Source organism: Pseudomonas sp. RG1 (assembly GCF_025910115.1).
Taxonomy (GTDB): Bacteria; Pseudomonadota; Gammaproteobacteria; order Pseudomonadales; family Pseudomonadaceae; genus Aquipseudomonas; species Aquipseudomonas atacamensis.
Genome location: NZ_JAPCIK010000035.1, coordinates 1 through 56,004 on the forward strand (window position 1 = coordinate 1; position 56,004 = coordinate 56,004).

Here is a 56,004-nt window from a genome sequence, read left to right on the forward strand (position 1 = left end):
CGGTGGGTGTTTATCGGAGGACCGGGGGTCCCCTGGGGGAGCGAGCCTGCTCGCGAATACGCCGGCACATCCGCCATCGTTGCCAACTGACGGAAAGCCTTCGCGAGCAGGCTCGCTCCCACAAATGCGCCAAGCACTGAAGCCATTGATCCGCCCCACGCATCAATCCATGCCAACAATGCAATTAACAGATTGTTACATCTGCGCCACCATCCACCTCAATAAAAACCGTGCGCCGCTTCTCCGTAGCGCACGTCATAAAAGCGGTGGAGTACTTTTCAATGACAGCCTCAATCCCAACCAACGGCTCGCGGGCCGGTGCCATCTTCCGGGTGACCTCGGGCAACTTCCTCGAACAGTTCGACTTCTTTCTGTTCGGCTTCTACGCCACGCAGATCGCGGCGGTGTTCTTCCCGGCGAGCAGCGAGTTCGCCTCGCTGATGATGACTTTCGCAGTATTCGGCGCAGGCTTCCTGATGCGTCCGCTCGGCGCCATCGTGCTCGGCGCGTACATCGATGACGTCGGCCGGCGCAAAGGTCTGATCGTCACCCTGTCGATCATGGCCAGCGGCACGATATTGATTGTGCTGGTGCCCGGATACGAAACCATAGGCCCGTTCGCCCCGGCGCTGGTACTGATCGGGCGACTGCTGCAAGGCTTCTCCGCCGGCGCGGAACTCGGTGGTGTTTCGGTGTATCTGTCCGAAATCGCTACGCCGGGCCGCAAAGGGTTTTTCACCGCTTGGCAGTCGGCCAGTCAGCAAGTGGCGATCATCGTTGCTGCCGCGCTGGGCTACGGTCTGAACCAGTGGATGGAGCCGCAAGCCGTGGCAGCCTGGGGCTGGCGCATTCCGTTTTTCGTCGGCTGCATGATCGTCCCGTTCATCTTCTTCCTGCGTCGTAATCTGGCGGAAACCGAAGAGTTCGCCGCACGCAAACACCGTCCAAGCATGCGCGAAGTGTTCCGCACCCTTGGCCAGAACTGGGGCGTGGTGCTCGGCGGGATGTTGATGGTCGCGCTGACCACTACCGCGTTCTACCTGATCACCGTGTACGCGCCGACTTTCGGCAAAACCGTGCTGCACCTGAGCACTTCCGACGCGTTGCTGGTGACGCTGCTGGTGGGTGTGTCGAACTTCTTCTGGCTGCCGATTGGCGGCGCGTTGTCCGACCGTATCGGTCGTCGCCCAGTGCTGATCGGCATGGCCTTGCTGGCACTGGCCACCACTTATCCGGCGCTGTCGTTCCTGGTGCAGGCGCCGAGCTTCACCAACATGCTGCTGTCGCTGCTGTGGTTGTCCTTCATTTACGGCTTGTACAACGGCGCGATGATTCCGGCGCTGACCGAAATCATGCCGGTGGAAGTGCGCGTCGCCGGTTTCTCCCTGGCCTATAGCCTGGCCACCGCGATCTTCGGCGGTTTCACCCCGGCGATGTCGACTTTCCTGATCCAGTACACCGGCGACAAAGCCGCGCCAGGTTACTGGATGAGCATCGGTGCGCTGTGCGCGCTGTGCGCCACGCTTTATCTGTACCGCCGTGCCGGTGGTCGTCTGCAACCTGTCGCGGCCTGAGGAATACTCGCCATGAAAAAACTATTTACTGTCACCGCCCTGCTCGCCGGTCTCGCGTTTAATTTCGCGGCTCAGGCCGAAGAACTCAGCGTGATGACCTCCGGTGGTTTCACTGCCGCCTACAAGATCCTCGGGCCGAAATTCGCCGCCGCAACGGGCAACACGCTGACCACCAGCCTCGGCCCGTCGATGGGCAAGGCGCCGGAAGCGATTCCCAACCGTCTGGCGCGCGGCGAGCACGCCGACGTGGTGATCATGGTCGGTTACGCTCTTGATGAGCTGATCAAACAAGGCAAGGTCGACCCAGCCTCCCGCGTTGAACTGGCGGATTCGCGGATCGGCATGGTGGTGCGTGAAGGCGCGGCGAAACCGGACATCAGCAGCGTCGACGGCCTGAAGAAAACCCTGCTTGACGCGCAGTCGGTGGCCTACTCCGACAGCGCCAGCGGCGTGTACATCGAGCAGCAGCTGTTCAAGAAACTCGGCATCGAAGATCAGTTGAAACCGAAAACCAAGATGATCGCCAGGATCCCGGTCGGCTCGGTGGTTGCCACTGGCGACTATCAGTTGGGCTTCCAGCAGGTCAGCGAATTGCTGCCGGTGCCGGGCGTGAGCTTCGTCGCGAAGATTCCGGAATCGGTACAGTCGGTGACGCGTTTTGCCGCTGGGATTCCGGTCAAGGCCGAGCATCCAGAAGAGGCCAAAGCCCTGCTCGCCTACCTCGCTGCACCGGCCGCTCAGGCTGACGTGCAGGCCACCGGGCTGGATTCGGTCAAGCGTTGATCGTTGGCGGCTGGACGCGCATTTCCACGACCAGCCGCTCCAGTTCCAAAGCCGCCGGGGTCAACGTGCGATCCCGGCGCTTGATGATGCCGACACTGCGCATCACCTGCGGCTCAATCAGTGGCACCCGCGTCAGGATCGGATGATCCGGCCCGGGCATCGCCATCAACGGCACCGCCGCCACGCCCAGCCCCGCCTCCACCAAGCCGATCATCGTCGTCACATGCCGCGTCTCGCAGATGCTCTGCCGCTGCGGCACCACCCCGCCCAAGGCCTGATCGAGCAGAAAGCGATTGCCCGAAGTCTTGTCCAGCGCGATGTAATCCTGCTGATAGAACTCGTCCCAACTGACGCTGCTGCGCCCGGCCAGTGGATGATCGCGACGACAGGCGACAACGTAGCACTCCTGCACAAGCGGTTCGAACTCGACTTTGGCATCCTGCGTGCCGAGAAAACTCAAACCGAAATCCGCCTCGCCATTGACCACCGCACTCAACACATCGTGAGCGCTGGAATCAAGGACTTTGACCTTGATCCGCGGAAACTGCTGGTGATAACGCGCGACCACGCGGGGCATGAAGTAGTACGCCGCCGACGGCACGCAGGCGACGGTGACATGGCCCAAGCGCGTCGAGGCGACTTCGCTGATGCCAAGCAAGGCAATGTCGAGATCATCCAGCAAGCGCTCGACGCTGGGCATGAAGCCGCGCCCGGCCTGGGTCAGGCTGACCTTGCGCGTGGTGCGCTCGAACAGTTTCACGCCGAGGGCGTCTTCGAGCTTTTCGATGCGCCGGCTGAGCGCCGGTTGCGACAGGCGCACGGTGTCGGCAGCCTTGCGAAAACTGCCCTGCTCGACCACCGCGCGAAAGGCTTGCAGGTCGTTGAGGTCGAAGTTGATGGCCATGGCGTTTCCGGAAATTGATGCGCAGGGGTTATAAATGTAACCAGTTGATGCAAATTATTACAGGCCTGATAGAAGCTGCCCTTGTGGGAGCGAGCCTGCTCGCGAATGCGGGGCATTAGTCAATGGATAGGTGACTGACCCACCGCATTCGCGAGCAGGCTCGCTCCCACATTGGATCTCGAATGGTCTGGAGACCGCGTAACCCTTATCCTTGTCGCCCCGCCGTACCCGTAGTCAGGAGTCGTTCCAATGCCCCATGAAGGCAATCTGTTGCAAGCCGCTGTCGTGTTTCTGTTCGCGGCCGTGCTCACCGTGCCTTTGGCCAAACGTCTGCAACTGGGCGCGGTGCTCGGTTATCTGTTTGCCGGGGTGATCATCGGCCCGTCGGTGCTCGGCCTGATCGGCAACCCGCAAAGCGTTGCGCATATTTCCGAGCTGGGCGTGGTGTTGCTGCTGTTCATCATCGGCCTGGAGCTGTCGCCGCGACGCTTGTGGGTAATGCGCAAATCGGTGTTCGGCGTCGGTCTGGCACAGGTGCTGTTGACCGCATCGGTGATCGGCGTGCTGGCGCTGTCGGTGTTCGGCCAGCCGCTGAACAGCGCCATTGTGCTGGGCCTCGGTCTGGCGCTCTCCTCCACGGCGTTCGGCCTGCAAAGCCTCGCCGAACGCAAGGAACTGACCAGCCCCCACGGGCGTCTCGCGTTTGCGATTCTGCTGTTCCAGGACATCGCCGCGATTCCATTGATCGCCCTGGTGCCGATGCTCGCCGGCGTCGATCACCACACCAGCACCGCCGACGATATTCGTCACAGCTTGCAGGTGCTCGGCGGCATTGCCGTGGTGGTGATCGGCGGGCGGTATCTGCTGCGTCCGGTGTTCCGCGTGGTGGCGAAAACCGGGCTGCCGGAAGTGTCCACCGCCACCGCGTTGCTGGTGGTGATCGGCACGGCGTGGCTGATGGATCTGGTCGGCGTGTCGATGGCGTTGGGTGCGTTTCTCGCTGGTCTGCTGCTGGCGGATTCGGAATACCGGCATGAGCTGGAAGCGCAGATCGAACCGTTCAAGGGCCTGCTGCTCGGGCTGTTTTTCATCAGCGTCGGCATGGGTGCCAATCTCAGCCTGTTGTTGAGCGCGCCGATCACCGTATTGGGCCTGACCTTGTTGCTGATCGGTCTGAAATTGCCGCTGCTGTTCGTGGTTGGGCGCTTGGCAGGCGGACTGAACAAGATCAGCGCAATCCGCCTCGGCATCGTCCTCGCTGCCGGCGGTGAGTTTGCCTTCGTGGTGTTCAAGATCGGTCGCGATCAGGGCCTGTTCGAGCCGCGTCTGTACGACCTGCTGGTGCTGACCATCACCCTGTCGATGGCGCTGACGCCGTTGCTGCTGTTGATCTGCGCGCGTCTGGTCAGCCCGAAAGTGCAGCCGGTGGAAGTGCCGGAGAAATTCCGCGAAATCGACACCGAAGCACCGCGCGTGGTGATTGCCGGCATGGGCCGGATGGGCCAGATCGTGGCGCGGATTCTGCGCGCGCAGAACATCAAGTTCGTCGCGCTGGACACCTCGGTGGAAACCATCGAACTGTCACGCAGCTTCGGCGGCGTACCGGTGTTCTACGGCGACCCGATGCGCCCGGAAATCCTTCACGCGGCGAAGGTCGGCGAGGCGGAATATTTCGTCATTGCCACGGACGATCCGGAGACCAACATCAAGACTGCCGAAGTGGTGCACAAGCTCTATCCGCACATGAAAATCATCGCCCGCGCGCGTAACCGTCAGCACGTGCATCGCCTGGTGGATGTCGGCGCGGAAGCGATTCGTGAGACCTATTATTCGAGCCTGGAAATGAGCCGGCGCACGCTGGTCGGCCTCGGTCTGACCCAAGCCCAGGCCGATGCGCGGATCAAGCGTTTCAAGCATCACGACGAACAAGTGCTGGAGGCACAACACGCCGTCTACGACGACGCCGCCAAAGTCCTGCAGACCGCCCAGGAAGCCCGGGCGGAACTGGCCAAACTGTTTGAATCGGATCAGCTCGAAGAGGAAGCCCGAAAATCCTGATCGTGCCTTGCACAGATTTGATTGTTCCCACGCTACGCGTGGTAACACAGCCCGGGACGCTCCGCGTTCCACTTCCCGAGCTGGAACGCGGAGCGTCCCTTGAGGCATTCCCACGCAGAGCGTGGGAACGATCATGTGGGAGAGAATCAGGCCAGTTCCAGCGCGGGGGCGGGCTCGACCGGCGCGACTGCAAACCGATCCGCCAGAAACGGCGTGATATCCAGCGGCAGCGGTTCATCATTCACCAGTTTATCCAGCAACACCCCGGTAATCGCCGAGGTCAGAATGCCGGTGCGGAAGTGCCCGCAAGCATTCAGATAACCCTCGACCTCACGCATCGGCCCGAGGATCGGCAACTCATCCGGAGAGCCCGGACGCAGCCCCGCCCATGTGCGCTTCAGATTGACGTCCACAAGCTCCGGCAGACAGCGCACCGCGCCCTGCACCAGCCCGGCGATTTCCGGGTAGGTGGTGGTGACGTCGAACCCTTTGTCTTCGGTGGTGCTACCAATGAGGATTTCGCCGTTGTCCTTTTGCGCAACGTAGCAATCGCTGGTGGTCAGGCAGCCATTGAGGATTTTCGGCATGCGCTCGGTCAGCAGGATCTGCCCTTTCACCGGTTTCACCGGAATGCGGATACCCGTGGCCCACTCACTCAAATCCGCCGCCCAGGCACCGGCGGCGTTGATCAGCGTCTTGCAGTGAAACACGCCCGCTTCTGCCGTCTGCACGCCGGTCACGCGAGTGCCGTGATGCAGCACGCCGGTGACGTTGGTGTTGACGAAGATGTCGACGCCGTTCTGCCGCGCGCCTTCCATGTAGGCATCGGCGAGACGGAACGGACTGACCTGATGATCGCAGAGAAACTCCAGCGCCCCGCGCGCCTCATGGCTGACACTCGGTTCAGCCGCGCGCAACGCCGCCTGATCGAGCCAGCGCACCTGATCGGCCAGATGCGGAATGCAGCCGACGATGTGCTCGGCGTAGAGCCGATCTTCGTCGTCATAGATCACGAATTTCAATCCGGTCTTTTCGAACTTGCAATCCATGCCGTGGTTGTCTTTCAGCTCGCGATGCAGCGCCGGGTACAGCGCATTGGATTGCAAGGCAAAATCGAAAAACGACTGCGGCAGAATATGCGGCGTACTGGCGTCCACCGCTACCGCAGCGCCATGGGTCTCGCGCTTGCGGTTGGCCGACATCATGCGAAAGAAAATCACCCCGCAACCGAGGCCGACCGACTCGCCGATCGCCCATAAACCACCCGCCGAAGCACGGGTCGCGTTGCCGGGGCGCTTGGCGTCGATCAGTGCCACCTTGAGATCTTTGCGCTTGGACAATTGGTAGGCGCAGGACGCGCCGATCACGCCGCCACCGGCAATGACCACGTCGTAGAACTTACTCATGGCAATCGCCCTCCGTGCCGAGAGACTGGAACGCGGAAAACGGCACCGGATCGATTGGAAAGCGCGGGCGCAGCCAACCGACATCCTGACGTCCAGTGGCCTGGCGCAGTCGATCGCTGCAATAGCCGACGCACATCCGCCCCTGGCAATCGCCCATGCTCACGCGGGTGCGCATTTTCAGGCTGGCGATGTCTTGCACACCCTGCTCCAGCGCCAGATCGATGTCGGCGCGGGTCGCGTGTTCGCAGCGGCAGATCACCGTGTCGGCTGTGGGCAAAGCGATCTGCCCGACACCGCGCTCGGTGTAGCGATCCACCGCCGCACGAAAGCGCACGATGGCTCTGAGTTTGCTTGCGTAGCGATCACGGCGCACCCGGGCGAGCTCGGCGTCGAGCACGCCGCGTTGCAGCAGGATCGAAGTGGCGGCGATCTTGCCGGCCAGCATCGCGGCTTCGCCGCCACGGATCCCGCCCACGTCACCGGCCAGATGCACATGCGCGACGCTGCTTTGCTGCCAGACATTGGCGTTGGCACGCAGGTAGCCATCGTCGCTGAAGCCGTGATCAAGGCCCATCTGCTGGCTCAATTGCGTGCGCGGAATAAAACCGTAACCGACCGCCAGCGTCTGCGCTTCGAAACGCTCGACCCGCGACAGATCCGCCTCCCACGTCGACGAATACGGTGCGACGCTGACGCTTTTCAATTCGCCCTCGCCGTGGGCTTCGACCACCCCCCAACCGTAGTTCATCGGGATGCCGTGCAGCTTGAGGTGAGCGAGCATGCTCAAGCCGTCGAGGAACAGCTGCGGCTTGTTCAGCAGCGCCAGACTCTCGCGGGCGATCTTGCCGAATGCGCAAGCCTCATAGACGCCGGCGACGCGCACGCCAGATGCATGTAACTGGGTCGCGACAAGCGGCAGCAACGGCCCGGTGCCGGCGATGATCACCGGCCCTTGCGGCTTGACCACGCCACTCTTGATCTGCAATTGCAGGCCGCCGAGCAGGATCACCCCTGGCAACGTCCAGCCGGGAAACGGCACACTGCGTTCATGGCAGCCGGCGGCCAACAACAGTTGCGGATAAGCCATCTCGTGCAGCTGTTCATCGCCATCGAGCACCACCAGAGCGCGAGTGCCTTCGGCGCCGACCACCCGATGGTTGAGGCGCACGTCGATCAGCCCGGACTGCTGCTGAAATTCACCGTGCAGTTTGTCCAGTGCTTCGGAATAACGCGGGCCGAGATAATCCAGCTGCACGCCATCGCGCAACGGCCCGCGATAGACCACGCCGCCGAGGCGCGAAGCCTCTTCGAGCAAGGTGCAGCGCACGCCGTGGCGCGCCAGTTCGATGGCCGCCGCCATCCCCGCTGGCCCGCCGCCGACGATCAACGGTTGCACGCTCATACAACCTCCTGCGCGACGACGCGGTTCACTCGGGTTTCGATCTGCATACCGTCGCGGACCACGGTCTGGCAGGCGCGACGTTTGTGGCGACCGTTGATTTTCACCAGACAGCACTGGCACACGCCCATGCCGCAATAGGCGCCGCTGATCTGATCGTGGTCATTGCGTGCGATCTGGCGCACGCCGAGGGACTGGATGACGCTGAGAACGGTTTCGCCAATGGCGGCGCTGACCGCTTGGCCGTTGATGTGCACGGTCATGTCCGCCTGCACCAAGGGCTGGATATCGAAGGTTCTTTCTAGGCAGTTCATTACGGTGTTCGTCCGTGAAGATTCAGTTGAGGTTGTGTCAGCTCCTTGCTGCACTACGCCTCGTCGACGCTTTTATTGCTGTGTTTTCAACGTCGACGCGGATACTTCGTCAGCGCAACAAGGTGCGCGACAAGCACTGTAGCTCATACCTCAGCAAAGGCCTGGATCATTTACGGTAGGCGATATCGCCAGGGGAAATATTGATCCAGGCCAGTGAAAATGGCGGGATGGACAACGATCAATTGGAGAAGACGAACTGGCCCCGCAGAAAGCAAAAAGCCGCTTTCACCCGAAGATGAAAGCGGCAGAGGCATCCTGCCTCAGAGGGATCAGTGTACGAACAGGGCGATCAGGATGATGATCGGGATCGGTACGCCGAGGAAGAACAGCAGTAATGAGCGCATGGTGACTCTCCTTTTTAACGGACCGGAGTGGTAGTGGTGTAGGTGTCGACTTCAACGTACTCGACCGCATCGCGACGACGACCGCCGAAGGTGGCTGCGAGGCTGGCAAAGAACGCACCGGCCAGCAGCGCGACGAACATCCACAGCGAGGTGTAGGCAGCGACTTTCGCGGCGGTGTCGGCAGCTTGCTGGGCTTTCAGTTTCGCGTCAGCGATGGCTTTCTGGGTGTTGGCGTAGATTTCGTCGACACGACGTTCAGCATCGGCCTGGCTCAGGTTGGTACGTTGCGATACCAGTTGTGCGAGGTAGGTGCGGTCTTCGGCGCTGAGCTGACCGTTGGCCAGGCTCTGGGCGAAGATGCGGGTCACGGTGCCGCGTGCGGCGTCATCGCTGACGGCAGCCGGACGGTCGTCACGGAACAGACTGTCGACGAAGTAGCCGTACTGATCGCTGTCAGTATTGGCTGCGGCAGAACCGGCGGCCTGGCTCATCGCACCGGCAGCACCGCCGACGACGTTAGCCCCAGCCTGCACACCGCCGCTGACGACGCTGCTGACCGAACCGACCACCAGCACAGCGGTGACCAGCGTGGCGACGCACCAGGCGAGGAAGCCGTGGGCGGTGTCGCGGAAGTAGACTTCGTCACCGTGCATGTTCGCCCATTTCACCCGCAGACGACCGGCAATGTAGCCGCCCATGCCGGAAGCAATGATCTGCGTCACCGCCAGCCAGACAATCGTCGAAATGCCCAGGCCCTTGGCGCTCACGCCCTCTCCGGCCCACGGTGAAACCGCCGAAAAGCCCAGACCGAAACCGAGCAGCACGAGAATCATCGACAGCGCAGCGGCCGCCGCAGCACCGGCAAAGATCGCGCCCCAGGACACGCCTGAGACGCTGCTCGACTCTTCCACGGCAGGATAATAGCCATCAGGGGATCTATTCATTGTTGTACTGCTCCAGGCATGAAAAATGGTGTTACAACTCGTCAGGTTAGGAATTGCAGTGACCGTGCCAGTTACAGAAACTAAATAAACTGTTTATTTTCAACAGGTTAGAAAGTTTGAACTCCGCTGATCCGTGCAATTTGCAATAAATGGTCAGCGCCTGCGGGTTTTCTGCATTGATGACTGACTGGCAAATCCGATCAGTTCCGCTTCACCGTCGCGACGAAGATGAAAGTTAATTTAAAGCGTCACGGTAAATTCTTGGCAAAATGCTGCCATTCCGTTTGAACCGATCAGCAGGCCTGCCTATGACTCGTATCTTGACCATCGAAGACGACGCCGTGACCGCGCGGGAAATCGTTGCCGAACTGAGCAGCCACGGGCTGGATGTCGACTGGGTCGACAATGGCCGCGAAGGCCTCGACCGCGCCGTGAGCGGCAACTACGACCTGATCACCCTCGACCGCATGCTGCCCGAGCTGGATGGTCTGGCCATCGTCACCACCCTGCGCACCATGGGCGTGGCGACGCCGATTCTGATGATCAGCGCCCTCTCCGATGTCGATGAGCGCGTGCGCGGTTTGCGTGCCGGTGGCGATGACTACCTGACCAAACCGTTCGCCACCGATGAAATGGCTGCGCGGGTCGAAGTGTTGCTGCGCCGGCAAAACAGCGTCGCCACCCAGGCCACGACATTGAACGTCGCCGACCTCGAACTCGACCTGATCAGCCATGAAGCCCGCCGCGCCGGACAGGTGCTGACGCTGCTGCCCACCGAATACAAACTGCTCGAGTTCCTGATGCGCAACAGCGGCCAGATTCTCTCGCGGATGATGATTTTCGAAGAGGTCTGGGGTTATCACTTCGACCCGGGCACCAACCTCATCGACGTGCATATCGGCCGGCTGCGCAAAAAGATCGACGCAGCCGGCAACGTTCCGCTGATCCGCACGGTACGGGGCTCCGGCTATGTCATTGCCGAACCCGTCTGACGGCTGGCGCTCGTCCAGCAGCCGCTTGCTGGCGCTGTACAGCTCGCTGTTCGTGGCCTGGAGCGCGATCCTCATGGGGGTCATGTACTACGAGGTATCCGGCTACCTCGACAAACTGGCCAAACATTCGTTGATGCAACGCCAGCATCTGTTCTCGCATTTTCGCGGCGAGCAACTCGAAGACGCGCTCGCGGCCAGCATGACCTTCGATATTCGTGGTATCGACGCCTATGGTCTGTTCAGCGCTGACGGCGTTTACCTGGGCGGCGCACTTCAGCAAATTCCCGAAGGACTGCCGCTCGACGGCAAGATCCACATGCTCGCCGAGTGCGCCGATTCCGATGACCCGACCCTGCCGAACGACAGCTGCGATGCTGTGGCCACCCAGACTCGCGACGGGCGCTGGCTGGTGCTGCTGCGTGACAATGGCTCGCTGTTCGCGGTGACGCGGATCATTTTGCACGCGTTGTTCTGGGGGGTGTCGCTGACGATTATTCCCGGGGTCGCCGGTTGGCATCTGCTGCGGCGTCGACCGTTGCAGCGCATCCGCGCGATTCAGAACAGCGCCCAGGCCATCGTTGCCGGCGACCTGACGCACCGCTTGCCGCTGTCCAATCGCCGCGATGAGCTGGACATGCTCGCCGCCATCGTCAACGCCATGCTGGAGCGCATCGAGCGCTTGATGAACGAGGTCAAAGGCGTCTGCGACAACATCGCCCACGACTTGCGCACACCGCTGACTCGCCTGCGCGCGCAGTTGTATCGGATGCAGCAACAGGCGGGCGAAGGTTCACAAGAAGCGGCGCAACTGGATCTGGTTCTGGCTGAGGCGGACACGCTGATGGCGCGGTTTCGCGGTTTGTTGCGGATTTCCGAGCTGGAGGATCGCCAGCGCCGCTCAGGTTTCGTCGAACTTGATCCGGTGCGTTTGCTGGAGGAGTTGCACGAGTTCTATCTGCCGCTGGCCGAGGAAGGCGATCTGCGCTTTCAGTTGAACATGCCGGAGACGCTGCCGCCGCTCAATGGCGACCGCGCGTTGCTGTTCGAAGCGTTGGCGAACCTGCTGAGCAACTCGATCAAATTCACCCCGCCCGGCGGCACGGTGATGTTGCGTGGGGTTAATGCAGGTGGCCAGACGCGGATCGAGGTTCACGATTCAGGCCCGGGGATTCCCGAGGCTGAACGTGAGGCGGTGTTCCAGCGGTTTTACCGTACCGAGGGTGGCCAGCCGCAAAGCGGTTTTGGTCTGGGACTGTCGATTGTCGCGGCGATTGTCAGCCTGCACGGCTTCAGTCTTGAAGTCGGCAGCAGCGATCTGGGCGGGGCGAAACTGGTGCTGGATTGTCGGCAGAGTTTGATCAGCCAGGCCTGACGTCTCGCGCCGATCGTTCCCACGCTCCGCGTGGGAATGCCTCAAGGGACGCTCCGCGTTCCGGCTTTCGAAATGGGACGCAGAGCGTCCCGGGCTGCATTCCCACGCAGAGCGTGGGAACGATCTGCGTCTCAGGTCGGGTAATTCGCCCGCAAGGCTTCGAGCCCGCCCTGGTAGATGCCGTTGAACAACGCCACCACCTCTTCATCGCTCACGCCGACCGCATTAAATCGTCCCGACCACGTCACCCGCGCGCCCTGCCCTTGGGCTTCAACCTTGATCGTCGCGAGATAATCGCTGGCCGGGAACGGTGCCTGTTCAATCGAATAGCTGTAGGTTCGGGCGGCGTTATCGAAGGTCTGCAGACGTTCGACGACCACGCCGCCGTCAGCGGTTTGCAGGGTGCGTACGCGCCCGCCTTCGCTCAGTTCACTGTTGGTAATCAACGGCAGCCAGTCCGGCAGCGTGTTGAAGCCGCCGATCAATTGCCAGACCTGATCGGCCGCGGCCGGGATGTCGATGGTTGCAGATGCTGTTGGCATAAAACCTCTCTTTCAGAAATTTCAGATAGTCAGGCTGTCGACCACACCGCCATCGACGCGCAACGCTGCGCCCGTGGTGGCCGAGGACAGCGGTGAAGCAATGTACGTGACCAGATGCGCCACTTCCGAAACATCCGCCACGCGCTGGATGATCGAAGTCGGACGGGCCTTGCGCACAAAGGCGTCGGCTTCGTCGCGCAGGTCGCGCCCGGATTCGGCGGCCGCGTCTCTGAGCATGTCCTGCAGGCCATCGGTGAAAGTCGGTCCCGGCAGGATCGCATTGACCGTGACCCCGGTGCCAGCCAGACGTTTGGCCAAGCCGTGGGACACCGCGAGGTTGGCGCTTTTGGTCACGCCGTAATTGAGCATGTCAGCCGGCGTCGCCACCCCGGATTCCGATGACAGAAAGATCACCCGGCCCCAACCCTGCTCGACCATCGCCGGCACGTAATGCCGCGCCAGGCGCACGCCGGAAATCACGTTGACTTCATAGAAGCGCGTCCACTCACTGTCGGGAGTCTCGAAGAAATCGACGTCGTTGAAGATGCCGAGGTTGTTGACCAGAATGTCCGCGCGCGGTTCGGCGGCGAACAGCTTTTCCGCGCCCTCGGCCGTGCCCAGATCGGCGCTCAGACCCCGCAACTGCGCGCTGGGCACCGCTTGGCGAATGCTCGCCAGCGCCTGCTCGACCTTGGCCGTGTCGCGACCGATGACCACCACCGTCGCCCCGGCTTCGGCCAACGACTGGCTGATGCCCAGACCGATGCCGCCGGTACTGCCGCTGACAATGGCCAGTTTTCCACTCAGATCGATCTTCATGCGTTTACCTCGTTAGCAAGGAGTTCCACCGCGCTCGACTTTGGCGACGATTTCACAAGCATGGATCAGCGTAGTTGTGATATTGCCGGCATGGTTGAGCTGCCGACCGGTGACGGGGATGTTGTTTGATTGACGATCCCCTGTCTCTGGCAGACCGTAGCCCCCTCACCCTAGCCCTCTCCCGGGGGAGAGGGAACCGACCGAGTTGTGCTGAATTTGCCGTCGGCCTGAAAGACCATAGCGATTATGGATTCAGAGAAGACCTTTCACGTCGGCGTATTACCTGAATATCCCCCGGTCAGTCCCCTCTCCCTCCGGGAGAGGGCTAGGGTGAGGGGCATTTCGGAACAGATCAGATTTCCGTCAGACGAAGCAGACCATCGGCGCCGACCCTGACGCCGATCGCATCGTAACTGGCCAACGTCGCATGCGCCGTTTCGATCGGGTGCTGGTGCGTGGTGGTGATGATCATCAGTGCAGCGCCCGCCGCTTCCGCAGCCTGAATACCAACCGTGGCGTCTTCAAAGATCAGACAGTCAGCCGGCTCGACTCCCAGCTTATTTGCAGCCAAGAGATACCCCGCAGGATCAGGCTTGCCAGCCTTTACATCTTCCGCCGTGATCATCACCGCCGGCTCCGGAATCCCCGCAGCCGCCATCCGCCGCAACGCCAGATCGCGAGGCGCCGACGTCACCATCGCCCAACGGTTTTTCGGCAGCGCGTTGAGAAAGGCTGCCGCCGCAGGAATCTCGACAATGCCTTCAACGTCATTGATTTCCGCTGCGGTGATGAACGCTGCTTGTTGCTCGGCATCCACGCCCGGCAGACTCAGCCGGGTGATCGTGTCGATCGCACGCGCGCCATGGATGGTCGGCAGGAACGTCGCGACATCAACGCCATGGCGCACCGCCCACGCTGACCAGATGCGCTCGGCGGCGGCGATGGAATTGAGGACGGTGCCGTCCATGTCGAACAGGAACGCGCCGAACTCGCGATCAAAAACCGATGCTTGAGCAGACAAGAGAGCAAATCCTCTGACAGTTGGCCGGGCAGCCTGGCCCGGCAATGTAGCACTTGTCAGTGCAACTGCGGCGCCTTGGATTTGAACGCGCTTTCCACACAATCGAGCAACTGACCGATCGCCCACGGCTTTTTGATGAACGCTACCGAATGCTTGACCCCGGAGGTCTCGGGCGTTTCATAGCCGGACATGACCATCACCGGTTTTTCCGGCCAGCGGTCGCCGAACAGATTGGCCAGGTCCGCGCCGTTAAGCGTGCCGGGCATGGTGATGTCGGTCAGCAGCAGCGCAACATCGGCTGCATGTTTTTCCAGATACCGTGAGGCGGCGTCGGCGCTGGTTTGCGGTTCGACCTTGAACCCTTCCTCCTGGAGAATTTCGCAAAGGAACTCCAGAATCAACGGATCGTCCTCGACAACCAGAATCAACCCGCCAGGAAGGTGCGCGCTCGACGTAGGTGTAGGGCACATGAACAGCACTCCCCCGAATTACATTTTTGATAAGCGGTTTGAATCCGCTGCTTATCAGGTATGAGCAGCGCGCCTTGTAGAAATTCACTTTTGATACAGCAGATTTCGCCAAGGTGTTGTTTTTCGAAGCGCGGCGCCCATCGAAACCCCTCAATTGTGGTTAAAATGCCGGCCCTTTGCCTGGCCGATCCTGATCCATGAACCCTCAAGCCCTCGCCACCCTCCACGCTCATTTGCTGCCCGCACTGGCGGCGGCACCCAGCGAAACCCGTCGGTTGTTTCACGGGCGCGGACGCTGCTGGCCGGGGCTGGAGCAGTTGACCGTGGAATGGTTGCAGGGCGTGGTGCTGGTGTCGCTGTTCAAGGAACCGGCGCCTGAGCAGCTGCAAGATCTGCGGGATTCGCTGCTGCTCCTCGCCGCCTCGGCCGAGTGGCAGCAGTCCGGCGCGCACACTTTGCTGATCCAGCACCGTTATCTGCCGCAAAGCACGGCCGAATGGCTGATCGGTGAGGAAATCGAAGAAATGACCATCGTCGAGGGTGGCTTGCAGTACCGCGTCGACCTGGGGCGCAAGCAGAACACCGGGCTGTTTCTCGACATGCGCTACGGCCGCAACTGGGTGCGCGAACAAGCGGCGGGCAAGCGCGTGTTAAACCTGTTCGCCTACACCTGCGGCTTTTCCGTAGCGGCAATCGAAGGCGGCGCCAGCCATGTGGTCAACCTGGATATGTCCCGCGCCGCGCTGAGCCGTGGACGCGACAATCACCGTTTGAACGGCCACGACCTGAGCAAGGTCAGCTTTCTCGGTCACGACCTGTTCAAATCCTGGGGCAAGGTGATCAACAGCGGCCCGTACGATCTGGTGATCATCGACCCGCCGTCGTTTCAGAAAGGCAGCTTTTTGCTGACCAAGGATTATCAACGGGTGTTGCGCCGCTTGCCGGAACTGTTGACCGCGCAAGGCACGGTGCTGGCGTGCATGAACGACCCGTCGTTCGGTTCCGACTTTCTCATTGATGGCGTGACCCAGGAAGCGCCGAGCCTGCGCTTCGAGCATCGGCTGGACAACCCGCCAGAGTTTCCCGATATCGACCCAGAGAGCGGCCTGAAAGCTCTGGTCTTCCAGCGCAGCCACTGACACAGCGTAAGTTCACCTGTGGGAACGAGCCTGCTCGCGAAAGCGCAGTGTCAGATAACACTTTTGTTGACTGATACACCGCTTTCGCGAGCAGGCTCGCTCCCACACAAGTTCTGTGTTGATCAAAAAACCGTCGGCCGCAGCACCAGCGCAAACAACTCACCATGCCCGGTGACGTTGAGCTTGTGATAGAGATTGCGTCGATGCACCTTCACGGTCTCCGGCGAAATCCCCAACTGCTGGGCCATCGCCTTGCTGGAAAAGCCCTGCAGGATCAGGCGCGCCGTGTCGATCTCGCGCGCGGTCAGCCGGGCATCGAAACGGTCCAGCAACGTCGCCAGATCACCCACCACCGCTTCAGCCACCGGCCCTTGGGGCGGCAGCAACTGCATGTGGCGATGCATCGCCGCCAATACCCAGTCACGTACGCACAACAGGCGACCCTGCTCGGCCATGCCAAACGCGGTCGAACGGCCCAGGGACAAGCCGAGTACCGCGCCTTCGACGTTGATCAGAAACTGCAATTCATCCTCGCCCACCACGGCACGAAAGTAGCTCTGGTAATACTCGCTGTGCAGAAACTGATCCGGCGCAACGGACGCCAGGCTGTGCAGGCCGTCGCTGATCCCGCTGACGGCGGCTTGATAAAACGGATCGAGCAGGTACATGCCGGCGGCATAACCGGCCAGCTCCTGCTGGTCGTCCACGTAGCCCTTGCTGTCGAAGTCGATCAGCAAACGCGGCGGCTGGCCGGCCTGCATCAGGGCGACGAGGGCATTGTCCAGCGGCACCAGCAGGCGCAGGGTGTCGACCAGCGCGCGCCAGAAACCGTCCTGCCCGAGCTGGGTAAATACCCGCGCCAGCCCCTGATGCACCGGCAATTCCTGCAACAACGCGTCCACGCACTACCCCTTTCGAGTAACCCATGATGGGAATGGGGCTGGTGTGACCGGCCCGTTAGCCTGACCACTCCAGTTCATCACCGGCCTGCGACAGGCCAGGAGTGCCGCATCATGCGTCGTCACCGTGGATCTATCAACCCGGGCCTGCTGGCCTGTTTTTGTCTCTCCTCGGTCGCCATGGCGGCAGACGTACCGAGCGTGCATATCTACAACTGGTACGACTACATCGGGCCGAACACCCTGCATGATTTCCAGCGCGACAGCGGCATCCGGCCGGTGTACGACACCTTCGACAGCGCCGAAGTGCTCGAAGGCAAACTGATGACCAGCCGCAGCGGCTACGACGTTGTAGTGGCGAGCAACTTCAGCCTGCCGACCCTGATCAAGGCCGGCGCCCTCGCCCCTTTGCCTCGCGATCAACTGCCAGGCTGGCAGAGTCTCGACCCCGAGCTGTTGAAGAAACTCGCGGTCAACGATCCGGGCAATCAGTACGCCGTGCCTTACCTGTGGGGCACCAACGGCATTGGCTACAACGTCGACAAAGTCCGCGCCGCGCTGGGTGACAAAGCGCCGGTGGATTCCTGGGAGTTGCTGTTCAACGAAGCCAATCTGGCCAAACTGGGCGAGTGCGGCGTGGCGATGCTCGATTCGCCGTCGGAAATGCTGCCGGTCGCCCTGCATTACCTGGGCTTGCCGCCGAACAGCACCGATCCCGAGGACTACAAAAAAGCCGAAGCATTGCTGCTCAAGCTGCGCCCGCACATCGCCTACTTCAACTCTTCGAAGTTCATCAGCGATCTGTCCAACGGCAATATCTGCGTGGCGGTTGGCTGGTCCGGGGCGATGCTCGAAGCCAAGACCAATGCCGAGCAGGCCAACAACGGCGTAAAGATCGCCTACAGCCTGCCCAAGGAAGGCGCGCCGGTGTGGTTCGACACTCTGGTGCTGCTCAAGGACGCCCCCAATCGCGCCCAAGGCCTGGCGTTTATCGATTACCTGCTGCGACCGGAGGTGATCGCGCCGGTCAGTGATCACCTGTCGTACCCGAATGGCAATCGCGCCGCGACAGCGCTGGTGGCAGCAGCCACTCGCGACAACCCGGCGGTGTACCCGTCCCCTGCCGCCATGGCCACGCTTTACACCCTCGAACCCTTGCCCAAAGCCGCCGAACGCGTGCGTACGCGGGTGTGGAGCAAGGTCAAGAACGGCCAGTAACCCGCGCAAGAAATCTGCCTGCCTCATCCGAGCGGTAAGCCGCCCGACCTTTTCAATGAAGAGACTGAATCTTATGAATCCGCGTGCCCGTGATCTCGATATCCTGATTGGCCAGATGCAACCCGGCCCGCACAACGCCATTACCGATGTGCCGGGGGTGCGCGTCGGTCACAGCAATGTACGTGGTCGCAGCAGCAGCGGCCGTGACATCTGCACCGGCGTCACGCTGATCGAGCCGCGCCCCGGCTCGACCAGCCAGCAACCGTGCTTTGCCGGCGTGCATGTACTCAATGGCAACGGTGATGCGACCGGCCTGGAATGGATTCGCGAGGCCGGTCTGCTGACCAGTCCGATTGCCTTTACCAACACCCACAGCCTCGGTGTGGTGCGTGATGCGCTGATTATGCTGGACCGAGAGCAGCAGCCGGATGACGGGCGGCTTTACTGGAATATGCCGGTGGTGCTGGAGACCTTCGATGGACTGCTCAATGACATCAACGGCTTTCACGTCAAGCCCGAGCATGTCGCCGAGGCACTGAACGGCGCCGTGGATGGGCCGGTAGTCGAAGGTGCGGTGGGCGGTGGCAGCGGCATGATCTGCCATGAGTTCAAGGGTGGCATCGGCACCGCATCGCGACGTCTGAGTGCCGCCCAGGGAGGCTGGACCGTTGGCGCGATAGTGCAGGCCAACCACGGCATTCGCAGTGAATTACGCGTCGATGGTTACCCGGTCGGGCGCTATATGGAACAGAAGGATTCACCGTTCCTGCGAGCAGCGCTGCCGCACCCGGGCATGGGCTCGATCGTCGTCTGCCTGGCGACTGATGCACCGCTGCTGCCCCATCAATGCACGCGTCTGGCACAACGTGCCAGCCTGGGCCTGGCGCGTACCGGCGGCGGTAACGAAGACCACAGCGGTGACATCTTCATTGCCTTCGCCACCGGCAATGATCATGTCCCGCCTGCCGCTTACGAGGCTAAACGCGCAGCCACCTGCGACGGTTTGCGCATGGTCAACAACGACCACATCAGCGAGCTGTTTCTGGCCGCGACCGAAGCCGTTGAAGAAGCGATCATCAATGCCCTGCTCGCCAGCGACAGCAGCGAGGGCAACGGCCATTCGGTGCCGGGCCTGGATGCGCAGACGCTTCTGGCGGCGCTGAAAAAATCCGGTTGGCCGGGATCGCGTCCGGCATGAACCGGCATTGTGCAGGGACGACTGGCGGTACTTGAGTCGTCCATTGCACGCTCCTAGGATGAAGCTACGCGGTGACCGGATTGATCCGGCGCTGCGTAGGCGTGGGTGTTCTGAACCCCAATCAAGCCCACGCTTTGCTTCACACGCCTCTTGAGCCTCACGGGCTCTACTTCCTCCCCATCAAAGAGCTTTGAGGCTCTTTTTTTGTCTGCGTATTTCAGTCCTCGCCGAGACCTTCGGCACGAATCGAACGCCATGCCGCTTGCGCGAGCATTTCGCGATAGGCGCTCGGGCTGCCTTTGACTCGCCCTGCCAGCCAGGCTCGGCAGTAGCTGTCCGCTTGGCCAATGATCAGCGATGGCAGCAGCTCGGCAGGCAAATCCTGCAGTTCGGCGGCGCGACCCGACTGCGCCAGCCATTGGCGCAGACGCAGGTTGCGCGTCTTGTTGCGCTCGGCCAGCTCGTCCTTGAACGGGCCTTTGGTCACGGCGAACCGCGCGTGGTACTGGAAACGCGCCCACTGCGGCTGTTGCTCGACCCAGTCGACATAGCTGAAGACCAGCGCCTGGACGCCTTCTTCAGTGGTATTGGCCGCGTCCAGATACGCATCACGCAAACGCGCCTGATCCTCCAGCGCGGTGAAAAAAAGCGCCGCGACCAGCCCTTCCTTGTTGCCGAAATGGTGATAGATCGCGCCGACGCTGGTGTCGCACTCGGCACGGATCATTTCGATGGTGGTGGCCTCGATCCCCTGTTCATTGAACAGGCTCAGGGCCTTGCGAAAGATATCGCGTTTGAGTTCGGCGCGGCGGCCGGGGTAGCTGCGTTCCAGTAGATCGGCGGTGTCCATGCTGCTCGGGTCCAAAAACGGAGGTTGATAAAGGCGTCACGTGCCCGTGAACAAATCGCGCCTAGGTTGACAGATTTGCCGTGAACAGAATACCGTTCCGCTACAGAATATTATTCTGTAACGGAACATCGTTCTGCAAACTACCCAGCGAGGCTTCCCATGAGTCAATCTCTCAGCATGTTCAACAGCGTCGGCCCGGATGCATTCAGCAAAATGGCCTGCCAGTTCGCCCCGTACTTCAGCAGCATCAATCCGCTGATTTCCGAGTTGCGCCCGAATGCCGCCACCGTGCGCGTGCCGTTTCGCAAGGAAATCACCAACCACCTCGGCACTGTGCACGCGATCGCCATGTGCAACGCGGCAGAACTGGCCGGCGGAATGATGACCGACGTCTCGATCCCGTCCGGCGCGCGCTGGATTCCCAAAGGCATGACCGTGGAATATCTGGCCAAGGCGAAAACCGACGTCACCGCTGTGGCCAGCGCTGAAGGTGTGGATTGGCAAAGTGATGGCGACAAGGTAGTCAACGTCGACATTCACGATTGCGAGGGTAAAAAAGTCTTCACCGCGCGTATCACCATGAACGTCAAGCTCGGTTGAGAAGCAGATACAAAAAAGCCCTTGCCGCGGGATGCGCAGCAAGGGCTTTTGATTGGCCGACGATCAGTGCAGGGTCAGGCGCTGACGGACAAATTCTTCTACGTGGCGGCTGGTCTGGTCCAGATGGCGGTCGCGTTGTTTTTCCGCATCGAGCATCGCGCGCTTGCCGTTCTTCTGCAGCAGATAGGTGTGAATCTGCTGCACTTCCAGCGAGCGATAGATCGGCGTGGTGTCGATGAACCCGCGCAGGCCGTTGCTGCGGTAATGCCGCGTGCTCATCAGCACCTGGGTTTCGCGCTGGCCGATCACTTCAAAACCCAGTGCCTCGAAATACGGCACCTTGCCAATGCTGCAGGCCAGTTCCGCATGCGGATAGCGCCTGACCATGTCCGCGAGCATCGCCCGCGCCACACCTTGGCGCCGATGGCCTTCACGCACCGCCATGTACGCGACGCTGCACGCTTCCCAATCGCCCTGCACCGGCAGACAGATGAGGAATCCGATGACTTGCTCCGGGTTTTCATCGTTAGTAGCCACCAGCAATTCCACCTCGGTGCCCTTCTGGCCATTCAACGCCTCGAGGTAGAGATGTACCTCATAACCCACCGCGTACTGATAAACGTTGTACAGCAGATTGCTCGGGCCGAGGCCGACCGCACTGATGTCGGTCAGGTAGTCGACGACCATTTGCAGGATCTGGCTATTGACGTTTTCCGGGCATGGGGAGGTGTAGTGGGTGATGCGTGGCATGGGCAAACTCCGGCGATAAAAAACGTTGCCGATGATCAGAGCCGTCGACGAACCGCGACATCATACCGTGCCGGATCTATTGAACCGTCACTGTTGTGGCGCCACCACCCTGAATTTGATGTTGATGTCCCTCGACACCACGCTGTCAGCCCACTCCCCTGCGCCGAGGCCGAACTCCTCTCGATTGAGCACCAGCTCACCGTCGAAGATGCCGATGGCGTTGCCCGGTTTCAACTCCACCGGCACCTCGACCTCGCGAGTGATGCCCTTGAGCGTGAGCTGACCGGCGACCTGGTAACGATGCTCGTCCACTTGAGTAAAACGGCTGGACTTGAACACCGCGAGCGGGAATTTCCCGGTGTCGAACCACGCCGGTTTCACCAGTTCGGTATTGGCGTCTTCACTGCCAGCATCGATGCTGGCGAGATCGATATGCAGCGTGGTCTGGGCTTTGCCGAGGTCGTCGGTATCGAAGTCCAGCGTCGCCTCGAACTTGCCGAAGGTGCCGTACATTCGCGAGCCCATCTGCTGATAGGTGAAGCTGATCTGGCTGGCGCTGGTGTTGACCCGGTTATATTCAGCCGCCTGCGCACCGACCATGACGCACGATGTAAACGCGGCAACCAGCAGCAATCGCAACGTCATGACATTCTCCTGGCGGCGTGCGTCGTCGAGGGCCTTGGTTGACTTAAGCAAACAGCAGAGCGTTATGCCAGTTCACGCTCACCTACAGGAGGTACAATTTTCTCGGCGCTACCCGGTTGAACCAGCCTTTCCTTCGCCCTGCCGCGCAGGTGGTGACGCAACTTCAGCGCCGGACGCTCGACGCAGTAATACGTCAGGCCACTGCAGAAAAATGACAACACCAGCACCGCTCCGACAACGTTGGCGTCATACGCGACGGGCCAAAAACCTCGCAATAGATACATCACCACAAAGTGGTTGAGAAACACGCCATAACTGATGTTGCCCAGGAACTCGTCCATCCGATGGAATTTCAGTTTGGTCAACATGTAGACCAAAGGAATGCCCACGGCGATACCGAGAGTGACTTCGGCATTGAACGGACGACACTCGATCCACCCGACCATGATCGCCACAAACAGCAGTCCCGCCGCAACGGCTGTGCCGCTGACAACGACCATTGCTCTGAGATTGCCTTGGTACAGATAGCAGCCGCACAGGAAGATGAACAACACGCCCGGCAGCAAACGATATCCATAGATATCGGTATTGATAAAGCCAAGGCACGCCAGCAGAAAAATCCCGACCGATACCGTAAAGGCAAGACCCTGCGCTTTGAAAATCAGCAGAAACGGGATCAGCAGATAAAAACTCATTTCCAGCCCCAGCGACCAGCCCGGTGGCAGGATCTCGGTCCCGCCGAGGCCGAACATGTAATAGCCAAGCGGTAGCATGAGCACACTGGTGGACAGGGTTTTCCATGTCAGCTCGGCCGCTTGGGGCGTACCGGGCAACAGAAAATGAATAACCAGACACGAGGCGACGAAGTAGACCAGAAATTGCGGATACAGCCTCAGAGCCCTGTCGATATAGAACAGACCGATCTTCCTCGGCTGACGGTAGTTTCGCTCGATGAGCGAAGCCATGACGAATCCACTGATGATAAGAAACGAGATAACGGCGATCACACCAGGATTCAGTCCGGCGAACTTTTTGCCCATATGAGATACAGCGACCAACACCGCCAACAGCAGTCGAAAAGCTCCCACTTGAACCCTCGTCATTCCCTTATTGTTGTGGGCGCATACGCTACGATGCTTTCGTCTCCGGGAACAGAGAAATGTTTGTCCGCCGTGCCTAAATCAACCGCTCGATCTTCTGGTGCTTCCAGACCAGTTTGTAATAGAGCGTCTGCAGTATCAGCATCCCCAAATAGGCAACCGGGAACGCCATCCACACACCCTGCAAACCGAACTGCCCGTCGAGCCAGTAAGCCGCCGGCAACTGCACGCCGACCACACAGATAATCGAAATGACCACCGGCACCAGGACAGTGCCGCTGGCGCGCATGATCCCGCCGATGATGGCCTGGAAACCGAATACCAACAGGCTCCAGAGCATGATATGCAGCAGGTGCTCGGCCATCGCCCGGGTCGAGTCCTCGGTGAGGAACAGGCCCAGCAACCAGTGCGATAGCAGATAACCCAGCACAATCAGGCCACCGGTCAGGCACACATTGATCAACAGCCCGGTGCGCAGGATCGGACCCATGCGTTGCAGATGCCCGGCGCCGATCGCCTGGGCACCGAGGATCGACGCGGTGATCGCAATCGACAGCGCCGGAAACTGCACATAGTTGACGATCTGCGTTACTGCGCCATACGCCGCTGTCGCTTGCGAGCCGTGCTGATTGACCAGTGCCAGGATCACCAGCTCCGATAACGACAGGACGATCATCTGTACCCCGGTGGGCAGGCCGATGCGCAGGACCTTGCCGAGAATGACCCGATCCAATCGCAGCGCGGCGAAGAACTCTCGATCCGGCGCTAGCGGATGGCCCTTGCGAATCAGCCGCCAGGCCAGCCACGCCATTGCCGACAGATTCCCCGCCAGCCCGGCATACGCCGCGCTCTGAATGCCCAATGGCGGCAAACCCAGCCAGCCGCGAATCAACGCCGGCGTCAGCGCCAGCCCCACGGCGGTGGAGACGATCAGCGCGAGCAGTGGCGACAGCGTATCGCTGACCCCACGCAGCAATTGGGTGAACAGCACGAATACCAGTAGCGATGGCAGAATCCACAACATGACGTGGGCATAGTCCACCGCATCGTCGAGCACATCCGCCGGCGTGCCCAACCCTGTCAGTGCCTGTCGCGCAAACACCGTGCCCAGCACCGCCGCGACCAAACCGATCAACACACCCAGCAGCAAAGTCGCTCCGGCAATCGCCTTGACCATGTGCGTTTCGCGCGCGCCCCACGCCTGGCCGATCAACACGCCTGCGCCAGCGCCGAGGCCGATGACTAGGGCGATGAAAAAGAACACGACAGGAAACATGCCGGATACGGCCGCAAGCGCTTGGGTGCCGAGCATCTGACCGATGTAGATGCTGTTGACCGTCCCGGACATCGATTGCAGGAAGTTCGACAGCACCATCGGCGCGAGAAACAGCAGATAGGTTTGCCAGAGCGGTTTGGCGAAGGTGGCGCTTTGCATTGAATGGAGGTCCATCTCGACGGCGGCAGGCCTGATTGACGATAGCTTCGGTGAGTTGCGTGCAGCGCGCAATCAACATTTCCAGACGGTGTTGGTTGTCTGTTTTGCATTTGTGTAAATGCCGTGCATCGCTTTGTGTCAGTGTTGCGGCTGTGGTAAATCAGCGACTCTGTCGACACGTACTATTGAGGCTCGGTTCATGCGTAACGTTGCAAATTTTCTGCTTGGCTCCCTCCTCGCTCTGTCGGCCGCCTACGCGCAGGCAACCGCACCCGCAGCGGCGCCTGCTTCGTTGAAACCGCTAATGGCCACTTTGAATGAACGCCTGAGCATCGGTGATCTGGTTGCGTTGACCAAATGGGACAGCGGCAAGCCTATTCAGGACAGCCCGCGCGAGGCGCAGGTCATCGCCAATGCCCGAACTCTGGCCACCGAACACAAACTCGATCCGGACGACGTCGCGCAACTGATCGCCGCACAGATGGAAGCGAACAAACTGGTGCAATACGGTCTGCTCGCGCAATGGCAAGCGGCAGGTGCTGCACCGGACACACCGCGTCCGGATCTGGGCAAACAGATCCGCCCGCGCCTGGATGAACTGCAAAAGCGCTTGTTGCAGCAGTACGCCGCCTTCGCGCCCTATCGCCAGGATCCGAATTGCCCAGCATGGCTGGCCGATGTCCGCAACGGTCTGGCCGCCGATTTGCTGCACGACCTGGCGCTGATTCGTGCCAGCGGCGAGTTGTGCATCCGGGCGAAAGCGCTCTGAATCAACGCCCCTGGCAAACATCATCGGCGTCGATGTTTACCATCACGTCAATGAAGTTCTCATAAAAACTGCGCGGCGTAACATCGGCTCCAGACAAACAAACAACTTTCTGGAGCACACGATCATGAAACGCCAAACCCTTCTCGGCATCGCTTTCTCGGTTTTCGCAGTTAACGCTTTTGCAGTAACGCCTGCTCACACCCTGGTCGCTGAAGGCGGCTCGGACAAGCTGATCGAAAGCCGTCTGGCTGAAGGTGGTTCGGACCGTCTGCTCGAACGCCGTGTTGCCGAAGGTGGTTCAGATCGTCTGCTCGAACGCCGCGTTGCTGAAGGTGGTTCGGATCGTCTGATCGAGCGCCGCGTTGCCGAAGGTGGTTCGGATCGTCTGCTCGAACGCCGCGTTGCTGAAGGTGGTTCGGACCGTCTGCTCGAACGCCGTGTTGCCGAAGGTGGTTCGGATCGTCTGCTCGAACGTCGCGTTGCTGAAGGTGGTTCGGATCGTCTGATCGAACGCCGTGTTGCCGAAGGTGGTTCGGATCGTCTGATCGAACGCCGCGTTGCTGAAGGTGGTTCGGATCGTCTGATCGAACGCCGCGTTGCTGAAGGTGGCTCTGATCGTCTGATCGAGCGCCGCGTTGCATGAATCTACTGCATGACCGCAACCCCCATGAAAAAGCCCGGCCTGATCAGCCGGGCTTTTTTGCATTCAGCCGTCGCTTATTGCGCGGTTTTCAGCTTGACCACGTCACCGGAGATGGTGGTGGTGTAGCCGGTCAGAACCCAGGCCCAGAACCAGTTTTCCTGAACCTGCGTGTTGATCATTGCATCGCCGCCCTTGGCTTGGATGGCCGCGTTTTGCGCGCGCACAAATCGGCTGTTCTGGCGGATCGGGATAATGCCAAACAGCAGCAGGCCGGTGGCCGATGCTTCGCTGTGGCCAACCACGGTGTATTGGTTGCTGTCGTAATGGGCGGTTTTCATCGGGGCGCCGGTGCAACCTGCCAGAACCACACCGAACAGTGCGGCGGCGACTACTTTGCTGAGGTATTTCACAGTAAAACTCCATGGGGAAACGCCCGGGATCCGTCTCTCGGGCGGCGCGCATTCTAACCAAAATGATGGCTCATTGGCATCAATCTTCTTTGTATTTACTTGTACCCGTTCGCTGGCCCGCCGTCGGCGATGTCGCATACCATGGCGCCACTTCAATAAAGACAGACACCCGCCTCCATGTTCAAAGCCAGTCTGCGTAGCCATCTCACCCTGTGGTTCGGCGGTTTGTCCCTGCTGACGTTATTGAGCGTCGGCTTTTATGTCGGTCACATCGCCACCGAACAAATGAAACAGGCCAGCGGCAACGCCTTGCTGAACACGGCGCGCGCGGCGGCGACGCTATTGGGCGAGCAACTGCGCGAGCGGCAACTGGAGGTCTATCTGCTCAGTCGCGCGCCGCATCTGGAGCGCGGTGATCTGGACAATCCAGCCATCCTCAAGTCGATGCAGTTGCGCACCCAGGCGCGCGCCGAATATGCGTGGATGGGCGTCACCGACGCCGAGGGCAACGTGCGCCAGGCGGTCAATGATCTGCTGGTCGGTCAATCGGTGCAGAAACGCCCGTGGTTCCAGATCGGCCTGCGCCGGCAATACACCGGCGATCCCCATGAAGCAGTGTTGCTGGCCAAGTTGTTGCCGGGCCTGCCCAATGGCGAGCCGCTGCGCTTCATCGATTTCGCCGCGCCAATCCACAATGCCGAAGGACAGGTGATCGGCGTGCTGGGTGCACATGCGCACTGGAGTTGGGTGACGCGCATCGTCGAGTCGGCGGCGTTTTCCCACAAGAACTCGGCGCCGGATATTCAGGCGCTGATCGTCGACCACGATGGCAAGGTGCTCTACCCCGAAGCGCTGATGGGCCAACAGCTGGCGACCAACGATCCGGTATTGTCGGGCTGGACGGCGGCCAACGGTTACCTGACCAGCATGGTCACCGTGCCGACGCCATCGGGCACGGCGCTATCATGGTCGATCGCCATTCGCCAGCCATTGGAGACTGCGCTGCAACCGGCGCGGATGCTGCAATACGAATTGCTAATCCTCGGCGTTTTCGCCGCCATCGTTTTCGGTCTGGTGGCTTATTACCTGGCGCTGTACCTGAGCCGGCCGATCGAACAACTGGCACGCTCGGCCAAACAAGTGCAGAACAACCAGTCCGGCGCACAGTTCCAGCTCCAGCATCCGGTGCTGGAAATCGCCCAGCTCGGCCAGTCCATCGACGCAATGACGCAGTCACTGCTCGGCAAGGAACGCGAACTGCAAGAAGCCAACGCCTCGCTTGAAGCCACCGTGGCGCAACGCACCGCCGCACTCACCGAGGCCAACGCCGAGCTGCTGAGCCTGGCCACTCACGACGGCCTGACCGGCGTTTACAACCGCCGCCGTTTTGACGAAAAAATCACTGAGTATTCGCTGCTGTCCCGACGCACCGGACGCCCGTTTGCCCTGCTGCTGATCGATGCCGACCACTTCAAACGCATCAATGACAGCCACGGCCACGCGGTCGGTGACGAGGTCCTGCAACAACTGGCGACCTTGATCCAGAACAGCGTACGCAGCACCGATTTCGTCGCCCGCTACGGCGGCGAAGAGTTCGCCGTACTGCTGCCGGAAGTCGCGCAACCCGACACCCCGGAAGTCGTCGCCGAAAAGATCCGCGCAGCGGTAGCCGACGCGGAGTTTCCCGGCGTCGGCAACGTTACCGTGAGTATTGGTCTCGGCCTGGCAGATCCGGCGGACAACAACCATACGACGCTGATCAAACGTGCCGATCAGCAGCTGTATCAGGCGAAGGCTGCGGGGCGCAATCAGGTGGCGTTCCATGCCCACTGACACCGGCGTATATCAACCAGAGACAGGCCGGCTCACCGACCCCATCGCTGGCAAGCCAGCTCCCACAGGGATGGGGTAAAAGCGGAAATTTGGGCCGGCTGGAGAACCGCTTTCGCCAGCAGGCTCGCTCCCACAGAAAAGCAAAAAAAGGTGACTCGCCGTAAGGGCGGAACCCTAAGCAGCCGTTACCGCAGCAATGGATATGTACTCAATCAGCCAGGAAACCATCGCCCGACTAGGGCTCAGCACTGAACATCTGCAGATAAGCCAACAAATTATTCAACTTCTCCTCATCACTCAGCCCCCAGAAAATCATCCGCGTCCCCGGCACCACCCCTTTCGGATCCTCGAGATAAGCCTTCAACGTCGCCCGATCCCAGGTAATCCCCGAGTTCTTCATCGCATCGGAATAAACATAATTGGCCGAAGTCCCCGCAGCCCGGCCAATGATGCCGTTCAACTGCGGACCAAACCCCGAACGAGCCGACTCGCCAACCTGATGGCAACCGCCGCACAGACGCGGAAAGATTTTCGCCCCGGCCTCAGGATCGCCCTCAGCCTGTGCACTGGCGCTGAAGATCAAGGCGAGAAACAGTGTCGTGGTGAATTTCATTGAACAGTCCAAACCTAGCTTTGCATGGCGTGGGCGCAGTTTACAGATAAGCGCCGACAATCGTTCTGACGGTGATCAACGCCTGACGCAACACGTGCATGTCCACCGAGCCGAGCGCCAGACGAATCGCATGGGGCGTATGGGCCGACAGCGAAAACGGCTCGGCGCTGGTGACGGAAATCTGCTGCTGCATCAACTCGACCACGATCTGATCGGCACGCACATCTTCGGGCAACGGCAACCAGAGAAAATACGAGGCCGGATGAGCAATGTAGCCCAGCCCTTTGAGCACCTCGGCGGCCAAGGCCTGTCGCGCCGTAGCATCACGACGTTTCTGCGCCTCAAGCACGGTGACGGTGCCATCGTCGAGCCAGCCGCACGCGATGGCGGTCATCACCCCAGGCGTGTTCCATGTCGTCGCGCGAATGATTCGCTCCAGTGCGGACACTTGAGGAAGCGGCGCGGCAATGAAGCCGACCCGCAAACCGGTGGCGATGTTTTTCGACAGGCCCGATACGTAAAACGTCCGTTCCGGTGCCAGTTCAATCAACGGACATGGCGGGTTTTCGACCAGAAACGCGTAGGCAGCGTCTTCAATGATTGTCAGATCGTGCCGCCGGGCAATCGCCACCAATTGCTCGCGCTGTTCCAGTGGCATGACCCAGCCCAGCGGATTGTGCAGCGTCGGCATGCTGTATACGGCGCGCACTGCACGCTGGCGACAGAGTCTGCCCAGTGCCGGCAAATCCGGGCCGTGCTCCGTCATCGGGATCGCCAGCACTTCCAGATGCAGCGCGTCGGCCAGCACCTTGAATCCCGAATAGGTCAGCGCATCGGCGGCGATCACATCGCCGGGTTTGAGCAGGGCCATCAGCGTCACCGCCAAACCTTGCTGAGCGCCATTGACGATCAGCACCTGGTCGGCTTCAACGGTCACGCCGCGTGTCGACAAATGTCGCGCGACCGAGGCGCGTTCGTGGGCACGTCCAGCGTGGGGTTGATAACGCAGCAGTGCTTCGAGATCGCCGGACAACGCCAGTTGGCGCAACGCCGTGCGCAACAGTTCAGCCTGACCTGGCAACGAGGGATAGTTGAAATTCAGGTCGATCATGCCGACCGCCACGTCTTTCTGATCGATGCCCTGCCCCGGCGCCAGCGACGTTTCCCGGACAAACGTGCCGCGCCCGGCTTCGCCACTGACCAGGCCCATCGCTTCAAGCTCGGCATAAACCCGTGAAGCGGTAACCAGCGCCAGTCCTTCCTGGCTCGCCAGCTGCCGATGCGTTGGCAGTCGCGTGCCCGGCGCCAATCGTCCACCACGAATGTCCGACGCATAGCGATCAACCAGAGTCTTGTAACGGGAACGCGGCATGTCGGCTGTATCCATGACAATTTTTTGATTGTGCTGATTCTCGGCCATAGGATCACGGCGACACAAGCCACTTTTTGAGCGCGACCGACATGCACACAACATCGACTGCGGCCCACCCGGCGCTGGAAAAAACCAGCGGCTGGATCAACGGTTTTATCGGCGTGCTGATTTTCAGCGGTTCGCTGCCGGCCACACGTTTGGCGGTGCTGGAATTCGATCCGGTGTTTCTGACCGTGGTGCGAGCAGCGATCGCCGGCGCACTGGCCGTAGCACTTCTGCTGTTGTTCAAGCAACCGCGACCGTCGCGCCATCAGTGGCTGTCGCTGTTGATTGTGGCACTGGGCGTGGTGTTGGGTTTTCCGCTGCTGACCGCGTTGGCATTGCAGCACGTAACGTCAGCGCATTCGATCGTGTTTGTAGGATTGCTGCCGCTGGCCACGGCGATGTTTGGTGTCTTGCGTGGCGGTGAGCGGCCACGTCCAGTGTTCTGGATCTTTTCGGTGCTGGGCAGCGCGTTGGTGGTGGGCTTTGCCCTGTCCCAAGGCTTGAGCGCCTCGCCCACCGGCGATCTGCTGATGCTCGCGGCGATCCTGGCCTGCGGCCTCGGTTACGCCGAAGGCGCGAAACTGTCGCGCAGCCTCGGCGGCTGGCAGGTGATCTGCTGGGCGCTGGTGTTGTCGTTACCGCTGATGACAGTGCTGAGCCTGTGGCTGGCGCCCGCCTCGTTCGCCGACATCAGCTTGCCTGCGTGGATGTGCCTGGGCTACGTGTCGCTGTTCAGCATGCTGATCGGCTTCGTGTTCTGGTATCGCGGTCTGGCACAAGGTGGAATCGCAGCGGTCGGGCAGTTGCAGTTGCTGCAGCCGTTTTTTGGTCTGGCACTGGCGGCGACGTTGCTGCATGAGCAGGTCAGTGTCGGCATGCTCGGCGTCACGCTGGGGGTGATTCTTTGCGTGGCCGGAGCGAAGAAATTCGCCAGGTAATGTTCAGTTTTCGGCTTTCCATTGCCGAGGACTGAGCCCGGTCTTGCGCCGAAACGCCCGGGCCAGCGCCGACGGACTTTCGTATCCAACCTCCTCGGCAATCAATGCAATCGGGCGGCCTTCGCGCAGGCGTTTCTGCGCAAGACTGACGCGCCAGCTCAGCAGGTAATCGGCCGGCGTCTGCCCGACCACGCGGCGAAACTGCTCGGCAAAACCGGCGCGGGACTGGTTCGCCGCTGCCGCGAGATCGGCCACACTCCAAGGCTTGTGCGGCTGCTCGTGGATCAGGTTCAAGGCGCGAGACACGCGCGGATCCGCCAGCCCGGCCATCATGCCCGGTTGCTGATCTCGACTGCCGATGAGATGGCGCAGCAGCAGAATCACCAGCAATTCAAACAGACGATCCATCACCGCCACGCGCCCGCAATGCCCTTCAAAAGCTTCGTTGAACAGCCAGTCAAGGGTGCTGCGCAGTTCCGGGATATCGGTGAGTTTCAACACCAGATAGTCCGGTAACGCGGCGGCCAAGGCATTGCCCGAGCCACCGTCGAAGGTCAGCGAGGCGCACACCACTTGGCTGGCCATGGCCTCGTCGGCAAACATCCGGTGAGTGAAAGGCCGGGGAAAGAAAATCAGCGACGGTTCTTCCAGGCGAATTTCCCGCTCGTTGCCCGGTTTGAGCAGCAACGCCCCGGCTTGCAGAACATGCACATGGCCGACCGGTTCGCCTTCGTGAACGCTCACGCCGCAAAACGCGCCGCTATGGAAGGTGCCGGCGTTCACACCGAAATGACTAATTAATGTGGAAAGGCGATCCATGGCTGACTCCCGAAGGCATATCTGGACGATCTGCCGCATATCCTCGACGATTTGCCGCCAAAGCGCCATTGGCAGCCCATAAGATCTCTCCATCGCCGCTGCACTTCGCTGCGGAATTTCGGAGAATCACCATGAGCCGCATCCCTGCAATCAGCCTCGACACCGCCACCGATGCCACCCGTCCTGCACTGGAAGGCGTGAAGAAAAAAATCGGCTTCCTGCCCAACGTCTTCACCACCCTCGCCCAAGCGCCGGTTGCATTCGACACTTACCTGCAAGCCTCGGCCATCCTCGGCAAGACCTCATTGAGCGGCAGAGAGAAAGAAGCCGTTTACCTCGCCACTTCGCAGGTCAACGGTTGCGACTATTGCCTGTCCGCACACACCGTGTTTGCCGGCAAAGCCGGGCTGTCGGCGGAGGACATCATCGCAGCACGTCACGGCGAACTGAATGCCTACGCCGCCCTCGCCCGCCAACTGACCGAAACCCGTGGCCACTTGAGCGATGAACAATTGGCCGCTGCCCGCGCTGCCGGTATCGATGACCGCAAGATCATCGAAGTCATTGCCCTGGTGGCCGTGCAGACATTGACCAACTACCTGAACAACACGGCGCTGACCGACATTGATTTCCCGACCGTCGAGGCCTGAGCAGTCGCTCACGATCCGAAGATAAAACCGGTGGCGAAAAGGCGCTCTTTTCGCCACCGCTGTTTTTTGCTGCCATGATGTACGTCAGAATAATTCGCAGCGCAAACAGTGTCTGGTGCGCTGAAACCAAACAGCCTGTGCGCAGGTCTTTGTTCTCAGACAAATGCCCCGGAAAGACACGAACCCCATGACAGACTGGTTGCAAGACAACGGCGAGATGGCCGGGCAGATCCGCCGTCACGACTGGGCGAATTCGCCCCTCGGCCCGTTGGAAAACTGGCCCGATGTACTCAAGACCACTGTCTCGCTCAGTCTCGCCTCGCATTTCCCTCAGGCGATCGTCTGGGGCCCGCAACTCATCACTCTCTATAACGACGCCTTCGTACCGATTCTCGGCGACAAGCCGCACGCGTTGGGACGCCCTTTCAGCGACATCTGGAAGGAAGCCTGGCACGAGATCAGCCCGATTGCTGAGGCCGCGTACGCCGGCCAGGCCACCTACATCGAAAACTTTGCTCTGCAGATCGAACGCGGCAAAGGCCCGGAGCAGGCGTTCTTCACTTTTTGCTATAGCCCGATTCGTGATTCCCACGGCAATGTCGTCGGCATGATCGACACCGTCACCGAGACCACCCAGACCGTTTATCTCAACCGACGCCTGGCGGTCCTCGATGCCATCGGCGAAGCGGTGACCAATGCCACGGATGCGCAAGCAATCCTGGCGGCAAGCACGCGGCTGATGGTCGAGCAACTGCGTCTGTCCAATTGCGCCTACGCCGACATGGATGCCGACGAGGATGGCTTCACCATTCGCGGCGACTATGCAGCGCCGGGTTCGCCGAGCATCGTCGGCCACTACCATTTGCGCGATTTCGGCGAGAAAGCCGTACGCCTTCTGCGCGCGGGTCAACCGCTGGTGATCCACGACAACCGCAGCGAATTGCCGCCGGAAGAATCAGCGACCTTTCAGGGCATAGGCATCACCGCCACCATTTGCGTGCCGCTGATCAAGCAAGGTCGTCTTACCGCGTTAATGGCCATTCACGACAAAGTGCCGCGTGTCTGGTCGAGCTTCGAACAGGCGCTGCTCAGCGAAGTCACCGAACGTTGCTGGGCGCACATCGAGCGAGTGCGCGCCGACGCCAACGTGCGCGAGGGCCTGCTTGCATTGGCTGAACTCAATGCCACGCTGGAGCAACGGGTCGAAGAGCGCAGCCTGCGTCTGGCCCAGGCCGAGTCGGCGTTGCGCCAGTCGCAGAAGCTCGAAGCCATCGGCCAATTGACCGGCGGCGTCGCCCATGACTTCAACAATTTGCTGACGATCATTCGTTCGTCGGTGGATTTTCTGCGCCAGCCCAACCTGCCGGAAGAACGCCGCCAGCGCTACATGCGCGCGGTTTCCGACACGGTCGAGCGCGCCTCCAAGCTGACCAGCCAGTTGCTCGCCTTCGCGCGCCGCCAGCCGCTCAATCCGCAAGTAGTCGATGCCGGCGAACGTTTGGCCAACATCGGCGAGATGCTCGAATCGGTCACCGGCGCGCAGATTCACGTGTGCGTCGAGCGCCCGGATCACCCCTGCTACATCCGCGTCGATCTCAGTCAGTTCGAAACTGCATTGATCAACATCGCCCTGAACGCTCGCGACGCCATGAATGGTCAGGGTGAACTGAAATTGCGCCTGGAGTGCCATAAAGCGCTGCCGCCGATTCGCGGCCACGCTGGGTCCAGCAGCCATTTCGTGTCGATTGCCCTGGCCGACACCGGTGCCGGCATCGACGCACACACCCTCGAACACATCTTCGAGCCGTTCTTTACCACCAAGGCTGTCGGCAAAGGCACGGGGCTGGGGCTGTCGCAGGTGTTCGGCTTCGCCAAGCAATCGGGCGGCAACGTCGATGTTTCCAGCGTCCTTGGTCAAGGCACCGAGTTCACCTTGTATTTGCCGCAAGTGCCGGCGATCGAGGCAGAAATGGACGAGGCAGAAGACGATGGCGAGGTGCAGCCGGCCTGCGAAAAACGCCGGGTGCTGGTGGTCGAAGACAATCTCGATGTCGGCCGTTTCGCCAACCAGATCCTCCAGGATCTGGGCTATGAAACCGCATGGGCGACCAACGCTGAAGAAGCCCTGCAGTTGGCCGGTAGCGATGCCAGCGCGTTCGATGCGGTGTTTTCCGACGTAGTCATGCCGGGCATCACCGGCGTCGCGTTGGCCAAGGAACTGCGCCAGCGCCGCCCCGATCTGCCGGTGATTCTGACCTCCGGCTACAGCGAAGAACTGGCGCGAAGCGGGTACGAAGGTTTTGAATTTCTCGCCAAGCCCTACTCCGCCGAACAGGTCTCGCGGATTCTCGGCAAGACCTGGCTCAAGGACGCAAAACCAGCGGCGTCAGTCGTGATCGACGCCGGCGCGCTTGAGTAATTTCTTGCAGCGTTCCGACAGATGAAACACCTGTAGATGCTTGCCCGCCTTGGCGTAGCGTTCACGCAGGGTTTTCAATGCGGCGATCGCCGAGTAATCGACAAAGCTCAGGTGTCGGCAGTCGAGAGTGACTTTGGCCGGGTCGTTGGCCGGGTCGAACTGATTGAGAAACGGCGTGGTCGAGGCAAAGAACAGCGTGCCGTGCAGGCGATAGAGCTTGCTGCCGTCGGCCTCCAGATGTTCATCGGCATACAGTTCGCGCGCCTGCTGCCAGGCGAAGTTGAGCGCAGCGATGATGATCCCGCACAGCACGGCCGTGGCCAGATCGGTGAACACGGTGATGGTGGTCACGGCGATGATCACCAGCACATCGTGCAGCGGCACCTTGTTGATCACCCGCAACGACGCCCAGGCGAAGGTCTGCTGAGATACCACAAACATCACCCCCACCAGTGCGGCGAGCGGAATACGCTCGATCAGCGGTGACAGAAACAGAATGAACAACAGAATCAGCACACCGGCAACCACGCCGGACAAGCGCCCGCGCCCGCCGGAGCTGAGATTGATCACGGTCTGCCCGATCATCGCGCAACCGCCCATGCCTCCGAACGCCCCGGACACCATGTTCGCCGCGCCGAGCGCTACGCACTCGCGATCCGGATAGCCACGGGTTTCGGTGATCTCGTCGGTCAGGTTCAGCGTCAGCAGGGTTTCCAGCAGGCCGACCATCGCCATCAGGATCGCGTACGGGGCGATGATGCGCAGGGTTTCGAAATTCCATGGGATGTCCGGCAAAGCGAAGGTCGGCAGACCGCCGGCAATGTGCGCCATGTCACCGAGGGTGCGGGTCGGCAGCCCGAACAGGTAGACCAGCAGGCCGACACCCAGGATCGCCACCAGGGCCGGCGGTACCGCTTTGGTCAGGCGCGGCAGGATGTAAACGATGGCCATGGTCAGCAGCACCAGCCCGGTCATCAGGTACAAAGGCGTACCGCTGAGCCAGTGCTCGCCGCTTTTGAAGTGCTCCAGTTGCGCCAGGGCAATGATGATCGCCAGGCCGTTGACGAAACCGAGCATCACCGGATGCGGCACCATGCGCACCAGTTTGCCCAAGCGCAACAGCCCGAACGCCATCATGATCAGACCGCCGAGCAGCACCGTTGCCAGCAGATATTGCACGCCGTGTTGCACCACCAGCGCGACGATCACCACCGCCATCGAACCCGCCGCACCGGAAACCATGCCCGGTCGACCGCCAAACAACGCCGTCAGCGTGCAAATGATGAACGCGCCGTACAGGCCCATCAGCGGATTGAGATGCGCGACCAGGGCGAAAGCAATGCATTCGGGCAACAGGGCGAACGAGGTGGTGAGTCCGGCGAGGACATCGGCGCGCAGACGAATCGGTTTCATGGCTTACCTGACTGAGCGGCCGCTGGGCACGGCTGCTGTTTTCGCGAAAAAAGAGGGAGGCGAATGTTACGGAATTGTTCGGCCTCGGGCCAGTGAAACGCTGACATGGGGTGGCGCGGGCCTTATCCTTGCAGGCTTGTCCATCGAATCGAGTCGCAGCATGTCAGCGTTTTTGTCCGCCCGTGATGTGTGTCAGCGCCTGCGCGAAGCTGCGCTGGGCGTGCTTGGGTTCGAAGTCTGCCAGGTAATGTCCGAGACCGGGCTGATTGCCGTTGATATCGAGGGCTGGCATCTGCGGTTGGACTTCGCCGAGGGACACTTGCATCACTGTGAATACGCGCGCAACTGCGCCGGGGATGAAGCGACGCTGGACACTTGGCAGCGTTATGGTACCGACCCGGTGAGTCTGCTCAGCACGTGGGAGTTGGCGCAGATCGAACTGTTAGTGCGTGAGGCGGATGGAGTTGTGGCTCAGGGCATCATTTCCAGAACCAGTGACGACTGACTTTCTTGCATGCGGTCATACCAGTCCTGCAGCACATCGGGCAGCCGCTTGTTCCACTTCGCCACGTTGGTGTAGTACCGCAGATGTTCGTGGCCCTGGTCATCGTAGCTTTTGAAGATCAGCCAGACCTGCGCATCGGCCGCGCTCATCAGGATCCCGATGCCGCCGAGACCGCGCATCCACATTTCTACAACCTGAGCATCGGGCACATCTTTTGAGTTTTCGCCGACCTGCAAGGAACCGGAGGTCTCTACCAGTTTTTGGTAGTCGGTCTTGAGCAGCGAACGCAGTGCCTGATCTTCTGCGGGTGTGCGAGCCAGACCCAGGCTGAGCAGATCGTAATCCAGCTTCAGCGGTTGTTCGGAGGCGACATACCGACCGGCGTAATACACGCCCATGCCTCCGCCGCAGTCGGAGTCCGCACCGGTTTGCGTGACGTTCAGTACGCCATTGATGGGCGTGAAGGCGAGTTTGCAGGCGTCCTCGGCGTACACGGCTGTTCCATCCTTGAGTATGGCAACGCCAGTCAAGTCTCCGGAATTGGCGCCCTCGCCTGCCGAGATATCGATGGCGATATGCGTGGCATTACGACGTTGGGTGACAAGGGTCGCCGAGGTCGAGGTGCCGCGCGGAATCAGTTGCCAGGTGGCATCCCAACTGAAGGGCTGAACCGCGTGTTCGAGCTCAGTGAGGCGCATCAGGTATTCGCGCCGAAGACACGCGCTCAGGGCACCGCAGGCGTTGCGGTTTTTCAGCCACTGACGCTGGTCGGTTTTCAGCATTTTGGGATCGGCAACTTTGCCCAGCGTGGTCCGCCATTGCTCGGCGAGCTTGTCGTCAAGGGTTGAGAGGTAGGGATCAGTGCAGATGGCTTTTTCGGTTTTGCTGGTGGCGTCGGTGCAATCGAAACTGCTGGCATGGGCGGTGCAGGCGAGGACGAGAGATGTCAGCGCCACGGCGTGACGCAGGTAGATAGCGAACATCGAGAGATTCCATTCTTCGGGCGGCGGGGATTATGCCAGTGCTGCTGCCGTAAATCGCCGCTGTCGTAGAGCCTGCTCACCCCTGTGGGAGCGAACCTGCTCGCGAAGGCGGTATATCAGTCGGTTTGATGTTGGCTGTCACAGCGCTTTCGCGAGCAGGCTCGCTCCCATAGGGGTTTTATGTGGGTTCAGATGGTGATTTGGGCTGCCGGTTTGACGTCGATTCGTGCCACGGAACTGGTCAGGGCGGCGAAGTCCTTGTTGTGTTCGGCAATGATGTCCTCGGCGCTCATGTTGCCGTTATCGACCGTTGAATGCGCATCTCGCGCGACGACGATGTCGTAGCCCAGTGAATGCGCGCTGCGCACCGTGGCGTTGACGCAGTAATCGGTTTGCAGGCCGCAGATGATCAGACGTTCGAAGTCCTCGCTGGGCAGCAGCTTGCCGAGATCGGTCTGGTAGAAAGAGTCCCCGGTGGTTTTGTCTACGCGCAGGTCTTTCGTAGAAGTCAGAAGGTTTTTCGCCAGTTGCCAACCCTCAGCACCGCGAACAAATGAGCCGTCCTTTTCTTCGTGCTGAATCAACACCACCGGAACGCCAGCCGTACGGGCGCGTTGGCTCAGATCATTGATCGTGGCGATCACGCGGTCGATTTCAAAGCACTGATATTCACCAGCACACAGCGCCTGCTGGACGTCGATGATCAGTAATGCGGTGGTCATGTCGAGCCTTCCTTGATCAATCCTTGAGAATGGGGCGGACCTAAGCCCGCCCCTTTTTACTCCGCTCAGTAACCCAAAGACAAGCCGGTATTACGCCGTGGATCATTGGCGCCGTAGAAGCGATTCTTGCCAACCGGTTTGCCTCCCAGTGACGGCGCGCCGACCAGAATCGCGGCAATGTGGTTGGCATCCTGCGGGCCGGCAAACTTGTGGCCCCAGCTTTCCAGGATTTTTTTCGTATCCGGGCTGGCGGCGAAGTCTTCGAGGTTGGTTTCCTCCGGCATCCACTGCTGATGGAAGCGCGGCGCGTCGACCGCTTCCTGCAAGCCCATGCCGTAATCGATGACGTTGAGCATGGTCAGCAAGGTCGCGGTGATGATCCGGCTACCCCCCGGCGTGCCGACCACCATCACTACTTTGCCGTCCTTGGTGACGATGGTCGGACTCATCGACGACAGCGGCGCCTTGCCCGGTGCGATAGCGTTAGCCTCGCCTTGAACCAGCCCATACATGTTCGGAACGCCGACCTTGGAGGTGAAGTCGTCCATTTCATCGTTGAGAATCACCCCGGTCTTGCTCGCCATCACGCCGGCGCCGAACCAGTCATTAAGGGTGTAGGTGACCGAAACAGCATTGCCCCACTTGTCGACAATCGAATAGTGCGTGGTGTTGCTGCCTTCGTGGGGCGCTACACCGGGCTTGAGCTCAGCCGACACGCCGGCCTTCTGCGGCTGGATGGCGTTGCGCAGTTTGGTCGCGTAATTCTTGTCCAGCAGATGCTCGATCGGATTCTTCACGAAATCCGGATCGCCGAGGTAGCTGTTGCGATCGACGTACGCATGGCGCATCGCTTCGATCTGGTAGTGCATGCCCTGAGCGGAATGGAAGCCCAGGTCCTTCATCGGATAGCCTTCGAGGATATTCATGATCTGGCAGATCACCATCCCGCCGGAGCTCGGCGGTGGCGCCGAGACTACGTGATAGCCGCGATAATCGCATTCCACCGGGGCCAGTTCGCGAGTCTTGTATTTGTCCAGGTCGGCCTGGCTGATGATGCCTTTGTTGGCCTGGCTGGAAGTGACAATGGCATCAGCGACCCAACCTTTGTAGAAGCCGTCGGCGCCCTTGTCGGAGATTGTCCGCAGGGTTTTCGCCAGATCCTTTTGCACCAGTTTCTGCCCGACCTGCATCGGCTCGCCGTTGCTGAGGAAGATCGAGCCGGAATCGCGCATGTCCTTCTTGAACACATCCGTCGCGTATTCGAGCAGCTCGACATCGCCCTGCTGCAATTCGAAACCGTCTTCGGCCAGTTTGATCGCCGGGGCAATCATCTCCTTGCGCTGTTTGGTGCCGTATTTGCTCAGCGCCAGCTCCATGCCGGACACCGTACCCGGTACGCCGACCGCCAGGTGCCCGCGCGTGCTCAGTTCCGGAATGACGTTACCGTCCTTGTCCAGATACATGTTGGCGGTCGCTGCCAGCGGCGCTTTTTCGCGGAAATCGAGAAAGGTCTTGCGCCCGTCCGCCAGTTGAATAGTCATGAACCCGCCGCCGCCAAGGTTGCCCGCAGCCGGATAGACCACCGCCAGCGCATAGCCCACGGCCACTGCCGCATCCACGGCATTGCCGCCGTTTTTCAAAACGTCGACGCCGACATGGGTCGCCAGATGTTGCGCGGTGACCACCATGCCGTTTTCCGCCGCCACCGGCGCCACTGATGCCGCGTGAGCCATGAAACAGCTGAGCGCCAGGGACGTCGCAATGAGCGATCTGGCCAAAGGTTCGTACTTCATGAGTCGATCTCTTTTTGTTTTTGGGGACTGCGCAAAACGCAGGGCAACGCTTCAGGAGCAACAAGCAGTATGGCCGGCTTTACGTATTGCGCCTCCCCGGTCAGCCAGTATGCTGAGCCATCGCAGCCGTTGGCAGCTCCTGCCCGAATCAAGCGAAGAGGTTATTCATCGCTGCGTACTGCAACAGCATGATGGTCTTGGCATCGCAGATCTCGCCACGTTTAAATGCTGCCAATGCCTCATCGAAGCCCCACTCGAGCACTTCCAGTTCTTCGGTTTCCTCTTCAAGGCCACCACCGTCGCTGACTTTGGACGCCGCGTCGTATTCTGCGATAAAGAAGTGCAGTTTCTCCGTCACCGAACCGGGACTCATGTACGCCTCGAATACTTTTTTCACGTCGTGCACGCGATAACCGGTTTCCTCCTCGGCTTCGTCACGAATGCGCTGCTCGGGCGCGGCACCTTCCAGCAACCCGGCGGCCACCTCGATCAACAATCCATCGTGGCCGTTGACGAACACCGGCAAACGAAACTGGCGGGTCAGCACCACCGTGCGCTTTTCGCGGTTGAACAGCAGAATCGCCGCGCCGTTGCCCCGGTCGTATACCTCGCGGGTCTGGCGCCGCCATTCGCCGTTGTTGCGGTGGTAGTCGAAAGTGATTTTCTTCAGCAGATACCAGTCGTGGGACAACACCTGAGTGTCGACGATGTTGACCCGTTCGGCTGTGTTGGACATCGCGTCTGATCCTGTCTTCATGGGGGGACTGCCATGGTCGATCAATTGCGCCGACAAAAAAAGCCCGGCAGCGCTACCGGGCTCGTTCAGCCTGCGCGGTTACTGAAAGTCGACGTCGAAGGCCTGGTAGAAGGCGTTGCCGGTATTGGCGACGATCCACATCAGCACAATGACGTGATGACCCTGCTTGTTCGCAGGCAGCTTCACTTGATGATCGACCTTGGCCTTCAATTCGCCGGCATGGCTGTAATACGGCACTTGCGGGTAGAAGTCTTCGAAGAACGGCTGGGTTTCCAGCTGCGCACGGCTGATGCGTTGCTGTGGATCCCAGCCGTCTTTGGTGATCAGCCAGCGATAACCACGGGTGGTGTGCGGCGCGGTGTACGCCCAGCTGACCTCGAGAATCTGCCCCGGATCGACATTCAGCAGCGGCCAGTTGAATGAACGGCCGAGCTTCTTGCTCATCTCGTCGTCGGTGTAATTGACGCAATCGCGGGCATCGGTCTTGCCGCCGCTGAGAATGTAGCCATCGGCCGGCGGCGCGACGCTGTCCGAGTCGGTCTCGAAAGGTTGCGGGAAAGGTCCGGCGTCCATGGCCGGAAAGTTCTTGCCACCTTCCATTTCATTGACTTGCCAAGCGCCGAGCAGGCCGAGGTCGATGGCCACTGCGCCGCGACTCGCTGGCGAGATGACACGACCGTGTTTGAGTTGGGTTTGTGGGATTGCCTGATTCATCTTGCTCACTCCGTTGATTTGAGAACTCTCCTTCCCGAGGAGAGGCCTTCAAGCTAACGGAGGTGAATTTTTTGTCCATCGGCGCTTTTGTCACAGTCCCAGTGTGCAAGACGTAAAAAGCCCGGAAACACTGGATGCATAACCAGTGCTCGACGACGCATCGCACTCAACGTGTAGCTGAACACCTACACGCCGAGTCGCCTTTGGTCATTCAGACAGTTGCGCCTGATACTCCTTTTCGTACTGCCCGGCGAGTTGGCTTTTCTGTTTATCGTCGAGCAGCTTGCCGGCCATCTGGAAGAATTTGTGCTCTTCTTCCTCGAGGTGGTGATGAACCTTGTCGGAAAGCTTTTTGGCCGTGGCCAGCCAGGCCGGACTGGACATTTCGGTCTCGTCGAGCTCTTCCATCATCTCGTCCATTTCGTGGTGTTCGGCGATGGCGTGGCGGCTTAGGTCCACGCCTTCATCGATTTCCATCAACGGAATATAGAAATGCCGCTCTTCAGCGGTTTCATGGGCTTGCAGTTCTGCTTTGAGCTGCTTGTAGGCCTCGACCCGCTCAGGGCTGTCGCCGCTGGTCGCGATCAAAGCCTTGGCGTAAGTGCGCTGGCGCTCGTGGCTTTCGCGCAGGGCTTCAAAAATATTCACGGGATTTCCTCATCAATCGCGCTCAGGGAAAGACGCGATAAAAGCCTAGACCGCAACGCTGGTTTGACGGTTCCGCTTGTTCGATCGAAGGGCTTGGAGGCGTTTGCCCGGACGGGTTAGGCTGGGCGTTCAATTACACAAGGAAGTCATGCATGAATTTGCGTATCGAGTTGACGCAGAGCCCTACCGAGGAACAGCGTCAGGCCATTCTGCAGCCGCTGATCGAATACAACGATGCTCAAACCGGCGGTTCGAAATCCGAGCCGTTCGCCTTGATGGTCAAAGACGAAAATGGCGAAATACTGGGCGGTTTGTACGGGCGAATGATTTTTCGCTGGATGTTCATCGAGCTGCTGTCCGTGCCGGAACAGGGTCGCGGACAGGGTATCGGCTCGAAATTGATGGCTCAGGCGGAAGCCTTGGCCAGGGAAAAGAATTGCTACGGCCTCTGGCTCGACACGTTCGATTTTCAGGCGCCGGAGTTCTACAGGAAGCTGGGGTTCAGCCAGTTTGGGGAAATCGTTGACTACCCACCGGGGCACAAGCGGCACTACTTTCAGAAGCGCCTGATCGATTGAGTCATGCCGTATTCGCGAGCAGGCTCGCTCCCACAGTGCAATGCATTACAACTTGTGGGAGCGAGCCTGCTCGCGAAAGCGTCAACCGCTTCACCCCATAATCACAGGCAGGTCGCCATCGCCGCCATCCGCCGCATCGCGACAAAATCACTCTTCTGCGCGTAATAGTTCAAGGTCGTACCTGACGCTTCGGTGATCACATCGACAAACGACTCTGCCGAACGCGTATAAACCGTAGTGCCGCCGGACTCGCGCGGTTCCAGATAGGCCGCCGCGTCGACGCCAAACACCGCTTCGTCCTGCCAGGCGAATTGCACGCACCGGGCGACGTCTTTCTCCGGCTTGTCCGAGGTCAGGACCTTGTCCGGGCTCTTGCTGCGAGCATCGTTCATCACCGAACCGGCGCACCCGGCCAACAGGGCCGCCGCCAGCACTACCATCAGCATTCGCATTGCATTTGCTCATCGAGAAAAAAGCGGACTGTAGCACTGCGACGCGGCAAATCGTTCTGCTTTACTGTTTTTATGCGCGACATGCGCAAGCAGGTGCGGCACCCTATGGTCATCAGTCACACAAGGAAATTACATGGCGCCTAGCGACCAGCGACATGAACAGGCTTTGAAACTGTTTCTCGATGCGCGACCCGAACTACGTGAAACCCTCGACCATCTCAACCCGCTGCTGGCTCAGGCCAAGGGCGAAACCCAGGCGCAGTATCGCGAAGAACGCTTGCATGAGGCGTTTGAGGAAGAAGCGGAGAGACAGAGGTTGTTCGCCTGGGAGCTGACGTTGCAGTTGACCGCTGCTTCGCCCGAGGAATATCAGGCGCAACGGCTGGAAGTGCATCGGGAAGTGGCGGAAATGGCGGGGATGGGCTGGATCGAGTATTGCGAGCTTTACGGCATCACCCCGTAATCCAGCCGCCGCAAATCTCCCGTGGGAGCGAGCCTGCTCGCGAAGGCGGTGTGACTGCCGAAACTGATCTCGAACGAGATGACGCTTTCGCGAGCAGGCTCCCACCGTGAACCGCGTATTACCAGATTTCGCGGCACGCGCAATAAAGCTTTATCATGGCCGAAGTTTCGCTGATCGAGTCCATCATGAAGTTCGCCATCGCGCTGTTTTCCGCCGCCCATGCGCCCTCCTCGCGCCGTGCCTTGCTGTTTGCCCAGGCCGCGCTGGCCGGCGGCCATGAGATTGTTCGGCTGTTCTTCTATCAGGACGGCGTGTTCAACGCCTCCGATGCGGTGGTGACGCCGCAGGATGAACTGGACTTGCCCAAGCAATGGCGCGCCTTTATCAACGAAAAGCAACTTGACGGCGTGGTCTGCATCGCCGCCGCTCTGCGCCGTGGTGTGTTGAACGAAGAAGAAGCCAAGCGTTACCAGCGTGAAGCGATTTCGCTCAGCACGCCGTGGGAATTGTCCGGTCTGGGTCAATTGCACGACGCCGTGCAGGACGCTGATCGGCTCATCTGTTTCGGAGGCGCTTGAACATGGCCAAATCGCTGTTGATCATCAGCCGCCAATCGCCTTGGTCCGGCCCCGGCGCGCGGGAAGCGCTGGATATCGTGCTCGCCGGTGGCGCCTTTGATCTGCCGATCGGTTTGCTGTTTCTCGATGACGGCGTGCTGCAACTGGCCGCTGGGCAGAACGCCAGGGCCTTGCAGCAGAAAGACCTCAGCGCCAATCTGCAGGCGCTGCCGATGTTTGGTGTCGAAGAGCTGTTCTATTGCGCCGAAAGCGCCAATGCTCGCGGTCTTGGCAACCTGTCGCTGGACGAAGCGCAGCCGCTTGCTGCTGAACACATCACCGCCCTTATTGACCGTTACGATCAGGTGATCACCCTCTGATGTCGACTTTGCATGTGTTGTCTCATTCCCCGTTCGGCGACGATCGTCTGAGCAGTTGTCTGCGCCTGCTCGGCAGCGCCGACGCTGTGTTGTTGTCCGGCGATGCGGTGTATGCGCTGCAACCGGACACTGCGCCGTTCGCTGCTCTGCAAGAGCGACCAATCAAACTTTTTGTATTGGTTGAGGACGCACAGGCGCGTGCGATCGAGGTTCCAGACTGGGCCGAGGCCATTGACTACCCGGCCTTCGTCGAACTGTCGATCCATCACGCCAAGGTCAACAGCTGGCTATGAATTCAATGACCGTCGGCGCCCGCGCCATCGAACTGGACAAGGACGGCTTTCTCGTTGACCTCAGCGACTGGTCGGCTGAAGTCGCCAGCGCCCTCGCCGCCGCCGAAGACATCGAGTTGACGCCCGAACACTGGGAAGTCCTTGAGCTTCTGCGTAGCTTCTACGCCGAATTCCAGCTATCGCCGGCCACGCGTCCGCTGATCAAGTACACCGCGTTGAAACTCGGCGCCGACAAAGGCAACAGCCTGCACCTGAACCGACTGTTCAAAGGCACCCCTGCCAAACTCGCCGCAAAACTGGCGGGCCTGCCCAAACCGACGAATTGCCTATGAACGACTTTCCAGCATTGACCCTCGAAACGCCTGCCGAGCACCCGTTCGCGCAATTCGTGCGCATTCTCGGCAAGGGCAAGCGCGGCGCCCGCGACCTGACGCGCGAGGAAGCCCGCGAGGCCATGGGCATGGTGCTCGATGACAAGGTCGAAGATACGCAACTGGGTGCCTTCCTGATGTTGCTGCGGCACAAGGAAGAAAGTGCCGAGGAAATGGCCGGTTTCACCGAAGCCCTGCGCGCACGCTTGCACGCGCCCGCATTGAATGTCGACCTGGACTGGCCGACCTACGCCGGCAAAAAACGCCACCTGCCGTGGTATCTGCTGGCGGCCAAGTGCCTGGCGCAAAACGGCGTACGCATCTTCATGCATGGCGGCGGCGCGCACACGGCCGGGCGTCTGTACAGCGAACAACTGCTGGGCGAACTGAACATTCCCCTGTGCCGCAATTGGCAGCAGGTCGGCGCGGCACTGGACAACGGCGGCCTGGCGTTTATGCCGCTGGTGGACTGGGCGCCACAGTTGCAAAAGATGATCGACCTGCGCAATACCCTGGGCCTGCGGTCGCCGATCCACTCGTTGGCGCGGATTCTCAATCCGCTCGGCGCACGTTGTGGCCTGCAAAGCATTTTCCACCCGGGCTATCAGGCGGTGCATCGCGATGCCAGCGGCTTGCTCGGCGACACGGCAATTGTGGTCAAGGGCGATGGCGGTGAAATCGAGATCAACCCCGACGCCACCAGCCACCTTTATGGCACCAGCGGCGGTCAGAGCTGGGACGAAGAATGGCCGCAGCTGTCAGCGCAGCGCCACGTCAAACCCGCCTCGCTGGACATCGAGCACTTGAAAGCCGTGTGGCGTGGCGATGTGGTCGACAGTTACCCGCAAATGGCCTTGATTGCGACCATGGCCCTCGCCCTGCGCGGTCTCGGTCAGAATCGCGAACAGGCCTTCGCAACCGCAGAACAGTATTGGGCGGCGCGTAACACATCGATCTAACCGATCATTAGCGCCCGATCTTTGCGCTTTTTGTTCGAACTCATCGGAATAGACTCGACTCCAACGAATATTGGTTTTGGGAGTCTTGATCATGGGTTTACTCGTCGATGGCCACTGGCAGGACAAGTGGTACGAAAGCAGCAAGGACGGCGCGTTCCAGCGCGAACAAGCGCAACGCCGCAACTGGGTGACCGCCGACGGTCAGCCAGGCCCCAGCGGTGAAGGCGGTTTCACTGCCGAAGCCGGGCGCTATCACCTCTATGTTTCCCTCGCCTGCCCTTGGGCGCATCGCACGCTGATCCTGCGCAAACTCAAAGGGCTGGAAAGTCTGATCGACGTGTCGGTGGTCAGCTGGCTGATGCTGGAGAACGGCTGGACTTTCGACAAAGCGCTCGGCTCGACCGGCGACAAACTCGATGGCTTCGACTTCATGCATCAGCGCTACACCGCTGACACGCCTGATTACACCGGGCGCGTGACGGTGCCAGTGCTGTGGGACAAGAAACTCAAGCGCATTGTCAGCAATGAATCGGCGGAAATCATCCGCATGTTCAACAGCGCCTTCGACGGGCTCACTGGTAACGATCTGGACTTTTATCCGGCGCCGCTACGCAACGAGATCGATGCGCTGAACGAGCGGATCTACCCGGCGGTGAACAACGGTGTCTACCGCGCCGGATTCGCTACTTCGCAGCAAGCCTACGAACAGGCGTTCGATGAAGTCTTCGCCGAACTGGATCATCTGGAGCAACTGCTGGGTGCCAATCGTTACCTGAGCGGGGAATACCTGACCGAAGCCGACGTGCGCTTGTTCACCACGATGATTCGTTTCGACGCGGTGTACCACGGGCACTTCAAGTGCAACCTGCGGCGGATTGCCGATTACCCGAATCTGTCGAACTGGCTACGCGAGATGTATCAGTGGTCGGGAATTGCCGAAACCGTGGATTTCCAGCACATCAAGCATCACTACTATGGCAGCCACAAGACCATCAACCCGACCGGCGTGGTGCCGAAGGGGCCGCAGCAGGATTTCAGCGTAGCGCATGATCGCGAGCGGTTGATCGGGAAAGGGGTTTGGCGCCGGGGTTGATTAGCTCGGTGTTTTCGAGACCCCGTTCGCGAGCAGGCTCGCTCCCACACCGGATTTGTGCATGACACAGATCCAATGTGGGAGCGAGCCTGCTCGCGAAGGGAACGACGCGGTCTTTAGACCTGCGCCTGCGCCCCTTCAAACCACGCCAGCTTCTCGCGAAGTTGTACCACTTCGCCGACGATCACCAAGGTCGGTGCATGCACTTCATGCTCCGCCACCATTCGCGGCAAATCCGCCAGCGTGCCGGTGAAAACCCGCTGATTGACCGTGGTGCCCTGCTGAATCAACGCCGCCGGGGTATCCGCCGCGCGACCATGCTTGATCAACTGCTCACAGATGATCGGCAAACCCACCAGGCCCATGTAGAACACCAGCGTCTGCGCCGGGGCGACAAGATCGGCCCATGGCAGATCGGTGGAACCATCCTTCAAGTGGCCAGTGACAAACCGCACGGACTGCGCATGGTCACGGTGGGTCAGCGGAATCCCCGCATAAGCAGCGCAACCGCTGGCCGCGGTAATGCCGGGGACCACCTGGAATGGAATACCGTGGGCCGCGAGTTCTTCGATCTCTTCGCCACCGCGGCCGAAGATAAACGGATCGCCACCCTTCAACCGCACCACACGCTTGCCGGCCTTGGCCAGATCGACCAGTTGCTGGTTGATCTGATCCTGCGGCACGGCGTGTTCGGAGCGACGCTTGCCGACATACACCCGTTCGGCATCGCGACGGCACAACTCGAGAATTGCCGGTGCCACAAGGCGGTCATAGAGCACCACATCGGCTTGCTGCATCAGGCGCAGTGCGCGGAAGGTCAACAGATCCGGATCACCGGGGCCGGCACCGACCAGATAAACCTCGCCAGTGGTGACCATGGGCTCGCCATCGACCTTGGCCTGCAACAGGCGCTCGGCTTCAGCGCCCTGCCCGGCCAGTTGACGATCGGCAATCGGGCCTTGGAAAACGTCTTCCCAGAAGCCGCGACGCTGCTGAACATCCGGAAACAGGTTTTTCACCTGATTGCGAAAACGCGCAGCCAATCCAGCCAACTGACCGTAAGTGGAAGGAATCCAGGTTTCGATTTTCGCGCGGATCAGACGCGCCAGTACCGGCGCATCGCCGCCGCTGGACACGGCGATGATCAACGGCGAGCGATCGACGATCGCCGGGAAGATCACGCTGCACAAGGCCGGCGCATCGACCACGTTGACCGGCACGCAACGGCGGTGGGCGTCGGTGGAGACTTGCGCGTTGAGCGTTTCGTCGTCGGTAGCGGCAATGATCAGCCCGCAACCGTCCAGATCCATTTCGGCGTAACCGCGCAACAGGCATTCACCGCCGCTGGTAGCGACCAGTTCAGCCAGTTGCGTTTCGATTTCAGGTGCGACCACCCGCAGCAGCGCACCGGCATCGGCCAGCAGGCGGGATTTGCGCAAGGCAATTTCCCCCCCACCGACAACCAACACACGACTGCCGCGCAGGTTGTGAAACAGCGGCAGATATTTCATTTAGCCGATGACCTCGAGGCCACCCATGTACGGCTTGAGCACGTCCGGTACGCGGATAGAACCGTCGGCCTGCTGGTAGTTTTCCAGCACGGCAACCAGAGTACGACCGACCGCCAGGCCGGAGCCGTTCAAAGTGTGCACCAGCTCAGGCTTGCCGGTTTCCGGGTTGCGGAAACGCGCCTGCATGCGCCGCGCCTGGAAATCGCCGCAGTTGGAGCACGAGGAGATTTCGCGGTATTTGTCCTGGCTCGGAATCCACACTTCCAGATCGTAGGTCTTGACCGCGCTGAAGCCCATGTCGCCGGTGCACAGCGCCAGGGTGCGGTAAGGCAGACCGAGCAGTTGCAGAACCTTTTCGGCGTTGGCGGTCAGGCCTTCCAGCGCTTCCATCGATTGCGATGGCTCGACGATCTGGACCATTTCGACTTTGTCGAACTGGTGCTGGCGGATCATGCCACGCGTGTCGCGGCCCGACGCACCGGCTTCGCTGCGGAAGCATGGGGTATGGGCGACGAACTTGATCGGCAGCAGTTTCGAATCGACGATTTCGCCGGCAACGATGTTGGTCAGCGACACTTCGGCAGTCGGGATCAGGTACAGATCGGCTTCGCCTTCGCGGGCAATCTTGAACAGATCCTCTTCGAACTTTGGCAACTGGCCGGTGCCTTGCAGCGCCGGAGCCTGAACCAGATAAGGCGTGTAAGCCTCTTCGTAGCCATGTTCGGTGACATGCAGGTTGATCATGAACTGCGCCAGTGCGCGATGCAGCCGCGCGATCGGGCCACGCAACAGCGCAAAGCGCGCGCCGGACAGCTTGGCGGCGGTTTCAAAGTCCAGCCAGCCGAACTTTTCGCCGAGGGCAACGTGGTCTTTGACTTCGAAATCGAACTGAGTCGGCGTGCCCCAGCGGCGCACTTCGACGTTGTCGTCTTCGTCCTTGCCGACCGGAACCGACTCGTGCGGCAGGTTCGGGATACCGAGCAGGATCGAATCGAGTTCGGTCTGGATCGCATCCAGCTCGACCTTGCCAGCGCTCAGCTCGCCCGCCATGCGCTCGACGTCCGCCATCAGCGGCGCGATGTCTTCGCCACGCTGCTTGGCCTGCCCGATGGATTTGGAACGCGCGTTACGCTCAGCCTGCAGTGCTTCAGTGCGGGTCTGGACGGTCTTGCGCTGTTCTTCCAGCGCTTCGATGCGCGCGGTGTCCAGGGCAAAGCCACGGGAAGCCAGGCGGTCCGCTACGTCCTGAAGGTTGCTACGTAACAGTTTGGAATCGAGCATGTCGGTTTCTCGTTATCAAAGTTTGGTCAGGGACAGGCCGGCCCACGTCGCGAGCAGCCCGCCGAATACGCTGAGTGCGGCATAGCCCAGGGCCAGCAACACTTGCCCGCTTTCCAGCAGGCGCACCGTATCCAGTGAAAAGGATGAAAAAGTCGTCAGCCCCCCGAGGAAGCCGACCATCAACCCGGCGCGTACTTCGATCGGCACCTCCGGGCGTATCAGAAACAGGCCGTACAACACGCCAATCAGCAGGCAGCCCACGATATTAACGGCCAGCGTCGCGGTATAGAAGTGCCGCGGCCAATTGGCGCTGACCCAATTACCGGTGGCGAAGCGCAACAGGGTGCCGGCAACACCGCCGACCGACACTGCAAGGATCAATGGAACCACTATTTTCTCCGCTGCCTAGGGCTCAGACGATCGAGCTGAGCGAGGTGATTGAGCTTCTCGCCGATCTTCAACTCCAGGCCACGGGGCACTGGCTGATAGAACGGAATCGGCTCGAGTTCTTCCGGAAAATAGTCTTCGCCGGCGGCATAGGCGTCCGGCTCGTCGTGGGCGTAGCGGTATTCGTCGCCATAACCCAATTGCTTCATCAGCTTGGTCGGTGCATTGCGCAGGTGCAGCGGGACTTCCAGCGAGCCGTTCTCAGCCGCTGCGCGCAGCGCAGTTTTGAAGCCCATGTACACCGCATTGCTTTTCGGTGCGCAGGCCAGATAAGTAATGGCCTGGGCGACTGCCAATTCGCCCTCGGGGCTGCCGAGACGCTCCTGCACTTCCCACGCCGCCAGGCACAGGCTCAGCGCACGCGGATCGGCATTGCCGATGTCTTCGCTGGCCATGCGCACCACGCGCCGCGCCAGATACAGCGGATCGCAGCCGCCGTCGATCATCCGCGCAAACCAGTACAACGCGCCGTCAGGGTTGGAGCCGCGCACGGATTTGTGCAGGGCCGAGATCTGGTCGTAAAACGCTTCGCCACCCTTGTCGAAACGTCGACGGGTGTCGCCGAGCAGGCTTTGCAGCAGCTCGGTGCCGATTTCGCTGTTGTCTTCGGCCAGATCAGAGGCGTTTTCCAGCAGATTGAGCAGACGCCGGCCATCACCATCAGCGGCGGACAGCAACATCTGAAAACCTTCATCGCTCAGGGTCAGGTTGCGCTTGCCCAGCCCACGCTCCTCGGTCAGCGCGCGATGTACCAGCTTGCGCAGCGCCGCTTCGTCGAGGCTTTTCAGCACGTAGACGCGGGCCCGCGACAACAGGGCGTTGTTGAGTTCGAACGAAGGGTTTTCAGTGGTGGCGCCGATGAAGATCAGTGTGCCGTCTTCAACGTAGGGCAGAAACGCGTCCTGCTGCGACTTGTTGAAACGGTGCACTTCATCGACAAACAGGATCGTGCGCTTGCCGTACTGGCCGGCCTGCTGCTTGGCGATTTCAACGGCCTGGCGGATTTCCTTGACCCCGGCGAGCACCGCCGAAACCGTTTCGAAGTGCGCATCGGAGACTTCTGCGAGCAAGCGCGCCAGGGTGGTCTTGCCCACGCCCGGCGGCCCCCAGAAGATCATCGAATGCAGCGCGCCCTGCTCCAGCGCCTCACGCAGAGGCTTGCCGCGAGCGAGCACGTGTTCCTGACCGACGTACTCATCCAGATTGGCTGCACGCAGACGCGCGGCCAAGGGTTGAGCAATCGGTGCACTGCGAAACAGATCCATCACGTAGCGTTGAAACCTCTGATTTTCTGAAATCTGCTGAAGAACCTGTGGTGAGGGGATTTATCCCCATTGGGCTGCGAAGCGGCCCCAAAAGCGACGACTGCTGCGCAGCCGGACGGGGATAAATCCCCTCGCCACAATAGCCCCTCAATAGCAGGCCCTCACCACAAAGGCCCTGACACAAAGGGCCGGTGTTTATTCCTGGATAACGTCGGCACCCTTGGGAATGTCGAATTTGAATTTGGACGCTGGCACCGCTTCGTTGGCCTTGACCCCTGTAAACAGGATATTGGTGCGCTGGCCGACACTGTCGATTAGTTGCATGTCATTGAGCAGACCGTTACGGAACGACAGGCGCAGGTTGTCGAACAGGGTGTCCTTGGTTTTCGGCTTGAGAGTGAAGTCGATCACGCCGCCCGCCTCTTTCGCGCTGATATCGAAGCTCTGGCTGATCTTCGAGACATCGCCGGACAGCAGCAGCGCCGGCGTCTGGGTCAGACGCTCGTCGAGCTTCTTGATGGTCGCCTGTTCCAGGTCCGGGTCCCACAAGGTGACTTTCTTACCATCGGAAACCATGGTCTGCTCGGCCGGCGCGTTGGTGTGCCAGTAGAACAGGCCCGGACGCTGCAGGGTCATGTTGCCGGTGGTTTCCTGCAACTGGGTGCCGGTGCCGTCGAGGGTCAACTGCGAAAAGTTCGCCGACAGGGTTTTCGATGTTTCGAGCAATTGGGTCAGACGCGCCACGTCCTTTTCATCGGCGAGGGCCGTGAGTGTGGTCAGCGCCAGTACTGGCAACAGCATGCGGATAAGGCGCATGAGAGTCCTCTTGAATACTCGTGGGAAAGCGGGTGGCGCGTCATTGCGCCACCCGAGTCGTTGCGTTTCAGTCGCGTACCGGGCCCGGGGCCAGGACTTCACGCGAACCGTTGGTGTTCATTGAGGTAACAACGCCGGCCATCTCCATCGCCTCGATCATCCGCGCGGCGCGGTTGTAGCCGATCTTCAGCTTGCGCTGCACAGCGGAAATCGACGCGCGACGGCTTTCGAGGACGAACTGCACCGCTTCGTCATACAGCGCGTCGGCTTCCGGATCATCACCGTCACCACCACCGCTACTGCCTTCAAAGCCGCTACCCGCCTCTTCGACACCGTTGAGGATATCGTCGTTGTATTCCGGCGCGCCGCGCAGCTTCCACGCTTCGACCACGCGGTGAACCTCATCGTCGGAGACGAATGCGCCGTGGACGCGGATCGGCAGACTGGTGCCCGGCGGCATGTAGAGCATGTCACCGTGACCGAGCAGTTGCTCGGCGCCACCCTGGTCGATGATGGTCCGCGAGTCGATCTTGCTCGATACCTGGAACGCCATACGGGTCGGGATGTTGGCCTTGATCAGACCGGTGATCACGTCCACCGACGGGCGCTGGGTCGCAAGAATCAAGTGAATCCCCGCCGCACGCGCCTTTTGCGCAATACGGGCGATCAGTTCTTCAACCTTCTTGCCGACGATCATCATCATGTCGGCGAATTCGTCCACCACTACGACGATGGTCGGCAGTTTCTGCAGCAGCGGCGCTTCGTCGTGAATGCTTTCGCGCTTGTACAGCGGATCGCTCAACGGCTCGCCGGCATCCTGGGCTTCCTTGACCTTGGCGTTGAAGCCGGACAGGTTACGCACGCCCATTTTCGCCATCAGCTTGTAGCGACGCTCCATCTCGGCAACGCTCCAGCGCAAGGCGTTGGCGGCGTCCTTCATGTCGGTCACAACCGGGCAGAGCAGGTGCGGAATGCCTTCGTAGATCGACAGCTCAAGCATTTTCGGGTCGATCATGATCAGCTTGGCGTCGTCAGGCCCGGACTTGAACAGGATCGACAGGATCATCGCGTTCACGCCCACCGACTTACCGGAACCGGTGGTACCGGCCACCAGCAAGTGCGGCATCTTCGCCAGGTCAGTGATGACCGGCTTGCCGCCGATATCATGACCGAGCGCCAGGGTGACCGGGGATTTGAAGTTGTCGTACTCGGGGGTCGACAGCACCTCGGAGAAACGTACGATCTGGCGGTCTTCGTTGGGAATCTCGATACCGACAGTGGTCTTGCCCGGAATCACCTCGACCACCCGCACACTGGTCACCGCCAGCGAACGCGCCAGGTCTTTGGCCAGGTTGGCGATGCGGCTGACCTTTACCCCGGCGGCAGGCTGGATTTCGTAACGGGTAATCACCGGGCCCGGGTGGATCGAATCAACGGTGACTTCGACGCCGAATTCCTTGAGCTTGATTTCCAGCAAGTGGCCGACCGCCGCCAAGGACTCGGGCGAATAGTTGAGTTGTTTCTTTTCCGCTGGATCAAGAATCGAGATCGGCGGCAAGGTGCCTTCGACCGCGCTGTCGACGAACAACGGCGCCTGCTTCTCTTTCTGCACGCGCTTGCTCGGCTCCGGCGCCTTGGCTGGTGCCGGAGCGATCACCGGTGGCACCTGCTTCTCGCGGTCGGACATGTGCTTGCTCAGCGCTTGCTCACGCTCGATCAGGCGTTCCTTGACCTTGGCCTGTTCACGCTTGTCGGTGACAGTCGGTGCGACCACATCGTGGACGCGGTCATCAACCTCACGCAGTTGCGCGACCAGTTGCTTGCGCTCGGTGCGCGCCGACCACCAGCGGTTGAGCGCGCCCTGGAACAGCTCGAACAGATCGAGGGTGATCTTGCCGGTGACGTCCATCACCTTGAACCACGACAGGTCGGTGAATACGGTCAGGCCGAACAGGAACAGCGCGATGAACAGCAGCGTGCTGCCCTGAATGTTCAGCGCATTCTTCGCCAGATCGCCAAGGCTTTCGCCCAGGGCACCGCCAGCGCCGGCCGGCAGACCGGTCGCGGCATGGAAATGAATGTGCGCAAGCGCAGCACCGGACAGTACGAGGAACACCAGACCGATCAGGCGCCAGGAAAACAGCCAGCCGCTCCACTGCCATGGTTCGTGGCGTTGACGGAAGATCTGGTACGCCTTGACCGCCAGCAGCAACGGAAAGATATAGGCGAAGTAGCCGAGCACCATGAACAGGATATCGGCGCTGTAAGAGCCGGCCGGGCCGCCGAAGTTCTGCACATCGTCGATCTTGCTGTTATGGCTCCAGCCCGGGTCGTCCTTGCCGTAAGTCAGCAAAGCCATCATCAGGAACAGGCACAAGGCGCCGATGGCGATCAATGCACCTTCCTTGAGCCGGTAGTGCAGTTGCTGGCGCCAGAGCGGAACGACTGTTTTGGGTGCTTCGGTGGTCTTCTTCAAAACGCTTCTTTTCCTGCGCCCGAGGCGCGTCCATCTATTGAATGACGATAAAAAACTGCCCAATCCAGGCAGGTAAAAAAGGTGAAAAGCTCAACTGGGACTACTTTTAACACTGTGCCACTGGTTTTATAAACACAGCCATAAACACTGTGCGCAGCGAAAAGGCCGTCACAACCCGGC

General features: G+C 60.5%; 57 protein-coding genes. 24 read left to right on the plus strand and 33 right to left on the minus strand.

Annotated elements, in window-relative coordinates:
* The first annotated feature begins 281 nt into the window (after positions 1 to 281).
* Positions 282 to 1,574, plus strand: a complete 1,293-nt coding sequence (locus OK411_RS17780; RefSeq protein WP_264365464.1) for an MFS transporter — start codon at positions 282 to 284, stop codon at positions 1,572 to 1,574.
* 12 nt (positions 1,575 to 1,586) lie between these two features.
* Entirely contained in the window at positions 1,587 to 2,357 is a 771-nt protein-coding gene (locus OK411_RS17785) for a substrate-binding domain-containing protein (RefSeq protein ID WP_264365465.1), read from the plus strand.
* On the opposite strand, the gene OK411_RS17790 is transcribed toward OK411_RS17785, so the two are convergent.
* Entirely contained in the window at positions 2,347 to 3,261 is a 915-nt protein-coding gene (locus tag OK411_RS17790; protein ID WP_016775221.1) for a LysR family transcriptional regulator, read from the minus strand. The two genes, OK411_RS17785 and OK411_RS17790, sit on opposite strands and share 11 nt — an antisense overlap.
* 249 nt (positions 3,262 to 3,510) lie before the next feature.
* Here OK411_RS17790 and OK411_RS17795 point away from each other — a divergent pair, with 249 nt between their 5' ends.
* The gene (locus OK411_RS17795) at positions 3,511 to 5,319 is read left to right on the plus strand and encodes a monovalent cation:proton antiporter-2 (CPA2) family protein (RefSeq protein WP_024013370.1); all 1,809 of its coding nucleotides are present in this window, start codon (positions 3,511 to 3,513) and stop codon (positions 5,317 to 5,319) included.
* A 146-nt stretch (positions 5,320 to 5,465) separates the two neighbouring features.
* Here OK411_RS17795 and hcnC read toward each other — a convergent pair whose 3' ends face one another.
* The 4 genes from hcnC to OK411_RS17815 form a co-directional block, all read right to left on the minus strand.
* Complete coding sequence (hcnC, locus tag OK411_RS17800) at positions 5,466 to 6,725, minus strand: cyanide-forming glycine dehydrogenase subunit HcnC (protein WP_264365466.1); 1,260 nt, start codon at positions 6,723 to 6,725, stop codon at positions 5,466 to 5,468.
* Complete coding sequence (hcnB, locus tag OK411_RS17805) at positions 6,718 to 8,127, minus strand: cyanide-forming glycine dehydrogenase subunit HcnB (protein WP_264365467.1); 1,410 nt, start codon at positions 8,125 to 8,127, stop codon at positions 6,718 to 6,720. Before hcnB ends, hcnC begins: the two co-directional genes overlap by 8 nt.
* Complete coding sequence (locus tag OK411_RS17810) at positions 8,124 to 8,438, minus strand: (2Fe-2S)-binding protein (protein ID WP_016775225.1); 315 nt, start codon at positions 8,436 to 8,438, stop codon at positions 8,124 to 8,126. Before OK411_RS17810 ends, hcnB begins: the two co-directional genes overlap by 4 nt.
* 418 nt (positions 8,439 to 8,856) lie before the next feature.
* Complete coding sequence (locus OK411_RS17815) at positions 8,857 to 9,786, minus strand: hypothetical protein (RefSeq protein ID WP_016775227.1); 930 nt, start codon at positions 9,784 to 9,786, stop codon at positions 8,857 to 8,859.
* Positions 9,787 to 10,094: 308 nt separating this feature from the next.
* Here OK411_RS17815 and OK411_RS17820 point away from each other — a divergent pair, with 308 nt between their 5' ends.
* Together OK411_RS17820 and OK411_RS17825 are read left to right on the plus strand one after the other, a co-directional pair.
* Positions 10,095 to 10,778, plus strand: a complete 684-nt coding sequence (locus OK411_RS17820; RefSeq protein ID WP_016775228.1) for a response regulator transcription factor — start codon at positions 10,095 to 10,097, stop codon at positions 10,776 to 10,778.
* Positions 10,756 to 12,150, plus strand: a complete 1,395-nt coding sequence (locus tag OK411_RS17825) for a sensor histidine kinase (RefSeq protein ID WP_071171796.1) — start codon at positions 10,756 to 10,758, stop codon at positions 12,148 to 12,150. Before OK411_RS17820 ends, OK411_RS17825 begins: the two co-directional genes overlap by 23 nt.
* Before the next feature lie 131 nt (positions 12,151 to 12,281).
* On the opposite strand, the gene OK411_RS17830 is transcribed toward OK411_RS17825, so the two are convergent.
* The 4 genes from OK411_RS17830 to OK411_RS17845 all read right to left on the minus strand — a co-directional run bounded on the left by OK411_RS17830 (position 12,282) and on the right by OK411_RS17845 (position 15,002).
* Positions 12,282 to 12,692: an SRPBCC family protein gene (locus tag OK411_RS17830; protein WP_123442154.1), complete on the minus strand. Its 411-nt coding sequence runs from the start codon at positions 12,690 to 12,692 to the stop codon at positions 12,282 to 12,284.
* Positions 12,693 to 12,713: 21 nt separating this feature from the next.
* Positions 12,714 to 13,511, minus strand: a complete 798-nt coding sequence (locus OK411_RS17835; protein ID WP_110600877.1) for an SDR family NAD(P)-dependent oxidoreductase — start codon at positions 13,509 to 13,511, stop codon at positions 12,714 to 12,716.
* 352 nt (positions 13,512 to 13,863) lie between these two features.
* A complete protein-coding gene (locus tag OK411_RS17840) occupies positions 13,864 to 14,532 on the minus strand; it encodes an HAD-IA family hydrolase (protein ID WP_125918669.1) in 669 nt (222 codons plus the stop codon).
* A gap of 56 nt (positions 14,533 to 14,588) precedes the next feature.
* Complete coding sequence (locus OK411_RS17845; RefSeq protein WP_125918670.1) at positions 14,589 to 15,002, minus strand: response regulator; 414 nt, start codon at positions 15,000 to 15,002, stop codon at positions 14,589 to 14,591.
* 197 nt (positions 15,003 to 15,199) lie between these two features.
* Between OK411_RS17845 and OK411_RS17850 the strand changes: the two genes are divergently transcribed.
* A complete protein-coding gene (locus tag OK411_RS17850) occupies positions 15,200 to 16,141 on the plus strand; it encodes a class I SAM-dependent methyltransferase (RefSeq protein WP_264365468.1) in 942 nt (313 codons plus the stop codon).
* Positions 16,142 to 16,263: 122 nt separating this feature from the next.
* Here the strand turns inward: OK411_RS17850 and OK411_RS17855 are convergent, their stop codons facing one another.
* The gene (locus OK411_RS17855; protein WP_264365469.1) at positions 16,264 to 17,043 is read right to left on the minus strand and encodes a helix-turn-helix transcriptional regulator; all 780 of its coding nucleotides are present in this window, start codon (positions 17,041 to 17,043) and stop codon (positions 16,264 to 16,266) included.
* A gap of 111 nt (positions 17,044 to 17,154) precedes the next feature.
* Between OK411_RS17855 and OK411_RS17860 the strand changes: the two genes are divergently transcribed.
* Both OK411_RS17860 and OK411_RS17865 read left to right on the plus strand, forming a co-directional pair.
* Positions 17,155 to 18,258: a polyamine ABC transporter substrate-binding protein gene (locus tag OK411_RS17860; protein WP_136493712.1), complete on the plus strand. Its 1,104-nt coding sequence runs from the start codon at positions 17,155 to 17,157 to the stop codon at positions 18,256 to 18,258.
* Positions 18,259 to 18,331: 73 nt separating this feature from the next.
* Complete coding sequence (locus OK411_RS17865; RefSeq protein WP_136493713.1) at positions 18,332 to 19,456, plus strand: P1 family peptidase; 1,125 nt, start codon at positions 18,332 to 18,334, stop codon at positions 19,454 to 19,456.
* Between the two features lie 217 nt (positions 19,457 to 19,673).
* Here OK411_RS17865 and OK411_RS17870 read toward each other — a convergent pair whose 3' ends face one another.
* Positions 19,674 to 20,306: a TetR/AcrR family transcriptional regulator gene (locus OK411_RS17870; RefSeq protein WP_122508053.1), complete on the minus strand. Its 633-nt coding sequence runs from the start codon at positions 20,304 to 20,306 to the stop codon at positions 19,674 to 19,676.
* Positions 20,307 to 20,465: 159 nt separating this feature from the next.
* On the opposite strand from OK411_RS17870, the gene OK411_RS17875 reads away from it, so the two are divergent.
* The gene (locus OK411_RS17875; protein ID WP_136493714.1) at positions 20,466 to 20,906 is read left to right on the plus strand and encodes a hotdog fold domain-containing protein; all 441 of its coding nucleotides are present in this window, start codon (positions 20,466 to 20,468) and stop codon (positions 20,904 to 20,906) included.
* A gap of 63 nt (positions 20,907 to 20,969) precedes the next feature.
* Here the strand turns inward: OK411_RS17875 and OK411_RS17880 are convergent, their stop codons facing one another.
* From OK411_RS17880 to OK411_RS17895, 4 genes are all read right to left on the minus strand, one after another.
* Complete coding sequence (locus tag OK411_RS17880; protein WP_136493715.1) at positions 20,970 to 21,656, minus strand: GNAT family N-acetyltransferase; 687 nt, start codon at positions 21,654 to 21,656, stop codon at positions 20,970 to 20,972.
* An 87-nt stretch (positions 21,657 to 21,743) separates the two neighbouring features.
* Positions 21,744 to 22,301, minus strand: coding sequence for a YceI family protein (locus OK411_RS17885; RefSeq protein WP_136493716.1), 558 nt, complete (start codon positions 22,299 to 22,301; stop codon positions 21,744 to 21,746).
* Positions 22,302 to 22,363: 62 nt separating this feature from the next.
* Positions 22,364 to 23,389, minus strand: coding sequence for an acyltransferase family protein (locus tag OK411_RS17890; protein WP_136493717.1), 1,026 nt, complete (start codon positions 23,387 to 23,389; stop codon positions 22,364 to 22,366).
* A gap of 88 nt (positions 23,390 to 23,477) precedes the next feature.
* Complete coding sequence (locus OK411_RS17895) at positions 23,478 to 24,836, minus strand: MATE family efflux transporter (RefSeq protein WP_136493718.1); 1,359 nt, start codon at positions 24,834 to 24,836, stop codon at positions 23,478 to 23,480.
* A 199-nt stretch (positions 24,837 to 25,035) separates the two neighbouring features.
* On the opposite strand from OK411_RS17895, the gene OK411_RS17900 reads away from it, so the two are divergent.
* Positions 25,036 to 25,605 (plus strand): chorismate mutase, encoded by a 570-nt coding sequence (locus OK411_RS17900; protein WP_136493719.1) that lies wholly within the window; start codon positions 25,036 to 25,038, stop codon positions 25,603 to 25,605.
* A 124-nt stretch (positions 25,606 to 25,729) separates the two neighbouring features.
* Positions 25,730 to 26,248 carry a phage infection protein gene (locus OK411_RS17905; protein WP_136493720.1) on the plus strand — a complete coding sequence of 173 codons (519 nt, stop codon included), beginning with the start codon at positions 25,730 to 25,732 and terminating at the stop codon, positions 26,246 to 26,248.
* Between the two features lie 74 nt (positions 26,249 to 26,322).
* On the opposite strand, the gene OK411_RS17910 is transcribed toward OK411_RS17905, so the two are convergent.
* Positions 26,323 to 26,658, minus strand: coding sequence for a hypothetical protein (locus OK411_RS17910; RefSeq protein ID WP_024013386.1), 336 nt, complete (start codon positions 26,656 to 26,658; stop codon positions 26,323 to 26,325).
* Between the two features lie 177 nt (positions 26,659 to 26,835).
* On the opposite strand from OK411_RS17910, the gene OK411_RS17915 reads away from it, so the two are divergent.
* A complete protein-coding gene (locus OK411_RS17915; protein ID WP_136493721.1) occupies positions 26,836 to 28,491 on the plus strand; it encodes a diguanylate cyclase in 1,656 nt (551 codons plus the stop codon).
* 235 nt (positions 28,492 to 28,726) lie between these two features.
* Here OK411_RS17915 and OK411_RS17920 read toward each other — a convergent pair whose 3' ends face one another.
* Positions 28,727 to 29,104: a c-type cytochrome gene (locus OK411_RS17920; RefSeq protein ID WP_136493722.1), complete on the minus strand. Its 378-nt coding sequence runs from the start codon at positions 29,102 to 29,104 to the stop codon at positions 28,727 to 28,729.
* A gap of 40 nt (positions 29,105 to 29,144) precedes the next feature.
* Positions 29,145 to 30,476: a PLP-dependent aminotransferase family protein gene (locus OK411_RS17925; protein WP_264365470.1), complete on the minus strand. Its 1,332-nt coding sequence runs from the start codon at positions 30,474 to 30,476 to the stop codon at positions 29,145 to 29,147.
* 89 nt (positions 30,477 to 30,565) lie between these two features.
* On the opposite strand from OK411_RS17925, the gene OK411_RS17930 reads away from it, so the two are divergent.
* Positions 30,566 to 31,459, plus strand: coding sequence for a DMT family transporter (locus OK411_RS17930; protein ID WP_136493724.1), 894 nt, complete (start codon positions 30,566 to 30,568; stop codon positions 31,457 to 31,459).
* Positions 31,460 to 31,462: 3 nt separating this feature from the next.
* On the opposite strand, the gene OK411_RS17935 is transcribed toward OK411_RS17930, so the two are convergent.
* The gene (locus tag OK411_RS17935; protein ID WP_136493725.1) at positions 31,463 to 32,278 is read right to left on the minus strand and encodes an AraC family transcriptional regulator; all 816 of its coding nucleotides are present in this window, start codon (positions 32,276 to 32,278) and stop codon (positions 31,463 to 31,465) included.
* Between the two features lie 131 nt (positions 32,279 to 32,409).
* Here OK411_RS17935 and OK411_RS17940 point away from each other — a divergent pair, with 131 nt between their 5' ends.
* Both OK411_RS17940 and OK411_RS17945 read left to right on the plus strand, forming a co-directional pair.
* Entirely contained in the window at positions 32,410 to 32,928 is a 519-nt protein-coding gene (locus tag OK411_RS17940) for a carboxymuconolactone decarboxylase family protein (RefSeq protein ID WP_136493726.1), read from the plus strand.
* A gap of 187 nt (positions 32,929 to 33,115) precedes the next feature.
* Positions 33,116 to 35,347, plus strand: coding sequence for a response regulator (locus tag OK411_RS17945; protein ID WP_122612147.1), 2,232 nt, complete (start codon positions 33,116 to 33,118; stop codon positions 35,345 to 35,347).
* Here the strand turns inward: OK411_RS17945 and OK411_RS17950 are convergent.
* Positions 35,315 to 36,760, minus strand: a complete 1,446-nt coding sequence (locus OK411_RS17950) for a SulP family inorganic anion transporter (protein ID WP_130901725.1) — start codon at positions 36,758 to 36,760, stop codon at positions 35,315 to 35,317. The two genes, OK411_RS17945 and OK411_RS17950, sit on opposite strands and share 33 nt — an antisense overlap.
* Before the next feature lie 160 nt (positions 36,761 to 36,920).
* Here OK411_RS17950 and OK411_RS17955 point away from each other — a divergent pair, with 160 nt between their 5' ends.
* Positions 36,921 to 37,265 (plus strand): hypothetical protein, encoded by a 345-nt coding sequence (locus tag OK411_RS17955; RefSeq protein ID WP_264365471.1) that lies wholly within the window; start codon positions 36,921 to 36,923, stop codon positions 37,263 to 37,265.
* On the opposite strand, the gene OK411_RS17960 is transcribed toward OK411_RS17955, so the two are convergent.
* The 6 genes from OK411_RS17960 to OK411_RS17985 form a co-directional block, all read right to left on the minus strand.
* Positions 37,232 to 38,248, minus strand: coding sequence for a lysozyme inhibitor LprI family protein (locus OK411_RS17960; protein ID WP_136493728.1), 1,017 nt, complete (start codon positions 38,246 to 38,248; stop codon positions 37,232 to 37,234). The genes OK411_RS17955 and OK411_RS17960 overlap by 34 nt on opposite strands.
* Positions 38,249 to 38,436: 188 nt before the next feature.
* On the minus strand, positions 38,437 to 38,970 hold the full coding sequence (locus tag OK411_RS17965; RefSeq protein ID WP_110600826.1) for a cysteine hydrolase family protein: 534 nt from the start codon (positions 38,968 to 38,970) through the stop codon (positions 38,437 to 38,439).
* Between the two features lie 65 nt (positions 38,971 to 39,035).
* Positions 39,036 to 40,763, minus strand: a complete 1,728-nt coding sequence (ggt, locus tag OK411_RS17970; protein WP_136493729.1) for a gamma-glutamyltransferase — start codon at positions 40,761 to 40,763, stop codon at positions 39,036 to 39,038.
* A 148-nt stretch (positions 40,764 to 40,911) separates the two neighbouring features.
* A complete protein-coding gene (locus OK411_RS17975) occupies positions 40,912 to 41,499 on the minus strand; it encodes an NUDIX domain-containing protein (RefSeq protein WP_264365472.1) in 588 nt (195 codons plus the stop codon).
* Positions 41,500 to 41,598: 99 nt separating this feature from the next.
* Positions 41,599 to 42,234 carry a lytic polysaccharide monooxygenase auxiliary activity family 9 protein gene (locus tag OK411_RS17980; protein ID WP_016775256.1) on the minus strand — a complete coding sequence of 212 codons (636 nt, stop codon included), beginning with the start codon at positions 42,232 to 42,234 and terminating at the stop codon, positions 41,599 to 41,601.
* Positions 42,235 to 42,441: 207 nt separating this feature from the next.
* On the minus strand, positions 42,442 to 42,882 hold the full coding sequence (locus OK411_RS17985; protein WP_024013399.1) for a hemerythrin domain-containing protein: 441 nt from the start codon (positions 42,880 to 42,882) through the stop codon (positions 42,442 to 42,444).
* Between the two features lie 152 nt (positions 42,883 to 43,034).
* Here OK411_RS17985 and OK411_RS17990 point away from each other — a divergent pair, with 152 nt between their 5' ends.
* Positions 43,035 to 43,460, plus strand: a complete 426-nt coding sequence (locus OK411_RS17990; RefSeq protein ID WP_130888681.1) for a GNAT family N-acetyltransferase — start codon at positions 43,035 to 43,037, stop codon at positions 43,458 to 43,460.
* A 101-nt stretch (positions 43,461 to 43,561) separates the two neighbouring features.
* Here the strand turns inward: OK411_RS17990 and OK411_RS17995 are convergent, their stop codons facing one another.
* Positions 43,562 to 43,912, minus strand: a complete 351-nt coding sequence (locus tag OK411_RS17995; protein WP_024013401.1) for a hypothetical protein — start codon at positions 43,910 to 43,912, stop codon at positions 43,562 to 43,564.
* A gap of 133 nt (positions 43,913 to 44,045) precedes the next feature.
* Here OK411_RS17995 and OK411_RS18000 point away from each other — a divergent pair, with 133 nt between their 5' ends.
* The 7 genes from OK411_RS18000 (at position 44,046) to OK411_RS18030 (ending at position 48,028) form a co-directional block, all read left to right on the plus strand.
* Positions 44,046 to 44,375, plus strand: coding sequence for a DUF6388 family protein (locus tag OK411_RS18000; RefSeq protein ID WP_073471290.1), 330 nt, complete (start codon positions 44,046 to 44,048; stop codon positions 44,373 to 44,375).
* Between the two features lie 185 nt (positions 44,376 to 44,560).
* Positions 44,561 to 44,953: a sulfurtransferase complex subunit TusD gene (gene tusD / locus OK411_RS18005; protein WP_217878488.1), complete on the plus strand. Its 393-nt coding sequence runs from the start codon at positions 44,561 to 44,563 to the stop codon at positions 44,951 to 44,953.
* A 2-nt stretch (positions 44,954 to 44,955) separates the two neighbouring features.
* Positions 44,956 to 45,312, plus strand: coding sequence for a sulfurtransferase complex subunit TusC (gene tusC, locus OK411_RS18010; RefSeq protein WP_071172887.1), 357 nt, complete (start codon positions 44,956 to 44,958; stop codon positions 45,310 to 45,312).
* A complete protein-coding gene (gene tusB / locus OK411_RS18015) occupies positions 45,312 to 45,605 on the plus strand; it encodes a sulfurtransferase complex subunit TusB (RefSeq protein WP_186566414.1) in 294 nt (97 codons plus the stop codon). The genes tusC and tusB overlap by 1 nt, the downstream gene beginning before the upstream one ends.
* Positions 45,602 to 45,937, plus strand: a complete 336-nt coding sequence (locus OK411_RS18020) for a TusE/DsrC/DsvC family sulfur relay protein (protein ID WP_016770652.1) — start codon at positions 45,602 to 45,604, stop codon at positions 45,935 to 45,937. The genes tusB and OK411_RS18020 overlap by 4 nt, the downstream gene beginning before the upstream one ends.
* Entirely contained in the window at positions 45,934 to 46,935 is a 1,002-nt protein-coding gene (locus OK411_RS18025) for a glycosyl transferase family protein (RefSeq protein ID WP_024013405.1), read from the plus strand. Before OK411_RS18020 ends, OK411_RS18025 begins: the two co-directional genes overlap by 4 nt.
* 91 nt (positions 46,936 to 47,026) lie before the next feature.
* Entirely contained in the window at positions 47,027 to 48,028 is a 1,002-nt protein-coding gene (locus OK411_RS18030; protein WP_130901721.1) for a glutathione S-transferase family protein, read from the plus strand.
* A gap of 116 nt (positions 48,029 to 48,144) precedes the next feature.
* Here OK411_RS18030 and cysG read toward each other — a convergent pair whose 3' ends face one another.
* From cysG to ftsK, 6 genes are all read right to left on the minus strand, one after another.
* A complete protein-coding gene (gene cysG, locus OK411_RS18035; protein ID WP_264365473.1) occupies positions 48,145 to 49,539 on the minus strand; it encodes a siroheme synthase CysG in 1,395 nt (464 codons plus the stop codon).
* A complete protein-coding gene (gene serS / locus OK411_RS18040) occupies positions 49,540 to 50,820 on the minus strand; it encodes a serine--tRNA ligase (RefSeq protein ID WP_024013408.1) in 1,281 nt (426 codons plus the stop codon).
* A gap of 15 nt (positions 50,821 to 50,835) precedes the next feature.
* The gene (gene crcB, locus OK411_RS18045) at positions 50,836 to 51,210 is read right to left on the minus strand and encodes a fluoride efflux transporter CrcB (RefSeq protein ID WP_016775261.1); all 375 of its coding nucleotides are present in this window, start codon (positions 51,208 to 51,210) and stop codon (positions 50,836 to 50,838) included.
* A complete protein-coding gene (locus OK411_RS18050; protein WP_042609225.1) occupies positions 51,210 to 52,532 on the minus strand; it encodes a replication-associated recombination protein A in 1,323 nt (440 codons plus the stop codon). Before OK411_RS18050 ends, crcB begins: the two co-directional genes overlap by 1 nt.
* Before the next feature lie 195 nt (positions 52,533 to 52,727).
* A complete protein-coding gene (gene lolA / locus OK411_RS18055) occupies positions 52,728 to 53,348 on the minus strand; it encodes an outer membrane lipoprotein chaperone LolA (protein ID WP_136493737.1) in 621 nt (206 codons plus the stop codon).
* A 67-nt stretch (positions 53,349 to 53,415) separates the two neighbouring features.
* Complete coding sequence (gene ftsK, locus OK411_RS18060; protein ID WP_041477069.1) at positions 53,416 to 55,824, minus strand: DNA translocase FtsK; 2,409 nt, start codon at positions 55,822 to 55,824, stop codon at positions 53,416 to 53,418.
* Positions 55,825 to 56,004: the final 180 nt, after the last annotated feature.

Coding starts and splice junctions, on each gene's coding strand:
- OK411_RS17815 (WP_016775227.1), bottom strand. CDS start 9,786: ATGAATAGATCCCCTGATGGCTATTATCCTGCCGTGGAAGAGTCGAGC.
- OK411_RS17930 (WP_136493724.1), top strand. CDS start 30,566: ATGCACACAACATCGACTGCGGCCCACCCGGCGCTGGAAAAAACCAGC.
- OK411_RS18050 (WP_042609225.1), bottom strand. CDS start 52,532: ATGGATCTGTTTCGCAGTGCACCGATTGCTCAACCCTTGGCCGCGCGT.
- OK411_RS17875 (WP_136493714.1), top strand. CDS start 20,466: ATGAGTCAATCTCTCAGCATGTTCAACAGCGTCGGCCCGGATGCATTC.
- OK411_RS17975 (WP_264365472.1), bottom strand. CDS start 41,499: ATGTCCAACACAGCCGAACGGGTCAACATCGTCGACACTCAGGTGTTG.
- OK411_RS17945 (WP_122612147.1), top strand. CDS start 33,116: ATGACAGACTGGTTGCAAGACAACGGCGAGATGGCCGGGCAGATCCGC.
- cysG (WP_264365473.1), bottom strand. CDS start 49,539: ATGAAATATCTGCCGCTGTTTCACAACCTGCGCGGCAGTCGTGTGTTG.
- OK411_RS17850 (WP_264365468.1), top strand. CDS start 15,200: ATGAACCCTCAAGCCCTCGCCACCCTCCACGCTCATTTGCTGCCCGCA.
- OK411_RS18025 (WP_024013405.1), top strand. CDS start 45,934: ATGAACGACTTTCCAGCATTGACCCTCGAAACGCCTGCCGAGCACCCG.
- tusD (WP_217878488.1), top strand. CDS start 44,561: ATGAAGTTCGCCATCGCGCTGTTTTCCGCCGCCCATGCGCCCTCCTCG.
- OK411_RS17960 (WP_136493728.1), bottom strand. CDS start 38,248: ATGTTCGCTATCTACCTGCGTCACGCCGTGGCGCTGACATCTCTCGTC.
- OK411_RS17810 (WP_016775225.1), bottom strand. CDS start 8,438: ATGAACTGCCTAGAAAGAACCTTCGATATCCAGCCCTTGGTGCAGGCG.
- OK411_RS17920 (WP_136493722.1), bottom strand. CDS start 29,104: ATGAAATTCACCACGACACTGTTTCTCGCCTTGATCTTCAGCGCCAGT.
- lolA (WP_136493737.1), bottom strand. CDS start 53,348: ATGCGCCTTATCCGCATGCTGTTGCCAGTACTGGCGCTGACCACACTC.
- OK411_RS17995 (WP_024013401.1), bottom strand. CDS start 43,912: ATGCGAATGCTGATGGTAGTGCTGGCGGCGGCCCTGTTGGCCGGGTGC.
- OK411_RS17915 (WP_136493721.1), top strand. CDS start 26,836: ATGTTCAAAGCCAGTCTGCGTAGCCATCTCACCCTGTGGTTCGGCGGT.
- OK411_RS17990 (WP_130888681.1), top strand. CDS start 43,035: ATGAATTTGCGTATCGAGTTGACGCAGAGCCCTACCGAGGAACAGCGT.
- OK411_RS17780 (WP_264365464.1), top strand. CDS start 282: ATGACAGCCTCAATCCCAACCAACGGCTCGCGGGCCGGTGCCATCTTC.
- OK411_RS17795 (WP_024013370.1), top strand. CDS start 3,511: ATGCCCCATGAAGGCAATCTGTTGCAAGCCGCTGTCGTGTTTCTGTTC.
- OK411_RS17955 (WP_264365471.1), top strand. CDS start 36,921: ATGTCAGCGTTTTTGTCCGCCCGTGATGTGTGTCAGCGCCTGCGCGAA.
- OK411_RS17940 (WP_136493726.1), top strand. CDS start 32,410: ATGAGCCGCATCCCTGCAATCAGCCTCGACACCGCCACCGATGCCACC.
- tusC (WP_071172887.1), top strand. CDS start 44,956: ATGGCCAAATCGCTGTTGATCATCAGCCGCCAATCGCCTTGGTCCGGC.
- serS (WP_024013408.1), bottom strand. CDS start 50,820: ATGCTCGATTCCAAACTGTTACGTAGCAACCTTCAGGACGTAGCGGAC.
- OK411_RS18000 (WP_073471290.1), top strand. CDS start 44,046: ATGGCGCCTAGCGACCAGCGACATGAACAGGCTTTGAAACTGTTTCTC.
- tusB (WP_186566414.1), top strand. CDS start 45,312: ATGTCGACTTTGCATGTGTTGTCTCATTCCCCGTTCGGCGACGATCGT.
- OK411_RS17965 (WP_110600826.1), bottom strand. CDS start 38,970: ATGACCACCGCATTACTGATCATCGACGTCCAGCAGGCGCTGTGTGCT.
- OK411_RS17830 (WP_123442154.1), bottom strand. CDS start 12,692: ATGCCAACAGCATCTGCAACCATCGACATCCCGGCCGCGGCCGATCAG.
- OK411_RS17820 (WP_016775228.1), top strand. CDS start 10,095: ATGACTCGTATCTTGACCATCGAAGACGACGCCGTGACCGCGCGGGAA.
- OK411_RS17905 (WP_136493720.1), top strand. CDS start 25,730: ATGAAACGCCAAACCCTTCTCGGCATCGCTTTCTCGGTTTTCGCAGTT.
- hcnB (WP_264365467.1), bottom strand. CDS start 8,127: ATGAGCGTGCAACCGTTGATCGTCGGCGGCGGGCCAGCGGGGATGGCG.
- OK411_RS17880 (WP_136493715.1), bottom strand. CDS start 21,656: ATGCCACGCATCACCCACTACACCTCCCCATGCCCGGAAAACGTCAAT.
- OK411_RS17785 (WP_264365465.1), top strand. CDS start 1,587: ATGAAAAAACTATTTACTGTCACCGCCCTGCTCGCCGGTCTCGCGTTT.
- OK411_RS17865 (WP_136493713.1), top strand. CDS start 18,332: ATGAATCCGCGTGCCCGTGATCTCGATATCCTGATTGGCCAGATGCAA.
- OK411_RS17950 (WP_130901725.1), bottom strand. CDS start 36,760: ATGAAACCGATTCGTCTGCGCGCCGATGTCCTCGCCGGACTCACCACC.
- OK411_RS17935 (WP_136493725.1), bottom strand. CDS start 32,278: ATGGATCGCCTTTCCACATTAATTAGTCATTTCGGTGTGAACGCCGGC.
- OK411_RS17885 (WP_136493716.1), bottom strand. CDS start 22,301: ATGACGTTGCGATTGCTGCTGGTTGCCGCGTTTACATCGTGCGTCATG.
- OK411_RS18020 (WP_016770652.1), top strand. CDS start 45,602: ATGAATTCAATGACCGTCGGCGCCCGCGCCATCGAACTGGACAAGGAC.
- OK411_RS18030 (WP_130901721.1), top strand. CDS start 47,027: ATGGGTTTACTCGTCGATGGCCACTGGCAGGACAAGTGGTACGAAAGC.
- OK411_RS17900 (WP_136493719.1), top strand. CDS start 25,036: ATGCGTAACGTTGCAAATTTTCTGCTTGGCTCCCTCCTCGCTCTGTCG.
- OK411_RS17870 (WP_122508053.1), bottom strand. CDS start 20,306: ATGGACACCGCCGATCTACTGGAACGCAGCTACCCCGGCCGCCGCGCC.
- OK411_RS17895 (WP_136493718.1), bottom strand. CDS start 24,836: ATGCAAAGCGCCACCTTCGCCAAACCGCTCTGGCAAACCTATCTGCTG.
- hcnC (WP_264365466.1), bottom strand. CDS start 6,725: ATGAGTAAGTTCTACGACGTGGTCATTGCCGGTGGCGGCGTGATCGGC.
- OK411_RS17790 (WP_016775221.1), bottom strand. CDS start 3,261: ATGGCCATCAACTTCGACCTCAACGACCTGCAAGCCTTTCGCGCGGTG.
- OK411_RS17980 (WP_016775256.1), bottom strand. CDS start 42,234: ATGAATCAGGCAATCCCACAAACCCAACTCAAACACGGTCGTGTCATC.
- OK411_RS17845 (WP_125918670.1), bottom strand. CDS start 15,002: ATGTGCCCTACACCTACGTCGAGCGCGCACCTTCCTGGCGGGTTGATT.
- OK411_RS17925 (WP_264365470.1), bottom strand. CDS start 30,476: ATGCCGCGTTCCCGTTACAAGACTCTGGTTGATCGCTATGCGTCGGAC.
- OK411_RS17835 (WP_110600877.1), bottom strand. CDS start 13,511: ATGAAGATCGATCTGAGTGGAAAACTGGCCATTGTCAGCGGCAGTACC.
- OK411_RS17860 (WP_136493712.1), top strand. CDS start 17,155: ATGCGTCGTCACCGTGGATCTATCAACCCGGGCCTGCTGGCCTGTTTT.
- OK411_RS17825 (WP_071171796.1), top strand. CDS start 10,756: ATGTCATTGCCGAACCCGTCTGACGGCTGGCGCTCGTCCAGCAGCCGC.
- ggt (WP_136493729.1), bottom strand. CDS start 40,763: ATGAAGTACGAACCTTTGGCCAGATCGCTCATTGCGACGTCCCTGGCG.